The organism is Actinoplanes sp. NPDC048988 (genome assembly GCF_043197815.1).
Lineage (GTDB): Bacteria > Actinomycetota > Actinomycetes > Mycobacteriales > Micromonosporaceae > Actinoplanes.
Genome location: NZ_JBICTW010000005.1, coordinates 54,759 through 110,707, shown reverse-complemented (window position 1 = coordinate 110,707; position 55,949 = coordinate 54,759). Strand labels below are relative to the sequence as shown.

Here is a 55,949-nt window from a genome sequence, read left to right as displayed (position 1 = left end):
GGGGCCGACCACCTCGGCCCGGCCCTCGACCGCGGCCCACTGCCAGCCGCTGCGGAACGTCACGGTCAGCTGCGGCCGCGCCCTGAGGTTGGCCAGCTTCACCTTCCCGTACGTCACGAAAGCCAGCACCGGAGCATCCCGCTGGATGATCCCGGTGTTCACCAGTGAGCTCTGGATCGTCTGGTCCGCGCGCAGCGTGGACACCACGGCCAGGCCGCTCTCGGCCCGGCTCAGCTCCCACGCCTGCTCCACCGTCATCGCCATGGGCGAACGCTACCGCCTACCAGGCGCCGGCCAGCGCCGCGACACCGCCGACCGCCGTCGCGGCCGTGCAGGCGGTCAGCAGCGCGGCCGACAGCTGCCGGGCTCGCCGGTGGTCGGCGGCGCCCGGTTGGTCGAGGAACGCCGCCAGCACGCCCCACGAGATTGCCAGTGCGCCGAGAACGAAGCCGAACATCGGCACAGCGTGCCGGTCGTGACCGCACGCGGCGTCCAATTCGGGGTGACCGGCCGGTGAACAGCAGACGGTCATTTGCGGAGGCCGTGCAGGGCCTGGACATAGATCTCCGAGAAGGTGGGGAACGGCTGGATCGTGTCGCGCAGGATGTCGAGCGGCACCTTGGCCCGGATGGCCAGGGTGGCCTGCTGAAGCCACTCGCCGGCCTCCGGGCCGAGCGCGCACGCGCCGGTGAGCACGGATCCGTCGGAGAACAGTGTCAGGAAGCCGTGCGACTCGGCGTACCGGCGCGTGTAGGCCGCGGTCTTGGCGACGTCCTTGAGGGCCACAGTGGAGCTGACGGCGCCCGACGTCGCACCGACCGCGGCGGCTTGCGGGTCGGTGAAGACCACCCGGGGTACGGCGGTGTAGTCGACCTTGCGCGGGCGGCCGTAGATGTTGTCGGCCACGACCTCACCCTGATATTTCCCGACATGCGTCAGCATGAACTGGCCGGTGGCGTCGCCGACGACCCAGAGGTTGGGCGCGGCCCGCAGATACTCGTCCACCGGGATGCCCCTCTTGTCCGGCACGATCCCGACGGTTTCCAGCCCGATCCCCTCGACGCGAGGCGCCCGCCCGGTGGCCACCAGAAGCCGGTCACCCCGCAACTCCTGACCGTCATCCAACGTCAGGACATAGTCGGAATCGTCCCGGCGGGCGCCGATCGCACGAGGGCCCAGGGCGAGCGACACGCCGTCGGAACGCAGGGCGGCGGTGAGGGCGTGACCCAACTGCGCGGGCTCGTGCGGGAGAACCCGGTCACCGTGGGCGGTGAGCACGACGGAGCCGCCGAGACGCCGTACGGCCTGGGCCATCTCCACCCCCACCGGCCCGGCGCCGAGAATCACCAGCCGTCGTGGCACCTGTTTCATCCCGGTCACCTCGCGGTTGGTCCAGACGTCGAGCTCGCGCAGACCCGGAATCGGCGGGATGATCGGCGACGCCCCGTTGGCCAGCACCACGTGCTCGGCCGTGTAGCGGACCCCGGCCACCTCGACCGCCCCCGGCCCGGCCAGCCGCGCGCTGCCCCGGATGAGCGCGATCCCCGCCCCCGCCAGCCACCGCTCCTGGCCCGCGTCCGAATAGTCCGAGACCATGAAGTCGCGCCAGGCCAGGGCCCGTTTCACGTCGACCTCGGCGGTCGACTCGGCGTCCCGGGCCGCCTGCACGGCCTCACCCGGCCGCAGCAGGGTCTTCGACGGGATGCAGGCGTAGTACGAGCACTCGCCACCGACCAGCTCCCGCTCGACCAGCGCCACCCGCAGGCCGCCCTCGGCCAGTGCCCCGGCGCAGTGCTCACCCGGCGACCCGCCGCCGACCACGATCACGTCGTAATCGCTCATACCCGATGCCTCCCCAGATCGATGTGCTCCCCTTCACCCTGGCCGACGTCCCGGGCCACCGGTACCGGTGGAAGACCCTGGTGTCGCGTATCCCGGGGGTTTACCCGGGCGCCGAACCAGTGCCGGGCGGACGACGGTGGAGTTCGGTATTCCGCACACTCACGGGAGACGCGATGACCCTCGCCGACCACATCGTCGCCACGCTCAAGGCGTCCGGCGTCAGCCGGATCTACGGACTGCCGGGCGACTCGCTCAACGGCCTGACCGATGCCCTGCGCCGCGACGGCGGCATCACGTGGCAGCACGTCCGCCACGAGGAGGCCGCGGCCTTCGCGGCGGCCGGGGAGGCCGCCGTCACCGGGGAGCTCGCGGTCTGCGCGGCCAGCTGCGGGCCCGGCAACCTGCACCTGATCAACGGGCTGTTCGACGCCCAGCGCAGCGGCGTGCCGGTCCTCGCGATCGCCGCCCACATCCCGCGGGCGGAGATCGGCACCGGGTTCTTCCAGGAGACCCACCCGCAGGAGCTGTTCCGCGAGTGCAGCGTCTACAGCGAGATGGTCAGCGTTCCCGAGCAGCTGCCCGGTGTCCTGCGCATCGCCATGCGGGCGGCGGTCGAGCGGCGGGGCGTCGCCGTGATCGTGGTGCCGGGCGAGGTGTTCGGGGCGACGGTCCCGGCCGAGGTGACCCCCGTCCGGCCCGCGCGGTCGGTGCACCGGCCGGCCGAGGCCGACCTGGCCGCCGCGGCCGAACTGCTCAACGGCGCCGAGCGGGTCACCATCCTGGCCGGGGCCGGTTGTGAGGGCGCGCACGGCGAGCTGACCGCCGTCGCCGGGCGGCTCCAGGCGCCGATCGTGCACGCCTTGCGGGGCAAGGAGTTCGTGGAGTACGACAACCCGTACGACGTCGGCATGACCGGCCTGCTGGGCTTCCCGTCGGGGTACCGGGCGATGGAGCACTGCGACGTGCTGCTCATGCTGGGCACCGATTTCCCCTACCGGCCCTTCTACCCGGCGCACGCCAAGGTGGTGCAGGTCGACGTGCGGGGCGAGCGCGTCGGCCGCCGGGTGCCGGTCGACGTGCCAGGATGAACGGCCGGCGCCGGCTGATCGGCTCGTTCAACCACGGCACGATGGCCAACGCGCTGCCGCAGGCGATCGGCGTGCAGGCCGCGCAGCCGGGACGGCAGGTCGTCACCTTCTCCGGCGACGGCGGCCTCGCCATGCTCCTCGGCGAGCTGCTCACCCTGCGCCAGCAGCGGCTGCCGGTGAAGGTCGTGGTGCTGAACAACGAGGCGCTGGCCTTCGTCGAGCTCGAGATGAAAGCCGACGGCATCGTCAACTACGGCACCGGCCTCGACAACCCGAACTTCGCCGAGGTGGCGCGGTCGGTCGGTCTCTTCGGGGTACGGGTGGAGACCGCCGGCGAGCTCGACGGCGCGCTGGAGAAGGCGTTCGCGCACGACGGCCCGGCCGTCGTCGACGCCCGCGTCGTGCGGCACGAGCTGGCCATCCCGCCCAAGGTGAGCGTGGCCCAGGCGTCCGGTTTCGCGCTGTGGGCGACCCGCTCGATCCTCGGCGGGGCCGGCGACGACGTGCTCGAGGTCGCCGGCGCCAACCTGCGCGAGGTCGCGACCGAGTTCGCCTAGTTTCTCCCGGCCGTCCGGACCAGCATCTCGCTGACCGCGACCCGGCCGTCGCGGCTGACCATGTAGAGGACCGCGTCCGCGACCTCCTCGGCCAGCAGCGGCCCGGCCGGGGCGCCGGGGGCGACCAGGCCGACCCGTACCCGCTCCTCGAGCAGTTCCTGCCGCAACGACTCGGTGAAGCCGGTGAGGCCGAACCGGGTGAGGGTGTAGACGCTGGCGCCCGGCTGGGCGACCCGCCCGGCCGTGGAACTCACATTGACGATGTCGGCCACCTCGCGCGGCGAGGTGGCCGCCGCGTCGATCAGGTGCGGCACCGCCGCGTGGGTGACGTGCAGCACCGCCGACACGTTGAGCGCGACCATCCGGTTCCACTCCTCGAGCGTGGTGTGCAGCGCGGTGCCCAGCAGCATGACGCCGGCGTTGTTGACCAGCATGTCGATGCGCCCGAACCGGTCGAGCGCGTCCTGGACGGCCCGTTCCGCCTGGTCCGGGTCCGTGAGGTCGGCCTGGACCGCCACCGCGTGCCCGCCCAGCGCCGTGACGTCCTCGACCACGCCGGTGAGACGGTCGGGGCGGCGGGCCACGGCCGCCACCGCCGCGCCCTCCCGGGCCAGCCGGCGCGCGGTGGCGGCCCCGATGCCGCCGCTCGCCCCCGTGACCAGCGCCACCGTCCCGCTCAGGAGGGTGTCCACCATGGCCGTTCAACCCCTCACGTCGAGGACGGCGCGGAAACGCACGTCGCCGGAGATCATCCGTTCGTACGCCTTGGCGGCCTCGCCGAGCGGGAACACCTCGTTGTAGGAACGGATCGCGTGGCGCAGCGTGAACCGCAGGTTCTCCTCGTTCTCGATCGCCGTGCCGGTCAGGCTGCCGCGGATCCGGTGACTGCCGAAGATCAGCTGCTCCGGGCGTACCTGAAGCGGCTCCGGGTCGGCCCCGACGACGACCAGCTCGCCGCCCCGCCCGAGCCCCGGTATCAGGCCCGACATCGCCGCCCCGGCCGCGGCGGTCGCGACGATGACCGCCGCGCCGCCGAGCCGTCGCAGCGCCTCGCCGGGATCCTCGGCCCGGCTGTCGATGTACTCGTCGGCGCCGAGCTCGGCCGCGAGCTCCCGCTTGGCCGGGCCCCGGCCGATCGCGGCGACCCGGTGACCCAGCGCCCGGGCGTACTGGATGCCCAGATGACCCAGGCCGCCGATGCCCTGCACCGCGACCAGCGAACCCGGCCGGGCCCTCCCCGCCAGCAGCGCGCTGTACATGGTCAGGCCCGCACAGAGCAGTGGCGCGTCGTTCACGGTCTCGGTTCCCAAGGGGATCCGGACCAGGCCGGTGGCCCGGGCGTACGTCACCTCGGCGTAGCCGCCGTCGACCGTCGTGCCGGTCAGCGGCTGGTCGGCGCAGTTGAGGAAGTCGCCCCACCGGCAGGCCTCGCAGGTGGTGTCCGGGCCGCCGAGGAAGCCGGCGCCGACCCGGTCGCCCACCTTCCACGACGGGTCGACCCCCTCGCCGACCGCGCCGATCCGGCCGATGATCTCGTGGCCGGGCACGATCGGCGCCGACCGGTCGCCCTCGACCGCCAGCGCGTCGGTGTGGCAGACCCCGCACGCCTCCACGTCGATGAGCACCTGGCCCGGCGGCGGGTCGTGGCGCTCGCGCTCGACCAGTTCGAAGCGGCGGTGACCGGTGGCGACCACCGCGCGGTACGTGTCGCTCACCGGGGGAGCTCCTGACCGGACTGCTCCTTGACGATGTAGTCGGCGTACCAGGACGGCCAGTCCGGATCCTCGGCGCCGGTACGGGCCTCGTGCTCGCCGTGCGCGGCCGCGGCCCGGCGCAGCGCGGCGGCCAGATCGCTCGCGGAGGAGAACGCGGTGACCGACGGGTCGAGCCGGCCCGGCAGCCGAGTGGTGATCTCCTGGAGCAGCCAGCCGTTGCCGTCGGGGTCGCTGAACGACAGGAACGAGCCGTAACTGGCGTTGCCCTCGGCCGGCCCGGCCACCCGCTCGGCGGTGCCGCCGTGGTGGAAGACGCCGCCGGTGTCGTGGAAGACCTCACTCGGCTCGGCCCCGGCCCGTTTGAGCTCGTCGTGCGCGGCGGCGATGTCGTTCACGATCAGGTGCAGCCCCTGCGCGGTGCCGGGCTGCTGGTCCGTCACCGAGGTGCCGAAGATGACCGAGGCCGGCGAGCCCGGGGGAGTCACCTGCACCACCCGGAAGCTCTCGCTCGTGGCCAGATCGGCGTCGAGGCGCCACCCGAGGCCCGTGTAGAACGCCTTGGCCCGGTCGACGTCCGACACCCCGATCACGACGACTTCCAGCTTCATGTCCATGGCCCACTCCTCCTGCGTTGGTGGACCGAGCCTGCCGCCCCGCGGCGCCGGGACACACCGGTGAGACTCCCTGGGCACGCGGGGCCAGGGAGTGCCACGGGTCCCACGGACCGGTTGCCTGACGGAGGGTGGAACACAGCACGACGAGGGGAGCGACATGGAATTCCTGGTCACGATGACCACCAGGGTGCCGGCCGGCACCACCGAGGACGAGGTGGCCGACATGCGGGCCCGGGAAGCGGCGAACACCGCCCGGCTCGCGGCTCAGGGGCAGATCCGGCGGCTGTGGCGGCCGCCGCTGGGCCCGGGGGAGTGGCGCTCGATCGGGCTGTTCGCGGCCGATGACCCGGACGAGCTGGAGGCCGCGCTGGCCAGGATGCCGTTGCGGGTGTGGCGTACCGACGAGGTGACGCCGCTGACGGCGTTCCCCAACGACCCGGGGGCGGGGCGGGTGCCGCTCCAGCCGGGTGCCCGGGAGTTCCTGGTCAACTTCACCATCCAGGTTCCCGAGGGTACGCGCCGGGAGGCGGCCGAGGAGCGATTCGAGCAGGAGGCCGCGCAGACCCGGCGGCTGGCCGGCGAGGGACGGCTCGTACGGCTGTGGACCGCGCCCGGCGGCCGGGGGGTGGGCCTGTGGCAGGCCAGCGGCGAGGACCAGATGCGGCACCTGCTCGGGTCGCTGCCGCTCGCGGACTGGCTGACCACCGAGACGGTGCCGCTGACCCCGCACCCCAGCGATCCGGCCACCCTGGCGGCGGCGCGGTGATCGCGCTGCGCGGCCCGGCCGGCCGGGCGCTGATCGCCGCGACCGTGCTCGCCTCGGCGGTCGGCTTCATCGACGCGTACATGATCAATGTGGCGATTCCGGCCATCGGCGAGGACCTGGGCGCGAGCGTGAGCGAGCTCCAATGGGTGCTGACCGGCTATCTGGTGACGGTGGCGTCGCTGCTGCTGCTGTCCGGGGCGCTGGCCGACCACTTCGGCCGCCGGCGGGTGCTCGCGGCCGGGCTGCTCGTCATGCTGGCCGCCTCGCTCGCCTGCGCCGCCGCCCCGAACGTGGGGACGCTGATCGCGGCCCGGGTCGTGCAGGGCGCGGGCGGGGCGCTGGTCGTGCCGAGCAGCCTGGCCCTGCTCAACGGCACGCTGCGCGGCCCGGACCGGGCCCGGGGCATCGGGATCTGGGCCGGCGTCTCCACGCTCGGCACCACCCTGGGCCCGTACGGCGGTGGGTGGCTCGTCGACCACGCGTCCTGGCGCTACGTCTTCCTGCTCAACGTGCCACTCATCCTGGCCGCGCTCGTGCTGCTGCGCCTCGTGCCCGATGTGGACACCGGACGGCGGCCGCTGAGCGTGGACGTGGCCGGCGCGCTGCTGGCGGTGGCCGGCCTGGGCGGGGTCATCTACGCCCTCACCGCGGGCGCCGAGCGCGGCTGGGCGAGCGGGCCCGTCCTGGCCTCGGCGGTCCTCGGGGTGGCCTGCCTGGCCGCGCTGGTGCCGGTCGAACGGCGGTTGCCGCGGCCCATGCTGCGGCCCGAACTGTTCCGGTCACGGCCGTTCGACGCCATCAACGCGGCGACCGTGCTGTTCTACGGCGCTCTGGGTGCGGTGAGCTACCTGGTGATCCTGCAATGCCAGCTCCAGCTCGGCTACAGCGCGACCGAGGCCGGCGCCGCCCTCATCCCCGAGTCGGCCGTCTTCCTGCTGGTGTCGCCGTTCGTCGGTGGCCTGGTGGCCCGGGTCGGCACCCGCTGGCCGATGGCCGGCGGCATCCTGATCGTCGCGGCCGGCTTCGCCTGGCTCTCGGCCGCGAGCCCCGGACAGCCGTACACCCAGGCGATCCTGCCCGGCGCGCTGCTGTTCGGCCTCGGGCTCGGCCTGGCCGTCGCGCCGCTCACGGCCGGGGTGCTGGCCGCCGTGGACGACGGCGACCTGGGCGAGGCCTCGGCCGTCAACGACGCCGCGTCCCGGGTCGGCGGAGTCGTGCTGGTGGCGCTCGTGCCGCTGCTGCTCGGCGCCCGCGGCGCCACCGACCTCACGCGGCCGCTGGCCGACAACTACCAGTTCGCGATGCTCGTGCTGGCCGGGGTGACCGCCACCGCGGCCGTCCTCACCGCCGTCTTCGTGCCCAGCCGCCGGGCCACCCAGCAACCGCTCGCCCCCAATCCGCGCCTGCAAGCCTGCGCCGTCTAGGAGGACTCATGAGAACTCTCGACCAGAGCACCGTCGTCGTCATCGGCGGCACCTCCGGCATCGGGCTGGAGACGGCCCGCCAGGCCCGCGCGGCCGGCGCGAACGTCATCGTCACCGGCCGCGACGAGGGCCGCCTCAAGGAGGTCGGCGGCGAACTCGGGGTGACCGCCGTCCGGCTCGACCTGGCCGACCTGGACGGCTTCTTCGACACGCTGCCCACGCCCCTCGACCACGTGCTGCTCAGCGGCCCCGGCCCGGCCTACGCGCCGATCGCCGAGATGGACTTCGCGGTGGCCCGTGAGCAGATCGACGATCATCTCGTCGGCGCCCTGCGGGTCGCCCGCGAGACCGCGGCCCGGGCCCGGTCGGGTGGTTCCCTCACCCTCATCACCGGTACCGGCGCCCGCCGCCCCGGCAAGGGACTGATCCTGGCCGCCATCGGGACCGCGGCGCTGTCGGCCATCACGGCCAACGCGGCCCTGGAACTGGCCCCGCTGCGGGTCAACGCGGTCGCCGCCGGCTTCGTCGACACGCCGCTGTCGGCCCGCCTGCTCGGCGACCAGCTCGAGGCGCGCCGGGCCGAACTACGGGCGAGTCTGCCGATCGGCCGGGTCGTCGGCCCCGGCGACGTGGCCGCGCTGATCCTCCAGCTGATGAGCAACGACGCCCTGACCGGCGCCACCTACGACGTGGACGGCGGCCAGCAGCTCATTCCGTGACGTCGCCGGCCGGCAGGACGTCGCGCAGTTGACGGCGGGAGTCGATGCCCAGCTTCCCGAAGATCTTGCGCAGATGCCATTCGACGGTACGGGGGCTCAGGAACAGCCGTTCGCCGACCTCCGGGTTGGAGTAGCCGTCGCGGGCCAGCAGGGCGATCTGACGCTCCTGGGCGGTCAGTTCCTCGCCGGCCGCCGCCGGGGCGGCCCGGCGGCGGACCGCCTCGCCGGTGGCCAGCAACTCCCGGCGGGCGCGCTCGGCGAAGGCCTCCATGCCGATGGCCACGAACATCTCGTACGCGGTGTGCAGGTGCTCGCGGGCCTCGAGCCGCTGCCGGCGCCGCCGCAGCCATTCGCCGAACACGAGATGGGCCCGGGCCAGCTCGGTACGCAGCGGGGTGCGTTCCAGCCGCTCGACCGCCTCCCGGTAAAGCGCCTCGGCCTCCGGCCCGTCGGCCATCAGCGCCCGGCTGCGGGCCTCGACGCCGCCGGCGAAGTCGGTGGCGAACGGTGCGGTCGCCTCGACCAGCCGGTCGAGCGCCTCCCGGGCGATCTCCGCCTCCCCGGACCGCGACGCCGCCTCGACGAGCTCCGGCAGAAGCCACGTCGACAGACCGGGCTCGGCCAGGTACGTGGTGGACCGCGCGGCCCGCACCGCCTCCGGGTAACGGGCCAGCCCGTTGTAGAGCACAGCGGCCGCCCACTGCCCGGCCGTGACACCCATGCCCAGGCCGGCGGCGGCCGAGCTCTCGACGGTGGCCGCGACCAGCGCCGTGGTCTCCGGCTCCCGCCCGCGCAGGGACAGCAGCCGCAGCTGCGCGTACGGGGGCAGGGGAATGCCGCTGGCGGCGGCGACGGCGTCGGCCTCCGCGATGAAGGCGGCCGTCGCCTCGAAGTCACCCGTCCACGAGCTGGCGTAGCCGACCACGGTCAGCAGGTACGGCAGCTCCCGCAGCGCGTAGGCGTCGCGCACGATCCGGGTCCAGCGCTCGGACGTCTCCCGCATGGCCACGTCGTCCCAGACGGCGGCGTTGACCCCGGTCGCCACCCAGCCCCAGCGCAGCACGTCCGCCGGGGGAAGCTCGGTGAGCGCGGCGGCGGCCCGGCGCAGCACGTCGGCCGCGGCCGCCCGGCCGTCGGTCACGAGCAGCGTGTAGCCCTCCAGCAGCAGGTCGAGCGGGCCGGGGTCGGCCGGTGGGGTGAGGCGCCGGACGGCCCGCGACACCGCGAGCAGGGCCTCCGGATCGGCGACGCTGACGGCGATGCCGTACGCGGTCAGGTAGATCTCGCGGGCCAGCCGAGGATCGACCGCCTCCAACTGCCGGGCGGCTTGGACGGTGCGGGCGGTGGCATCCGCGCCGCGACCGGAGGCGAAGGCCACCTGGCCGTGCAACACGCCGGCCCGGCCCGACTGAAGGCCGTCGAGCGGCCGGCCGCGCAGCGCGCTCAACATCCGGCCGACGTCCTCGAGATCGCCGGCCTGGAAACTCGCCTCGGCCGCGGCCAGAATCCGGTCGGCGCGGCGGGCCGGATCGGCGGTCAGCGCCACCGCGCGCCGGAGAAAGGCGGCCGCCGCGGCGATCCCGCCGCGCGCCTGGGCCCGGCCGGCGGACTGCTCCAGTTCGGCCGCGACGGCCTCGTCGGGCCCGGGCGCGGCGGACGCGAGATGCCAGGCACGGCGGTCGGGATCGGCCGCCGGGTCGGTCACCTCGGCCAGGGCCAGATGAACGGCGCGGCGCTCGGCGGGGGACGCCGCCCGGTAGACCGCGGAACGCACCAGCGGATGCCGGAAGGTGACGCGGTGGTCGACGGCCAGCAGCCCGTCCGTGGCGTCGATGTCGAGGCCGGCGCCGAGCCGGGCGGCGGCGTCGCGCACCAGATCCGGGTCGCCCGCCGGCTCGGCCGCCGCGACCAGCAGCAGCGTGCGGGCCGGGCCGGAGAGCGCCCGGACCCGTTCCAGGAAGCTCTCCTCGATCTGGCCGGGCAGCGTCTCGGCGTCGAGCAGGTCGAAACCCCCGGCCAGCCGGGTGGTGCCGAGTCCGCGGGGGAGCTCGACCAGGGCGAGCGGGTTGCCGTGGGTCTCGGCCACTATCCGCTCGCGGACGCCGCGGTCGAGCGGCGCGTGCGTGACCGAGTCGAGCAGGTCGTGCGCGTCGGCGTCGCTGAGCCCGGTCACCTCCCGCTCGGGCAGCCCGCGCAGCTCGGGACCGGGCTGCCGGGCCGCGAACAGGATGGCGATGGACTCGGCGAGCAGCCGGCGCGCGACGAAGCCGAGAACCTGGGCCGAGGCCCGGTCCAGCCATTGGGCGTCGTCGACGGCGCAGATCAGCGGCTGTTCCTCCGAGACACCGGAGAGCAGGTCGAGGGTGGCCAAACCGACCAGGAACGGATCGGGCGGCGCGCCCGCACGCATGCGAAAGACGGTCTCGAGCGCCTCGCGCCGCGGCGCCGGAAGTCGCGGGAGCCGGTCGAGCAGGGGCAGAAGCAACTGGTGCAGGGCGGCGAAAGGCAGCTCCATCTCCGACTCGACCCCGATCGCGCGGAGGACCCGGAACCCGGTGGCGGCCCTCTCGGCGTACTCGAGGATGACGGTTTTGCCGATGCCCGCGGCGCCCCGCACCACAAGCACGCGGCTCTCACCCGCCCGAACGGCGGCGATCATCTCTTCGAGCACGGCGCGCTCAGCGGCCCGGTCGATCACACGGACACCTCGTTCGCGGCGCCGGGCAGAACGTCACGCAGCTGGCGCCGGGACTCGATGCCCAGCTTGCCGAAGACCTTCCGGAGGTGCCATTCGACGGTACGGGGACTCAGGAAAAGCCGCTCGCCGACCTCCGAGTTGGAGTAGCCGTCGCGGACGAGCAGGGCGATCTGGCGCTCCTGGGCGGTCAGGTCCTCGCCGGCGGCCGGTCGATCCGCACGCCGGCGTACCGTCTCGCCGGTGGCGAGCAGCTCGCGCCGGGCGCGCTCGGCGAAGGCCTCCATGCCGACGGCCACGAGCATGTCGTACGCGACGCGCAGCTCCGCCCGGGCCTCGACCCGCTTGTGGTGGCGGCGTAGCCACTCGCCGTACAGCAGGTGAGCGCGCGCCAGTTCGGTCCGCAGCTTCGTCCGTCCCAGCCGGTCGATCGCCTCGCGGTAGAGGCGGTCAGCCTCGTCGCCCTCGGCGAGCAGGGCTGATTGCGGGCCTGAAGGCCTCGCGGGAAATCGCCGTCGAACGGCGCCGTGGTCTCGACCAGCCGCTCCAGAGCGGCCCGGGCCACGCCGAGCTCGCCGGCCCGGCCGGCCGCCTCGATCAGCTCGGGCAGGATCCAGATGGAGTGCCAGGGATCGTGCTTCTCCCCGGCCTCGACGGCGTAGCGCATCGCCTCGGGGTACCGGGCCAGGCCGTTGTAGAGGATCGCGGCCGACCATCGGGCGGCGGTCATGCCCGCGCCGACACCGGCGGCGGCCGAGGCGCGCAGCGTGTCGGCGACGAGGCCGGCCGTCTCGGCCTCGCGTCCCTGAAGGGCCCGCAACCGCATGATGATGTACGGCGGGGGTGCGGCCCGGCGGGTCGCCTCCGAGATGGTGCGGCCCTCGTCGTACGTGGCCTCGGCTTCCTCGAAATCGCCGGCCCAGAGCAGGGCGTGGCCGAGAGCGATCAGGTTTTCCGGCAGGCTCTGCAGCGCGCCCGCCTCCCGCACGAGCCGAACCTGGCGGGCCGCCATCGTGCCCAGTCCCTCCATGTCCCAGACGCCGACGAAGGCGGCGGTCGAGGCCCGGCCCCAGCCGACCACGTCGGCCAGCGGCATGTCGAGGATGGCCCCCGCCGCCCGGTGCAGCATCGGCGCGGCGGCGGCGCGGCCGTCGGTCACCATGCGGGCCACGGCGTCCACGATGAGGTCGAGCGGGTCGTCCCCGCCGGGAGGCAGCACCTCGAGGGCGTTGCGCGAGACCGCCAGCAGCAGGTCCGGGTCGGCGGCGACGTTCGCCATGGCCCACGCGTGCAGAAACGTCTGGCGCGCCAGTCGCGGCTGCGGACCGGCGAACCGCTCGGCGGCGCTCAGCAGCAACGGTACGGCCGCGGCGGGCCCACCGCCGGAGGCATAGGTGAGCTGGGCCCGCAGCACACCGGCGCGGCCCTCGTCCACCGCGTCGAGTGGCCGGGCCCGGACGGCGGCGACCAACCGGCGCACGTCGGCGAACTCGCCGGCCCGCAGCGCGGCCTCGGCGGCGGCGAGCATCCGGCCCGTACGGCGTGGGGCGTCGGCGCTCAGGGCCACCGCGCGCTGCAGGAACGCGGCCGCCGCGGCCACCCCGCCGCGCGCCTGGGCCCGGCCGGCGGAACGCTCGAGCTCGGCCGCGACCTCCTCGTCCGGACCGGAAGCGGCGGCGGCGAGATGCCAGGCGCGCCGATCCGGCGCGGCCGACGGGTCGGTGGCCTCGGCCAGGGCGAGGTGCACGGCCCGCCGCTGCTCGGCGTCGGCGGCGCGGTACACCGCCGAGCGCACCAGGGGATGGCGGAAGGTGACCCGGTCGCCGATGGTGAGCAGCCCGTCGGCCCGGTCGGCCGCGAGGGGAACGCCGAGCCGGGCGGCGGCCCGGCCGACCAGGGCGGGATCGCCGGCGGGTTCCGCGGCCGCCAGCAACAGCAGCAGACGGATCGGCGCGGGCAGCTCGGCGGCGCGGGCGAGGAAGCTCTCCTCGATCTGGCCGGGCAGCGCCCCGGCGTCCAGCAGCCCGAGCCCACCGGCCATCCGGGTCGCGGACAGCCCGCGCGGCAGTTCGATGAGGGCGAGCGGGTTGCCCTGTGTCTCGGCCACGATCCGCTGGCGGATGCTCCGGTCGAGCGGGGCGTGTGTGACCGAGCCGAGCAGGAGGTGCGCGTCCGCCTCGGGCAGGCCGGTGACTTCCAGCTCGGGCAGGTCCCGCAAGTCAGGGCCGGGCGTGCGGGCGGAGAACAGCAGCAGGATCGACTCGGCCAGCAGGCGCCGGGCGACGAAGCCGAGTACCTGCGCCGACGCCTGGTCGAGCCATTGCCCGTCGTCGACCACGCCAGAGCAGAGGGCCGCGCTCGGACGCGTCCGACAGGAGGTTGAGGACGGCCACACCCACCAGGAGCGGGTCGGGCGCGGGGCCCTCTCGCATCCGGAAGACGACCTCGAGCGCGGCGCGGCGCGGCCCCGGCAGCTCGGCCAGGCCGTCCAGCAGCGGCAGCAGCAGCTGATGAAGGGCCGCGAACGCCAGCTCCATGTCGGACTCGACGCCGGTCGTACTCAGCACGCGAAGTCCGGTGGCGGTCGTCCGCGCGTAGTCCAGGAGAGCGGTTTTGCCTATCCCGGCGCCTCCGCGCAGGACGAGCACGCGGCTCTGGCCGAGGCCGACCGCCTGGACCATGTCGTCGATGGCGGCGCGTTCCACCTTCCGGTCGACGAGTGCGGTGCCGGTCGTCCCCGGCCGCCCGCCACGTCCGTAACGCTCTTGCCGCACGAGCTCTCCCCGGGCTGAGCAGGCCTGACGCGATGACGCATCAGTCTTGACCATCCGCCGAGCGGCGACCTATGACCTACATCACCCTTTCTGGGGTGCGGTGCCGAAGGTGACGTGCAGGACGACGGCGTCGTCTATGGCGGGGCCGTCGTGCGGGATGCGGCCGAGCAGGGTCTCGGTGAGGTCGGTGGTGGACGCGCGGGCGACCGTGGCGGCGAGGCGGTCCAGGCTGGTGCGCAGGGATTCGCCGCGGCGTTCCACCAGGCCGTCGGTGTAGAGGAGCAGGTGCGCGCCCGGGGGAACGATCCGCTCGGCCTGCGGGCGGGCCCGCGGCTCGACCGCCAAGGGCATCGAGCGGCCCTCCCACAGGAACTCGCCGCCGCCCGGCGTCATCAGCAACGGGGGCGGGTGGCCGGCGCAGGCGTAGCGGAGGCGGCGCGTGGCCGGGTGGTAGTCGGCGTACGCCACCGTGCACATGTGGGCGCCCTCGATGACCATGCTGGCCTTGTCGAGGCCGGTCAGGACCTCGGCCGGGCCGGAGGCGGTCTGGGCCAGCAGGCGCAGGGACGACTGGAGGCGGGCCATGGCCGCGGCGGCGGCCAGGTTGTGGCCGACCACGTCGCCGACGGCGAAGCCGATGCGGTCGCCGGGGACGTCGAAGACGTCGTACCAGTCGCCGCCGACGTGGTGGGTCAGGTCGGCCGGGCGGTAGCCGGCGCTCACCGTGATGCCGGGCGGCGCCGGGGCGACCGCCGGCAGCAGGGCCTGTTGCAGCTGGTGGGCGGCGCTGACCGCGCGGTCGCGTTCGGTGACGCCGACCGTGAGGAAGCAGGCGCCGAGGATGGCCACCGCCAGGAACAGTTGCAAGGTGGCCGTCTTGATCTCGATCGGGCCGTCGAGGGCCGCCCACGGGCCCCGGCCGGCGCCGGTCAGGGTGTTCGCGGTGACGGTCATGGCCAGGCCCGAAATCATCGTCACGGCCAGCGGCTGGGTGAAGCCGAGCCAGAACAGCAGCGGGATCGGCAGGTAGAACAGCGGCAGGTGCTGGGGCCAGAAACCGACGGCGGTGACGGCCACGGTGACCAGGACGGCCGGTACGCAACGGGTCAGCCACGAGCGGCGCCAGGCCAGGACCGTGCCGGCGACGGTCAGGGCACCGGTGGCGTCGCCGGCCCAGAAGGGCAGGAACGAGGAGAGCCAGCCGCGGTCCTGGGCCAGGGCGATGGTGGTGCCGCCGACCAGGGCGCCCACGGCCGGGCCGGCGGCCACGCCGAAGGCCAGGAAGGCCAGCAGGTGCGGGCGCTGGGCGAGGTCGATCCGGCCGGGCACGGCGCGGCGCAGCAGCAGCGCGCCGACCAGGGGTTCGAGGGTGTTGGCGGCGGCGAAGCCCAGGGCGTACCCCGGATCGAGGCCGTGCCCGGCGTCGATCAGCAGCTCGAGGACGGCGACCGTGCCGAGGATCCACGGCCATTCGCGGTGGGGGGTGAGCAGCAGGGCCGACAGCGTGACGCCGGCGGGCAGGAAGAGGACGACGATCGAGTCGGCGTCGAAGACGACGAAGGCCATCTGGGCGCCGATCGTGTACGCGACGGCCACGACCAGCAGCAGGCGCAACCTCGTCATGAGAACAGGGGGAGTACGCCTGTGATCTCCAGTGTGGTCCGGGCGATGCCGTGGACGTTCACCAGTTCGAGGCGCGCGCCCTGCGCGACGGCCGTCGCGCGGGCCCGGATCAGCGCCTCGATGCCGGTGGAGTCGCAGAACGCGACGCCGTCCATATCGACCAGGACGCGGGCCGGGTGGGTGGTGGCCAGCGCCTGTTCGATGTACGAGCGCACCTCGTCGCTGCTGGCCAGGTCGAGTTCCCCGGTGAGCGCGACCCGGACGGCGTCACCGTCCTGCCGTCCGATGATCTTCACTTGGGGTTCTCCTGCCAGGGTGCGGCCACGGCCGGCCGGAACTCGACGTGGACCCGTTTGCCGTCACCCTCGTCGGCCACGTACCACCGCTCGGTCAGCGCGTCGAGCAGCAGCAGGCCGCGCCCGCCGCGGTCGTCCGGCTCGCGGCGCCGGGGAACGACGGCCGAGGAGTCGGCCACCGACAGGGTCACCCGAGTGGCGTACGCGTCGAGGGCGATCGCGACCAGGGTGCCGCCACCGTGCTGCACCGCGTTCGTGACCACCTCGCTCACCACGACGGCGACCGCGTCGAGCCAGCCGCCGTCGGTGAAACCCCACTGGCGCAGGCACGTCACGACACGGTGACGCGCCTCGCCGGGTGCCTGCGGGCCGACCTCGACGTCGAACTCGAGGCTGCGCTGAGCCATGGGTCAGGACGCTACCTCAGATCGACGGAGTTCGGCGTCACCCAGACCGCCGTATCGGCCGGCAGCTCGACGATGCCGTCGCGCTCCTGGACACCGGTCCGGTCCGAGGCGAGCAGCACCCGCCGGGCGGGCACGAACGCGGCCGACCCGCTCATGTTGATCCAGCAGGTGACCGGGTCGGGGTCGCCGTCGCGGGCCACCAGGTCGACCCGGATGACGTCGCCGACGCGCGAGACCGCGCCCAGCCCGGAGCCGAGCGCCGGGTAGAGCGACCGCATCGAGATCGCCTGCCGGTAGAGCGAGAGCGTCGAGGATGCGTCGGCCGCCTGGCGGTTGACGGCGTGATCCCGCCAGCCGTCCGGGATCGGCAGCCACGGCGCGGCGCTGCCGGCCGCGGAGAAGCCGGCCAGCGCGTCGTGGTCGTCCCACGGCATCGGCACCCGGCAACCGTCGCGACCGGCCCGAGCGCCCCCGGAGCGGAAGAAGATCGGGTCCTTCTTGGCGGCGTCGGGGACCTCGGCCTCGGGCAGGCCCAGCTCCTCGCCGGCGTAGAGATAGGCCGACCCGGGCAGGGCGAGCATCAGCAGGGCGGCGGCGCGGGCCCGGCGCAGGGAACCGTACCGGGTGACCTGCCGTGCCTTGTCGTGGTTGCCGAGCACCCAGGGCGCGGGCGCGCCGACCGACGCGAAGACGGTGAGCGCCTCGGCGATCGTGTCGGCGAACGCCGTCGCGTCCCACTTGCTCTTGAGCAGCCGGAACTGGAACGCGTGCTGGAGCTCGTCCGGCCGCGCGTACAACCCGACCTGCTTCAGATCGGCGAGGGAGACCTCGCCGACCAGCATCCGCCCGTTCTCGTACGAGTCGCCGACCGCCCGCCAGCGGCGCCAGATCTCGTGGATCCGGGGCTGGTTGGTGGTCATGACCTGCTCGGGCCCGTGCCCGAACAGGGTGGGGGAGTAGACGCCGGGGTTGTCGCGGTATTGCGGGTCCTTGAACAGCCCGTAGGCGACGTCCACCCGGAACCCGTCGACTCCCAGGTCGTACCAGAACCGCAACGTCTCGTCGAAGTCGTCGGCGACCTCGGGGTTGTCCCAATTGAGGTCCGGCTGCTCGGGCGTGAACAGATGCAGATACCAACGGCCGTCGGGCGTACGGGACCAGGCCGACCCGCCGAACATGCTCTGCCAGTTGTTGGGCGGCTCCTCGCTCGCCGGCCGGAAGTGGTAGCGCGCCGCCTCCGGGCTGTCCGGGTCGGCGAGGGCCGTGCGGAACCAGGCGTGCTGGTCGCTGGTGTGGTTGGGCACGATGTCGAGCAGCACCTTGAGGCCCAGGCCGTGCGCGTCCTCGACCAGGCCGCGGACGTCCTCGACGTCGCCGTACACGGGGTCGACGGCCTTGTAGTCGATGACGTCGTAGCCGCCGTCGGCGCCGCCCGACGGGTAGTGCGGGGTCACCCACACCGCGTCGACGCCGAGTGACTTCAGGTAGCCGAGCCGCGAGCGCAGGCCGGCGAAGTCGCCGATCCCGTCGCCGTTCCCGTCGGCGAACGACCGCAGGTAGACCTGGTAGACGACGGCGTCGCGCCACCAGGCGTCCCGGGCGGGGCCGGCCTGCGTGTCGCGGGGGAAGAGGATCGGCTCTGCTGACATGCCCCGCTTGATCGGCCGGGACGGGGCCGCGCGGCAGGGTCGCACCGGACCGCAACCCAGTTGCAGCCGGCGCTCTGTGAAACAGAAAGGGAGTGCGGCGCGCGGCCGCACTCCCCTTTCTGTTCGCCGCTTACGCGGACGCGGCTTCCTTGATGAGCTCGACCAGCTGGGCCGCCTCGGGGATGGCCACGGTGTGCGAGCCGCCGGCCAGCTCGACGGTCCGCTTGGAGCCGGCCCGCTCGGCCATGAAACGGTGGGCGGCGACCGGGATGTTGAGGTCGTCGCTGCCGAACAGGAACCACGACGGGATCGTCTTCCACGCGGCCTGGGCCGACTTCTCGTTCAGCGCGGCGTCGGTGATCGGCCGCTGGGTGACGGCCCAGACGGCGGCGTCCTCGGCCGGCGAGTCGGCGGCGAACTGGTGGTGGTACAGGTCCTGCTTGATGTACAGGTCGGTGCCGCCGTCGGGCAGGGCGACCGGGTTCAGGGTCTCGCCCAGCGAGCTGCCCGGGAACTTGCCGGCCAGGTCACCGGCGCTCTCGCCCGCGTCCGGGGCGAACGCGCCGACGTACACCAGGGCCTTGACGTTGGGGTTGCCCTCGGCGGCGTTGGTGATGACCATGCCGCCGTACGAGTGGCCGACCAGCACGACGTCACCCTCGACGGAGGCGAGCGTGGCCTTGAGGTACCCGGCGTCGTTGCTGACGCCGCGCAGCGGGTTGGCCAGGGCGATCGCCGGGAAGCCGGCCGCGCGCAGGCCCTCGACGACCCCGTTCCAGCTCGCCGACTCGGCGAACGCGCCGTGCACCAGCACGATGGTGGGCTTGCTCATGATTCCCCCAGATGAATCGAATCTCTCGCGTTGTCCCCTCGATCCTGCGGGCTGGACGCCGTGCTGGCATCAGTCGGTCGACTGAGCTGTCGGCATCGCTCGTGCGATTGCTGTGAGGCAGGCGACACGCTTTTACTGTACGGCCGGTCATTAGCGAGCTACGTTAATGAACAGCTGTTCATTAGTGAGGAGTCAACGATGAATCTCGAGCCCCTGTCCCCGGCCGACAGCACGGTCGTCCTGGTCGACTACGCGATCGGCTTCGCCAACCTGCTGCGCTCGCACGACCTGCGGGAGCACATCAACAACACGGTCGGCCTGGCCACGACGGCGAAGCTCTACGGCGCCGGGCTGGTCGTCACCAACGGCGAGAGCTCCAAGCCCTCCGGCCCGCTCTACCCGGAACTGCTGGCCGCGCTCGGCGACCAGCCGGTGATCGAGCGCAAGACGGCGTTCAACTCGTTCCTCGACCCGGCGTTCGCGGCGGCGGTCGAGGCGACCGGCCGGCGGCGGCTGCTGATCGGCGGCATCGCCACCGACGGGTGCGTCCTGCAGACCGCGCTGGGCGCGGTCCGGGCGGGCTACGAGACGTACGTGGTCGCCGACGCCTCCGCCTCGCTGAGCAAGGAGGCGCACGACATCGCGATCCAGCGCATGGCGATGGCCGGGATCGTGCCGGTCACGTGGTGGTCGGTGGCGGCCGAGTTCCAGCTCGACCCGCGCTTCGCCGACTCCCCGAACCGGGTGAAGCTGATGAACGACTTCCAGCCGGCCATGACGATGAGCGGCCGGACGTTCTTCAACGGGGTCGCGCAGGCCCCCGCCGCCGGCTGACGGCGGGAGCCCGGGCCGTCGTCTCAGGCGAACGCGAGCTTGAGCATCGCGATCGCCTGGGCCACCGCGGCCCGCGTGGCGTGGGTCGGGCTGAGCGGGTTGAGCATCATGAAATCGTGGTGGATGCCGTCGTACCGCACGGTCGTCACCGCGACCCCGGCCTCGCGCAGCTTGCCCGCGTACAGTTCGCCCTCGTCGCGCAGCACGTCCGCCTCGTCCACGATGACGAACGCCGGCGGCAGCCCCGCCAGCTCGTCCAGGGCGGCGTTCAGGGGCGAGGCGTACTTGCCGGCGCGCTGGGCCGGGTCGGTGGTGTACGCGTCCCAGAACCACGCCATGCTCCTGGCTGTGAGGAACGGCCCGTCGGCGTACTCGGTGTAGGACGGGGTGTCCTGCGCCGCGCTCGTCACCGGGTAGTACATCGACTGGTGGACGAAGGTGACATCGCCGCGGTCCTTGGCCATCAGGGCCAGGGCCGCGGTCATGTTGCCGCCGACCGAGTCGCCGGCCACGGCCAGGCGCGAGGCGTCCAGGCCCTTCGAGGCGCCCTCGGCCACGATCCAGCGGGCGGTGGCGTAGCCCTGCTCGATGGCGACGGGGAAGCGCGCCTCGGGCGAGCGGTCGTACTCGACGAAGACGACGGCGGCGTTCGCGCCGACGGCCAGCTCACGGACGAGCCGGTCGTGGGTGCCCGCGTTGCCGAGAATCCAGCCACCGCCGTGCATGTAGAGCACGACCGGCAGGGTGCCGGTGGCGCCGGCCGGCTTGACGACGCGTACCCGGACGTCACCCACCTCGGCCGGGACGGTGATCCACTCGTCGTCGACCGGCAGCATGTCGATCGGCGCGGCCTGGATGTCGTCGAGCACCTTGCGGGCGCCGTCGGGCCCGAGCTCGAAGAGGAACGGCGGCTTGCTCGTGCTGTCGGCGATCTGCTGGGCTTCGGGTTCGAGAACGAGACGGGGTTCGGTAGTCATGCCTCCAGGCTCGCCGCGGGCCCGCTCCGGAGCATGAGTCGGTCGACCGGTGGCGGCGGGCTAGAACCTGAGAGTGGTGTGGCCGGCTGGGCCGGCCGGGCGGGTGGGTACGCGCCGGCCGTCGCCGGTGAAGAGGGTTCCGGCGCCGGTCAGTTTCAGGTCCACGGTGCTCAGAGACTTCGGGTTGGGGATGTCGACGGCGTAGGTGACCGGGATCGTCGTCTCGGTGACCGTCAAGGTGTCGCGGATCGGGTGGGCGCCGTTCACCTCGAAGTCGCGGCCCAGATCCAGCTCGACACGCCAGCCGTTCAGGTCGGCCGGGTTCGAGTCGCCGCGGACCTGCGTCTTCAGCACCAGCCAGGCGTGGCCGTCCTTGGCCCAGCCGCGCTTGGCGTCGTACGCGCCGAGGGTGGCGTCGATCTCGAAGGTGGTGAGGTAGGCGCTCAGCGGCGTCACCCGGCCGGCGCCCGGCCCGACCAGTGTGGCCTTGGCGGTTCGCAGCGGGTAGTAGGCGTCCGGGCTGTGCCCGCCGCGTTTCCCGGTGCGCAGGCTCAGCGTCTGCGTCCGGCCGAGGTCGGTCACCGTCAGCGCCGGGTCGGCGCCGGCGGAAATGTTGACGACCAGGACGTCGCCCATCTTCGTGAAGCCGCCCAGGCGTTCGACCGTCCGGGCGGCGCCGTCCAGCTGAAGCTTGACGACCGGATCGGGATGCTCACCGGAGTACGGCTCCCGGGTGTTCTGCCCGCCGCCGGCCACGGCGATGAGCAGTTCCCGTCCCGCGCCCGCGTTGACCCCGACGTCCGAGCTGTCCGTCAGATCGAGGTCCCACGCCTGCTTCCCGGTGAGCGCCGCCGCCACGTACACCTTGCGGAAGCGCACGCCGTACCGGGGACCGGTGATCTCGGCGCCGGTCAGGACCGGCTTCAGGCCGTCGCCCTCCAGCGCCACGTCGAGCTGCGGGCGGCTCTCGGGCGTGCTGTACGTGGCGTAGCCGGCGGCGAGGGCGGTGCTCTCCTCTTCGGGCGGTGAGCAGGCGGCCGTGCTCAGAAGCACGAGCAGGGCGGCGCAGATCCGTCGTCTCATGATCGGGCAGATTAATCGAAGGTCGTGTCTACGAGGGTCCCAGGTCGGAGATCTCGTAGCCGCGCGGGTAGCCGGGATAGGTGCGGTTGTGCGGTGACGCGCCGAGGACCGACTCCCGGCGAGGCGGAAGGAACCGCAGGGCGCCGGCCCGTGCGCGCAGGCCGGCGCCGGCGGCGGCGGTGACCCAGCGTGGGGCGGGGCCGAAGCCGAAGGCGCGCAGCATCGGCTCGTCGAGCAGGCCGCGGACGCCGAGGCGGGCGGCGGGGCGCAGGAACGGCGGGAACCAGGCGGCGAACAGGTTCACCGTGTACTCGCCGATCTCGCGGTTCGTGTCGGTGTAGCGGAAGTGCTCGTCCTCGTACGACCGCTTGAAGCTCCGGAAATCGCCGAAGGCGGGCGGGATGTCGCGGATACCCATCCGCCGGCCGACCTCGCGGTAATAGAAGAAGGCGGCCAGGCGCTCGTTGTCGTGCAGCGGGCGCCAGCCGTAGCGGTCGAGCCAGTCGATCGGGTCGTACACGAACGTGGACAGAACGTAGAGCATGTCGTCGTTGGTGATGGCATAGCGCCCGTGGGCCCGGTTGACGACTCGCAGCGCTTCCTTGCCGCGTGGGGAGTCGTACCCGTGCGCGGCCATCTCGGCCATCAGCAGCGCGGTGTCGTCGTAGCGGCGCTGGGGCCGGTCGCGGAACTCGCCGGTGGCGGCCAGCAGGCGCGAGATGCTGGGCACGCAGTACGTACGGAACAGGGCGAACTCCAGCGCCCGCGTGTAGTCCCACGGGAACTCCAAGCCGGCCGAGATCTGGTAGATCTCGAGGTGGTCACGCTCGGGGTCGAGGGCGGCGATCCGGTGCGCCCGCTCGTATCGACGGCTCACGCGCGTCAGCGTAACGCCGGTCCGCGAAGCCCGGCCACGCTGATCTCGACCGGGTACGGCGGCACGAGCGAGATTCAGCGTGACATCATCGGCAAACCTGCGGGCTGGAGGCCTTACAGGGGACGGGACAGGCGGTAGTACGCCGAGTTCCACCGGACGCGGTCGGTGAAGTCGTGCGTCGTGGTGTTCTCGTCGATCAGCAACAGCTCCGTCCGGAGCATCGTCGCGAAATCGCGCAGGGTCTCGGCCGAGGCCGACTGGGTCAGGACGGTGTGGTGCGGGCCGCCCGCGGTCAGCCAGCACTCGGCCGACGTGGACAGCGACGGCGCGGGCTTCCACACGGCCCGGGCCACCGGCAGCGCCGGCAGCGGCTCGTCGGGGGTGGTCACCTCGACCGCGTTCGCCACCAGGCGGAACCGGTCGCCCATGTCGACCAGGCCGATCACGGTGCCGGGGCCGGGCGCGGCGTCGAAGACCAGGCGTACGGGGTCCTCGCGGCCGCCGATGCCCAGCGGGTGGATCTCGACCCGCGGCCGGGCGGCGGCGATCGACGGGCACACCTCGAGCATGTGGGCGCCGAGGATCTTCGGCTCGCCCGGCCCGAAGTGGTAGGTGTAGTCCTCCATGAACGAGGCGGCCCCGCCCATGGCCTTCACCGCGGCCAGCAGGGCGGACGTCTTCCAGTCGCCCTCACCGCCGAAGCCGTACCCGTCGGCCATCAACCGCTGGACCGCGAGGCCCGGCAGCTGCCGCAGCCCGCCCAGGTCCTCGAAGTTCGTGGTGAACGCGCCGAAGCCACCCTCGGTGAGGAACTGCCGCAGCCCGGCCTCGATCCGGGCCGCGTACCGCAGCGACTCGTGCCGGTCGCCGCCCCGGGCCAGCTCCGGCGCCAGCTCGTAGAGGTCGGCGTACTCGGCCACCAGCGCGTCGACGGTCTCGGGCGCGGCCGCGTCCACCACAGCGACGAGGTCGTTCACCCCGTACGTGTTGACCGAGACGCCGAAGCGCAGTTCGGCCTCGACCTTGTCGCCCTCGGTGACCGCGACGTCCCGCATGTTGTCGCCGAAGCGGGCCAGCCGCAGCGTCCGCAGATGCTGATAGCCGGCGGCGGCCCGGATCCAGGCGTCGACCCGCTCGATGACCGAGGGGTCGCCGGCGTAACCGGCGACCGTCTTGCGCGGCACGCCGAGGCGGGCCTGGATGAAGCCGAACTCCCGGTCGCCGTGCGCGGCCTGGTTCAGGTTCATGAAGTCCATGTCGATGGTGGCCCACGGCAGCGACCGGTTGTGCTGCGTGTGCAGGTGCAGCAGCGGCTTGCGCAGCGTGTCCAGCCCGGTGATCCACATTTTGGCCGGGGAGAACGTGTGCATCCACGCGATGACGCCGATGACCGACGGATCGGCGTTGGCCTCGAGCATGGTCTGGCGGATCGCGGCCGAGTCGGTCAGCACCGGCTTGCCGACGATCTCGACGGTGAGCCCGCCGGCCACCAGCAGCTGCTGGATGTCGGCCGACTGGGCGGCGACCTGCTCGAGGGTTTCCGGGCCGTAGAGGTGCTGGCTGCCGGTCAGGAACCAGATCTGGGGTTTCATTCGACGGGCTCCTGTCCGTAGACGTTCTGGTAGCGCTCGTAGAGCGAGTCGACGTGGTGTTGCTCGATCGGCAGGGGCGTACCGAGCTGCCGGGAGAGGTGGACCGTGCGAGCCACGTCCTCGCACATCACGGCCGCCTTGACCGCGTTGCGGGCGGACGAGCCGATGGTGAAGACGCCGTGGTTGCGCATGAGGACGGCGGGGGAGCGGTGGCCACGCAGCGTCTCGACGATGCCGCGGCCGATCGAGTCGTCGCCGATCAGCGCGAACGGCCCGACCGGGATCTCACCGCCGAACTCGTCGGCGATCATCGTGAGGACACAGGGGATCGCCTCGCCGCGGGCGGCCCACGCCGTGGCGTACGTCGAATGGGTGTGCACCACGCCCCGCACGTGGGGCATGTGCTTGTAGACGTAGGCGTGCGCGGCGGTGTCGGAGGAGGGGCTGAGCTCGCCGTCGACCAGTTCACCCTCGAGGTCGGTGACGACCATCGCCTCCGGCGTGATTTTGTCGTACGAGACCCCGGACGGCTTGATGACGAGCAGATCGCGGCCCGGAACGCGGGCCGAGACGTTGCCCGCGGTCCACACCACGAGCTGGTTGCGGGGGAGTTCGGCGTGCAGCTCGGCGACCTGCGCGCGTAGTTCCGCGATGGTGTCGCGGACGTCGGTCGTGACGGTCATCGGTTGTCCCACGCCTTCCGCTGAATGGCCCGCAGGCGGCGCATCACCTTGCTGCCGCCGCGGCCGAAGTAGTCGTGCAGCGCCGAATACTCGGCGTACAGCTCGTCGTAGACCGCCGCGGCGGCCGGATCGGGTTGGTACACAGCGCTTTCCACCCGGCCCATCGACTCGGCGGCCGTGCGCACGTCCGGGAAGCAGCCGGCGGCGGTGGCGGCGTGGATGGCCGAGCCCAGCGCGGGCCCCTGGTCGGAGCCGATGACCGAGAGCGGCATGTTCAGCACATCCGCGTAGATCTGCATGAGCAGGCGGTTCTTGATCAGGCCGCCGGCCGCGATGAACTCGCGTACGGGAACGCCGGCGTCGTTGAAGGTCTCGACGATCTTCCGCGTGCCGAAGGCGGTCGCCTCGATGAGCGCCCGGTAGACGTCCTCCGGCCTGGTGGCCAGGGTCTCGCCGATCAGCAGGCCGGACAGCTCGTGGTCGACCAGGACGGACCGGTTGCCGTTGTGCCAGTCGAGCGCGATCAGGCCGTGCTGGCCCGGCCGCTGAGCCGCCGCCCGTTCGGTGAGCAGCGCGTGGGTCCACTCGTCGCCGAGCCGGTCGACGTAGTGCCCGAAGATGTCGCCGACGCCGCTCTGCCCGGCCTCGTAGCCCCACAGCCCGGCCACGATGCCGCCGTCGACGACCCCGCACATGCCGGGCACCTCGCGGATCTCGTCGCCGTTCATGACGTGGCAGGTCGAGGTGCCCATGATGGCCACCATCCGTCCCGGGTCGAGGGCGCGGGCGGCGGCACTGGTCACGTGCGCGTCCACGTTGCCGACGGCCACGGCGATCCCGGCCGGCAGGCCGGTCCAGGCGGCGGCCTCGGCGGACAGGGCGCCCGCCTTCCGGCCGAGCTCGCCGATGGGCTGGTCGAGCTTGCCGGCCACGAAGTCGGCGAAGCCGGGGTTCAGGGCGGCGAGGAAGTCGGCCGAGGGATAGGCGCCGTCCTGGCGGATGCCCTTGTAGCCGGCCGTGCAGGCGTTGCGCACGTAGCTGCCGGTGAGCTGCCAGACGATCCAGTCGGCGGCCTCGACCCAGCGGGTCATCGCCGCGTACGCCTCGGGGTCCTCCTCGAGGATCTGCAGGGCCTTGGCGAACTCCCACTCCGAGGAGATGAGGCCGCCGTAGCGGGGGAGCCACGCCTCGCCGCGTTCCGCGGCGAGGGCGTTGATGCGGTCGGCTTGCGGCTGGGCGGCGTGATGCTTCCAGAGCTTGACGTACGCGTGTGGGCGGCTCACCCACTCCGGAAGCTCGTTGAGCGGGGTGCCGTCGTCGAGCGTGGGGACCATCGTGCACGCGGTGAAGTCGGTGCCGATGCCGACCACGTCGGCCGGATCGATCCCGGCCGCCTCGACGGCGGCGGGGACGGCGTGCTTGAGGACGTCGACGTAGTCCGAGGGCACCTGCAGCGCCCAGTCGGGACCGAGCGGCGTGCCGTCGGGCAGCGCCTCGGTGAGCACGGCGTGCTTGTAGTCGTGCACCGCGGAGCCGAGCTCGGCGCCGTCCGGCACGCGGACGACGACCGCCCGGCCGGACAGGGTGCCGAAGTCGACCCCGACGGTGTAACGCGGGTGATCGGGCATGAGGGGGAGCACCTCCACGAGGCGCGTGCTGTTAGCGATAACATCACGCGACGACGCGGCGCGAAAAGGGGAGCGCCTTGGGTCGTGTGAACGCTAACAGACGAGGACGACAAACGGTATACCCCCAGTCGTTCGACTCATCCCGGCCGCCGGGACCGGAAGCACGCTGATCGCATGTCTTCACTGCTCGAGTACCTGCGCGACACCGACACGGTCATCATCGAGGCCGACGGCCACCGGACGCCGATCTGGGCGGTCGAGGCGGGCGGCACCGGGTACATCCGCTCCTCGCACGGCACGACGTCCGCCTGGTACAAGCGGGTCGCGGCGGCCGGCACGCTGACGTTCGTGACCCCGGACGGCCCGATCCCGGTGACGGTCAGCCTGGCCGCCGACGAGCACACCAGGGAGCTGGTCGACCGCGCCTACCAGGCCAAGTACGGCGACCAGCCCCGATTCCTGCCGATGCTCCTCGCACCGCCCGCCCGCTCCACGACGATGCGCGTCGCCGACCGTCGTTACTCGCAGACGACCCCGTCGCCGTCCCGGTCCTGATACCAGTCGTACTCCGGGTCCTGGCCCTCGTAATACGGTCCGTAGCCGGCGGCCTTCGCCTTGGTGCAGCTGGAATAGCGGGGGTCGGTGCCGCCGCCGCTGTCGCTGTCGTCGCCGGGCTCCTCGGCGGGCGGCTCCTCGTCGCCGCCGCCCTGCTCGCAGGCGACGCCGTCCTTGTCACGGTCGAGGGCCTTGCGGTATCCGGGTTGGCCCTTGCGCAGCGGGCCGGGGGCGTCCTCGCAGGTGGCGTAGTACACGGCCTTCGTGGTGCTGGGCTTGGCGGCCGGCTTCGTGGTCGGCTTTGCCGCGGGCTTCGTGGCCGGCGCTACGGTGACCGGCTTCGTGGTCGGCGCTGCTGTGGCCGGCTCTGTGGTGGCCGGCTCTGTGGTGGCCGGCTCTGTGGTGGCCGGCTCTGTGCTCGGTACATCGGCCAGCTGTTGGGCCGCGGCCGTCCGCTCCTTGCCGGCGGGATCGCCGGAGTTCGAGTCGGGCGCGAAGACGGCGATGCCGCAGACGCAGAGCGACAGCGCGCCGATCACGCCGAGCGTCACCTTGTGCCAGGCCTTCCACCGCGACGGCGGCTTCGGCGGCTTCGGCGGCGGGAAGGCCGTCGTGGGCGGGTACGGCTCAGCTGGGCGGCCGGGCGTGCTTTCCCAGGGCTGACCGTAGGCGTCGACGGGCTGGCCGTACGCGTCCATCGGCTGCCCGTACGGCTGTCCGGGCTGGACGTATCCCGGTGGTGGCGGCTGCCGGTCCGGCGGGACGGCGTCGTTGCCTTGCCACGGATCCTGAGCTGGAGGCGGGTTCACCCGCGTGAGCATGGTGAACGCCCGCACACCGCATAACCCGCCGACCGGATGTGACGGGCGTCCATGCGTGCGGAGACGCCCTGCCTGAACGGGCGAGCCGTGCCTGCTCACCCGCCGGCCGACCGGCGAACGCGGGCCGGGCCTTCATCACCCGGCGGGGTGACCACCGCTCAGTGCGCGCAGGTGGCGATGCTGCAGAAGCGGCGGCGGCCGGTGTCGTCGAGGAACAGCCAGCCGCAGTTGGCGCCCGGGCACGAGCACACGGTGAACCGCCGGGGATCGGCGAGGAGTTCGGCGGCGGCGTTCGCGGCCGCGTGCACCGGTGTCTCCAGCCCGGCCGAGGGCGACAGCGCCCAGCGGGCCAGCCCCGAGCCGTCCCGGGTCAGGACCGACGCGCGGGCGGCGGCCTGGGCGAAACCGGCGACCGCGGCGAAAGCCCGATCGTCCCCCGGGTCGGTCAGTACGGCGTACAGAAGCGAACGAAGTCTCTTGGCCTCACGGAGAACGCCGTCGGCGGCTCGAGGGCTCCGCCGAGCGAGCCGCAACAGCGCGGACACGGTGCCCGGGCCGACCAGGCCCACCTGCTCCGACCAGGCCGCCAGCGCCGGATAGCCGCCCAGCCATTCGCCGCCCGCGCTCGGCGGTCCGCTCCAGCCCGCATAGGTGTTGCAGAACTCGAGGGCCGGATGACCGCCGACGTTCCAGGGAAGCCACTCGCCGCGCACCCGAACCGCGTAGGCCGGCGCGGGCGGCCGGTCGAGCCGCGGATCCCGCCGGGCGATCCGGCGGCGAAGCTCCCGAAGGTCAGCCCCGGGCGTCACGTCCAGACCCTTGACGGTCAGGTCATAACGATGAATGGCCTCGGCCGTACGGCCCTGCCGGTACAGGGCCGTCATCAGCAGCGCGACCAGCGCCTCGTCGGCCGGCTCCTGCGCGGCGACGGGCTCGAGAGTGGACAGTGCGCGTTCGTGCTCGCCGATGGCCAGCAGATCCTCGGCCTGCTTGCGGGTCCCGGCGAGCCACTGGCGGCGCAGAGCGGCCCCAAGGCGCTCCCGCAGCCGGTCGTCGGCGACGTCGGCGAGCAGCGGCCCACGCCACAGCCCGAGGGCGTCGTCCCAGAGGCGCACCCGCTCGACGGCGTCGGTGCCCTCGGCGGCGCGGCGGCTCCGCTCCACGAACTCGTCCACATCGAGCCGATGCCCCAGCAGGTCGACCCGATAGCCGTCGTGCCGGGTCTCGATGGTCAGCCCATGGTCACCGAGCGCGCGGCGAAGCCGCCCGACGTACGTCTGGATGGCGCCCCGCGCCGATGGCGGCGGCTCCCCGCTCCACAGAAGATCGGCGATACGCTCGGTGGCCACGACGCGCCCGCCCGCGAGCAGCAGAATCCCCAGCAGGCACCGCTCCTGCCGACGATTACCCACCGCGATCCGCAGCCCGCCGCCCCAGACCTCGAACGGCCCCAACAGCCGAAACTCCATCACATCGAACCTTATAACCAGCCCCCTCCCTCCGCCCGACCTCATCCGAACGGAATCGCCGGCCCGCGCCCGCCTTGCTGTCCCGTCGTCACCACCGTCACCTCTCGGCCTGCCTTTGCTGCCCGCCCACCGCGCCCGCCTACGGCGCCCGCTCACCGCGCGCCGTTCCCGCCGCCCGCTGTGCCGGCCGTGCCCGCCGCCCGCTCCGCCGTGCCCGCCGCCCGCTCCGCCGTGCCCGCCGCCCGCTCCGCCGTGCCCGCCGCCCGCTCCGCCGTGCCCGCCGCGCGCCTGTCGCCCGGCCGTCGTCGCTTTGCCTTCTCGCTGGGCCGTCGTCGCGTCGCTGCCGCCGCGCTCTCCAGTCCGACCGCTGTCGCTGAAGCTCGCGCCCGCCTCCGAATGCCGGATCCGTCGCGCTGCACCCGCCCGTCCGTCCGCCGCGCCCATCGCTGTGCCACGCGGTGGCACCTGCCGCCGTCAGGGGTGCTGCGAAGCCTGCCGTCCGGGCGCCGGCCTACCGGGCCGCAACTCAGGAACCTAGCCTCCTAGGATGCTCAACGGCCTGTGTGAGCGGGCTCGGCGACGGGCGTCGGCTACGCAGTGCTCCACGCCCGGCTCGCATGGTGATCGGATGGTGAGTGCTGTCCTCCAGGCTGCACCGATGCGTCGAACACTCATGACGGCCGCGACGGCCGTAGTCCTGCTGACCGGTGTCGCCTCGCCTGCCGTTGCCGGCGACTCCCCGTCTCCCGCCGTGCCCGCGGTCTCCGACAGCACCGGCTGGGTTCCCGCCCCAACGCCGCCGTTTTCGCAGGAAGCGGGGCTTACCTGCGACTTCGCGTTTCGGGCCGAGCCGGTGGTCGACGAGGTGGTGACCAAGGTTCTGCGGCGTTATCCGGACGGGGCCATCCGCTGGGACGCCTACAAGGGTGCGCTTGTCGTTCGGGTGACCAACAGCGGGAACGGCCGGTCGTACGACGCCGACGTCAGTGGCAGCGCCGTGGTCGAGCATGCCCCCGACGGGGGTGCGATCTGGAATGTCGTCGGGCCGGTTCTGCTCGGGGTGCGCGCGGGCGGTGGGAACATTCCGCGCGGGCTGTGGGTGATCGACGGGGTGTACCGGCTTCAGATCTCGGCCAGTGGCTATCGGACCGTGACCATGGTGCATGGGCGGCGGGACAACGTTTGTGATCACTTGGGCTGAGAACCGTCTCAATCGGACGCACGGTCTGGCTTTGTGGGCATCCGCGTACTTCAATGGGCGGTGTCCGGGAGCCGAGCGTGGGGGCGAGCATGACCGAGTCGTACGGATGGGTGCCGGAGGGTGTGGACATCACCGTGCCGGATGCGTCGCGGGTGTACGACTACACGCTCGGCGGGGTGCACAACTTCGCCGTCGACCGGGAGTTCTGGCAGCGGGTGGAGACGATGTTCCCCGAGGCCCGCCTGGTGGCGCGGGCCAACCGGGCGTTCCTCGGGCGGGCCGTGCGGTGGCTGAGCGCGCGCGGTGTGCGGCAGTTCCTCGACATCGGGTCGGGCATCCCCACGCTCGGCAACGTGCACGAGGTCGCGCAGGAGGCCGACCCCGAGGCCCGGGTCATGTACGTCGACATCGACCCGATCGCCGTGCAGCAGAGCCGGAGTCTGCTCGCCGGGAACCCGTACGCCAAGGTCATCGAAGCCGATCTGCGCAAGCCGGACGGCATCCTGTACCACCCGGACGTTCTCGACCTGTTCGACTTCTCCGAGCCGGTCGCCGTGCTCACCGTGGCCGTGCTGCACTTCGTGCCCGGCGAGGCCGACCCGGCCGGCATTCTGCGGCGGCTCGGGGAGCCGCTCGTCTCCGGAAGCTATCTGGTCGTCTCGCACCTCGGGCCGGAGGTGACACCGGAGGGCCGCGAGGCGCAGGAGAGGGCCCGCAAGCTGTACGAGAACACGCCCACCCCGGTTGTGATCCGTACCGGGGACGAGATCGCCGCCCTGATCGGCGACGAGTTCGAGATCGTCGAGCCGGGTGTGGTCAGCGCGACCGAGTGGCACGCCGATCCGGACGAGGCCGGTGATCCACCGCAGCACACCGCTCTCGTCGTGCTCGCCCGCAAGAAGTGACCGGGCGGGATCCCCTGGCGGGGATCACTGACGATTGGTTGCGCGGGGTCGTCGCGGCCGGCTTCGTTCCCGGTGTACGGTCCCGGGCCCGCGCCGCCCTGCGGGACCTGCTGGAGGAGTTCGTCGCGGCCGTGCGGGCGGAACCGTTCGACCCGTCCCGCGGCGCCCGTATCGGCGCCGAACTGGTCGACCTGCGCATGTCCGCGCCGCCGGTGCTGGGAACGACGGTGACGTTGTTCGCCGGCCGCCTGCCGGCCGCGATGGGCGGGCCGGCCGGCGATGAGACCCGGCAGCGAACGGCCGCGAGGGGCGGCCCGGCCGGCGATGAGAGTCGGCAGCGAACGGCCGCGATGGGCGGGCCGGCCGGGGATGAGACGCGGCAGCGGATCATGGCGCTGTTGGGGACGCTGAGCACCGGGTTCGTGGCGGCCCAGCGTGATGCCGCGCTGCGGGCGGCGGAGGAGATGAACCGGGCCGAGAAGATTCACTGGCGGGGCGTGCAGGCCGATCTGCAGCGGCGTCTGCAGCAGGCCCTGCTGCACCGGCCCGACACCGGACTGCCCAACGAGCAGTACCTGCGCAAACATCTGGCCGAGACGATCGCCGGCCGGGGCGGTGAACGGCTGGGTTTGTGCCTGGTGAGCCTTGACCGGTACGACGAGGTGACCGACACCCTGGGGCACGAGAACGGCGTTCTGCTGCTGGCCGAGGTGGCCCGGCGGCTGCGCCCACTCGGCTTTCTCGCCCATCTGGCCGACGACCAGTTCGCGATTCTGCTCGTCGGCACGGGCGGGGTGGACGACGTCCTGAAGGTCGCCGACCGGGTGTCGCGGCTGCTCGCGCACGAGGTGGCGGTGACCGCGGGCGTGGTGGAACGCGCGGCCGCCGGCACCGACCCCGACGGCTGGCTCCACGACGCCCGCCTGGCGCTGCGCTGGGCCACCCAGGACAACGCCCGTCCTGGTGTCTTCGAAGCGGGGCGGGCCGAGGACGACCGGCGGCGGCACCGGGTGGCCGCCACGATTCCGGCGGCGCTCGCGGCGGGGGAGTTCACCCTGCGGTATCAGCCGCTGGTGCGGCTCGCCGACCGGGCCGTGATCGGGGTCGAGGCCCTGGCCCGCTGGCACCGGCTCGAACCCCGGCAGTTCATCCCGATGGCCGAGCGGACGGGCGTCATCCACGAGCTCGGCCGCCACCTGCTCGAGCGGGCCTGCCGGGCCGGCGCCGCCCGGGAGGGCCTGCGGATCAGCGTGAACGTGTCGCCGGTTCAGCTGGCCGCGCCGGGTCTGGTCGCCACCGTCGCCGATGTCCTGCACCGCACCGGTCTGCCCGCCGGCCGCCTGCAACTGGAGATCACCGAGACGGCCGCCGTCATCGAGCACCGGGCGGTCCTGGACCGGCTCGCCGGCCTCGGGCTGCGGCTCGCCCTGGATGACTTCGGCACCGGCTACGCCAGCCTGGCCGAGCTTGTCACCCTCCCGTTCGCCGAGGTGAAGCTGGCCGCCGAATTCCTCGCCGTCCCCCGTTCCGGGACCGCGGAGGTTTTGCGCGGCGTCGTCGGGCTGTGTCACGCGCTCGGCGTGACTGTCACCGCCGAGGGCATCGAGACGGCCGAGCAGGAGCGGGTTCTGCGCGAGGCCGGCTGTGACCACGGGCAGGGCTTTCTCTTCGGGCGGCCGGAGGACGGCCTCCCTTCCTGACCGCCCCGGAGGTGGCCTGTCCGCCATCCGACATCGGGGCCGTTCGCCGGATTCGGCGGCGCGCTGGGAATATGTTGAATTCGCAATCCCGGGAAGAACGAAGCCGCGGCGAAAACCTGTCCTTTCGAGATCGGGAAAACGCCATGAAAACTCATTCCATTCTGCGCCGTCTCGCCGTGGTGGTCTCGGCCGCCGTCCTCGTGATCGCGCCGGCCACAGCGGCTCAGGCCGCCACCATCACGTTCCGCAGCGAGCTCAACCACAAATGTCTGGAACTGTACAACTTCAACAATGCCAACGGCGCCGACGTGGTCACCTGGCAATGCTGGGGCGGCGCGAACCAGGGGTGGTACTGGGACGGGCAATACATTCGTAACGCGATGAACAACAAATGCCTGGAGATCTACGGATTCAACGGTGACAACGGCGCGAAGGTGGTGCTCTGGGACTGCTGGGGCGGCGCCAACCAGAAGTGGTACCGCGACGGCAAACAGATCCGCAGCGTGATGAACCACAAGTGCCTGGAGATCTACGCGTTCAACGCCAACAACGGTGCCAAGGTCGTGACCTGGGACTGCTGGGGCGGCGCGAATCAGCAGTGGTATTAGAACCACAGCGGCCAGGGAGGCGGACCGGCACCGTCTCCCTGGCGTTCGCCCCCGGTCGATACGGTGGGCCGCGTGGTGCGACGTGCGGTGGTCCTGCTGGTCCTGCTGGCGGCTCTGACCGGTTGTCAGACCGACGGGGAGAAGGAGGCGGCCGTACGGTCGGAGATCTTCGCCGCGATGAAGTCGGTGCCCGGCGTTCAGCGTTCCGCCGTCGAGACCAAGACCGGTGACGACGGGGTCGAGGTGAACGCGGAGGTGACCGTGAAGCCGGCCGACGGTCAGGTCGCCGAGACCGTCAAGCGGGTCCGGGCGGTGCTGGCCGAACCTTCGGACGTTCACGGGGTGTCGCTCAAGCTCTCCGTGCTTCGCGGTGCGAACGAGCATGACGGGCGCTGGTACGACGGGACGGCCGCGGCCGGCCAGTTCGACCGGCAGGCCGACCTGTGGGGCCGGACGATCGAGAGCGGCGACTACCGCCGGGTGGGCGTGATGTCGCAGTCCACGACCCGGTTCTTGATCTTTGCGCAGGGCTGGGTGGGTGATGCGGCGAGCCGGCCCACCGCCTCCGTCGCGTACCGCAAGATGGTGGAACTCAGCGTGAGCGCCGGTCTCAGCCCGGCCGATCTGAACGTGTCCGCCGCGCCCACCGAGCAGGTCAGGGTGGAGAGTGACGGCACCGAGGCGCTGCCCGAGCCGCTGCTGGTCGCGGCCGAGAAACTCGGGTCGGCGCCGGCGCTGTGGGTGCTGCGCCGCCGTACCGGGCCGCATCTTCAGGTCCGCCTCTACGGACCGGTGACTCCGCGGGATCGGGAGCGGGTCATCGGCACTCTCCGTGAGGCCGGGCTGCTCGGAGCGGATCTTGAGGTGTACGAGGGGACGGGCACCGCGAAGCGGCTCTGGCCCGCCGCCTGAGGCCCGCCGCGCGCCGGGCCCACAGGTCGGCGACGAGCGTCGCCGACCGTCAGGAACTGCCGGTCGGCGGGGGTCGCCGTTGATCCCGTCGCCTGGTCAACTGCTGTGCAGGGCGGTCCGGATGGTTGCGCCGATCGGCGAGGGCTCGGCGTCGGTCACGCGCAGCACGTAGGGGCCGAGCCAGAGGTCGTCGCTCGGGTCGAGCGGCGGCTGCGCCATGAAACGAGGGTGCTTGCCATGGTGCGGCTGGGCGGCGTGCACGAGGAACGGGTGGCACAGGAAGACGTCACCGGTGCGGCCGGTGGCCACAGTGACAGCCCGATGCTCCGAGGCCGCCGCCACTTCGGAAGCTACCGTCATCATCGGGGTGCCGCGTTCGCCGTACGGGGCGAGGACCGGCGGCACGTCCATGTGAGACCCCACGCGGATCCGGGTCGGTGCGTCGTTTCCGCCGACGTCGGTGAAAAGGAAGAGCATGAGCAGCGCCCGGCCGGTGGTGTGCACGTTGACCCAGTTGCCGGATTCACCGGGTGGCTGGTAGCTGCCCTCGATGTGCCATCCGGCGTCGTCCGGCTCCTCATCGTGCGGAAACCGCAGGGGGAAGGAGCCGAGCGACTCGCGTGGTTTCCAGCGCCGCGGTGACATCCGGCGGCACCGCCTGCTCCATTTTGATGAACCCATCGGTCATGAAGCGCTTGATCGACTCGCTGTCCATCCGGACAACATCGCCAAGGGGCGGTCGGGCGTCAACCGGATTTTCAGAGAAGTGAGCTTCCCGGCGGACACGAATTCTTCCCGGAATCATCGGTAAAAGGGACGATGGAAATGAAGGGTCACCATTCACAGGTTCCGCGCAGTGGGGACACGCGCCATTCCTGTGGCGCGATGTGAAAACCGGTTGCCGGAGCGGGAGACGGGCGAGGAGGCTGTCCGCCATGCTGCCACCCGAGACCATCGACGCCGGCGAGATCGTGCTCCGGCGCTGGGCGCCCGAGTTCGCCGAGGAAGCCACCGCCGCCGTCCGCGAGTCGCTGCCCGAACTGGCGCCTTTCATGCCGTGGGCGTCGGGCGCCTACGACGACGACGCCTCCCGCGACTTCATCAAGAGGTCGGCCGAGAAATGGGAGACGGCGACCGAGTTCAACTACGCCATCTTCACCCCGGCCGGCGAACTCGCGGGCTCGATCGGCTTGATGACCCGGCGCGGACCGGGCCAGCTGGAGATCGGCTACTGGATGCGGACGCGCTTCGCCGGTCGTGGCCTGATGACCACCGCGGTGCGCGCCCTCAGCGAGGTCGGTCTCACCCTCCCGGGCGTCGATCGGCTGGTCATCCTGCACGACGCCGCCAACGGCGCTTCGGGGGCGGTCGCCGCCAAGGCCGGCTTCACCGAGGTCGAGCGGGTGGCCCGCGAGCCGGAGGCTCCCGGCGAGACCGGCGTCGACGTGGTCTGGGAGCGACAAGCCGCTTAACGCTCAGCGATCAGGCGAACCGGCCGAACAGGGCAACGAGCCCTACAACGGGAGGCCGGGATGTTCAGGCGCGGTGCGGCGTTGATCGCCGCCTTTCTGCTGGCGGGTGTCTCCGCATGCGCCGGCGACGAGATCGACGCCGGGGCGGCGCCCGATCCGGGGACCATCGGGATCGCCCTGCCGACCAAGGACAGCGCCCGCTGGATCGCCGACGGCGACAACATGGTCAAGCAGTTCGAGGCGCTCGGTTACAAAGCCGATCTGCAGTACGCCGACAACAACGTCGGCACGCAGCAGGACCAGCTCGACGCGATGATCGCCGCGGGGGACCGCGCGCTGGTCATCGGCTCGATCGACGGCACACAGCTCAAATCGCAGCTGGCGGCCGCGCACGACAAGGACATCCCGGTGATCTCGTACGACCGGCTGATCCGGGAGTCGGCGAACGTCGACTACTACGCCAGTTTCGACAATTTCAAAGTCGGGGTGCTGCAGGGCCGTACGATCGTCAATCATCTCGGTCTGGCCAAGGCGAAACGCACGTACCGGATCGAGCTGTTCGCCGGTTCGGCCGACGACAACAACGCCCGGTTCTTCTTCAACGGCGCGATGAGCGTGCTGAACCCGTACCTCAAGAACGGGAATCTGACCGTGCCCAGCGGCCAGAAACAGTTCGCGCAGGTGACCACGCCGCAGTGGGACGGCAAGCTCGCGGCGGCCCGGATGGAAAAGCTGATCAAGGCGAACGACGTCACCCTCGACGCCGTTCTCTCGCCCTACGACGGGATTTCCCGCGGCATCATCGAGACGTTGCAGAAATACAAGAAGAAGGTGCCCGTCGTCACCGGGCAGGACGCCGAACTCGACTCGGTCAAGCTCGTCAAGCAGGGCGTGCAGACCCAGACGGTCTACAAGGACACCCGCGAGCTGGCGAAGGTGACCGTGCAGATGACCGACAAGGTGCTGACCGGCGAGACCCCCGACATCAACGACACCAAGACGTACGCCAATGGGGTTAAGGTCGTCCCGGCGTTTCTGCTCCAACCGGTCAGCGTCGAGAAGGCCAACCTGAAAACGGTCCTGATCGACGGCGGCTACTACAAGGAATCGGACTTGGCGTGAGCCGTTTTCAGACGAGGCTCGCCGCGGCGTTCCTCGACCGCCCCGTAGCTGTCAAGTTGACCGGCCTGGTCGTCGTGAGCCTCCTGGGCCTGATCACCTGCCTGTGCGTCAGCACCTGGTCGTCGTGGCAGGCCAACCGCACCGCCGAACGCCTCCAGCGGCTCAACCTGGCCGGCACGTACGTGTTGCAGCTCGACCGGATGGCCAGCGAGCTCAAGGCCAGCGGCCTGCAGGCGATCGTGCGCGAGAAACCGGCCGACCAGGCCGGCGAGCTCGACGATCAGATCGACCGGACCAAGGGCCTGCTGACCGATCTGGCCGCGATCGAGCTGCCCGCCGGCCAGGCGGCGACAGTGTCGAAGCTGACCACGGTGTACGACGAGTACATCGACGTCATCACCCGCTACGTGGCCGGCGCCGGCAGCGACCCGCAGACGGCCCGGCTCGGCTGGGCCCAGATCGGCGTCGACAACTACCTCGTGTCGGCCGTGCTGGAGAACGCGCGCAACGAGTTCGCCCGGGTCGTGTCCGCGGCCGAGAAGTCGTCGGCCGCCCAGCGCGCCGACGGCAACCACGTGATGTGGGTGGCGGTCGGCCTGGCCTCGCTGGTGGTGATCGCGCTGGCCTGGATCGTGGTCATCTCGGTCACCAAGCCGCTGGTCCGGGTGCGCCGGGCGTTGCAGGGCCTGGCCCGCGGCGACCTGACCGTCACGGCCGACGTGACCACCCGCGACGAGGTCGGCCTGATGGCCCACGACCTCGACACCGCCCTGGCCGACCTGCGCGGGGTGGTGAGCGCGGTGACCGGCGCGGCCGGCGAGGTGTCCGGCGCGTCGGCCCGGATGTCGTCGACCTCGGAGTCGATGACCGGCGCCATCACCGAGACCGCCCGGCAGAGCGAACTGGTGGCCGAGACGGCCTCGGTCGTCTCGCTCAACGTGCAGACGGTGGCGGCCGGCGCCGAACAGATGGGCGTGGCCATCACCGAGATCGCGGAGAGCGCGGCCGAGGCGGCCCGGGTCGCCTCGCAGGCGGTGTCGATCGCGGAACGCACGACCGAACAGGTCGGCAAGCTCGGCGACTCGTCGGCCGAGATCGCCACGGTCATCCGGGTGATCACCTCGATCGCCGAGCAGACGAACCTGCTGGCGCTGAACGCGACGATCGAGGCGGCCCGCGCGGGCGAGAGCGGCAAGGGCTTCGCCGTGGTGGCCGGGGAGGTCAAGGAACTGGCTCAGGAGACGGCCCGCGCCACCGAGGACATCTCCGCCCGGGTGCAGCAGATCCAGACCGACACGGCCGGCGCGGTCGAGGCGATCAGCGAGATCACCTCGGTCATCACCCAGATCAACGACTTCCAGACGACCATCGCCAGCGCCGTCGAGGAACAGACGGCCACCACCTCGGAGATGAACCGCGGCGTGGCCGCGGCCGCCGAGGGCATCGGCGGCATCGCCGCCAACATCGACGGCCTGGCCGGCGCCTCCCGCGTGACGAACGACGGCGTCGCGCAATCACGCGACGCCGTCACCGAACTGAGCGAAACGGCCCACCGGCTGCAGACGCTGGTGGGCCACTTCCGCGTGTGACTACAAGGACAGGCGGATGGTCCGCACCTCGAACGGGGTGAGGGTCAGCGTCAGCGCGTCCCCGGAACCCTGGAGGGGGCGCTCCAGCAGCGTGACCTCCTGGGCCGCGGTGAAGTCGGCGTGGACGTGCAGCGTGCCGGTGGTCCGGCGGCCGCGGGACTCGTAGAGGCGGACGATCAGGTCGCCGCTGCGGTCGTCGGCCAGCTTCACGCCCGAGATGACGATGCCGTCGCCCTCGGCCGAGACCAGCGGCTCGAAGCCGTGGGCGCCGGTCACCGCGCGTGCGGGCAGGTTCATCGCGATGCCGGCCTCGGTCGCCTCGGCGACGCCGGCCCCGATGACCAGGCCGTACGCGCAGGTCTGCGGGCCCTGGTCGGTCTCCGGGTCGGGGAAGCGCGGCGCCCGCAGCAGCGACAGCCGCACCGTCGTGGTGACCCCGTGCTCCTCGGTGGAGTCGCGCGTCTGGTCGTATCCGTACGTCGAGTCGGTGATCAGCGCGGCCCCGAAGCCGGGCTCCTCGACGAGCACGTAGCGGTGCATGGAGGCCTCGAACTTGGCCGCCTCCCAGCTCGTGTTCGTGTGGGTGACCCGCTTCTGATAGCCGAACTGGGTCTCGGCGGCGACGTGCTCGGCCTGGATGGCGAACGGGAACGCGACCTTCAGGAACTTCTCGGTCTCGTGCCAGTCGGCCTCCTGGTCGATGCGCAGCGTCCGGCTGCCCGGGGCCAGGGTGAGCGTCTGCTTCACCGTCGACTTCGAGAACTCCCGCACGATGGTGACGTGCGCGCCGTTGGCGTCCTGGCTGAACTCCAGCGACGACAGCGACCGCAGATCGGTCACCTTGTTGCGGTAGAAGCGGTCCACGTCCCAGGCGTCCCACTGGTTCGGAAAATCCTGGTGCAGCTGCAGAAGGTTGGCCTCCTGCCCGGCCGCGATCGTCTCGCGCCCGGTCGCCAGGTCCACCGCCGAGGTGATCAGGCCCTCGTCCGAGACGGTCACCGACACGATGCCGTTCGACAGCACGTTGCCGTCGATCGAAACCTCGCCCGAAGCGGGTGACGCGGGAGCCGCCGAGAGAGCCGGAACACCGTCGCGAGCGAACGGCGCCGGGTTCAGGACGATCGCCGACGAACCCTCGCCGACGAGCGCGGCCTGAGCCTCGGCGATGATCGCCTCGGTGGCGACCCGGATTCGCTCGTACGTGGCCACGGCCTCCCGGTGCACCCAGGCGATCGACGTCCCGGGCAGGATGTCGTGGAACTGGTGCAGCAGTACCTCCTGCCACAGCGCGTCGATCTTCTCGTACGGGTAGGGCGCGCCCGCGCGTACGGCCGCGGTCGCCGCCCACAGCTCCGCCTCGATGAGCAGGTGCTCGCTGCGCCGGTTGCCCTGCTTGGTCTTGTGCTGGCTGGTCAGCGTGGCCCGGTGCAGCTCCAGGTAGAGCTCGCCCACCCACACGGCGGGGTTCGGCAGCTCGGCCCGCGCCTTGTCGAAGAACTCGTTCGGGTGCTCCCACTCGACGGTGGCGCTGCCCTCCAGCGAGCGCAGCCGGCGCGCCTTGCCGGCCATCTCGCGGGTCGTGCCGCCGCCGCCGTCGCCCCAGCCGACGGGGGCCAGCGACCGCGACGCGAGCCGGCTCTCGCGGAACTGGTTGGTGGCCTTGGACAGCTCCAGGCCGGACAGCTGAGAGTTGTAGGTGTCCATCGGCGGGAAGTGGGTGAAGACCCGCGAGCCGTCGATGCCCTCCCACAGGAAGGTGTGGTGGGGGAACTTGTTCACCTGGTTCCAGGAGATCTTCTGCGTGAAGAACCACTGGAAGCCGGCCCGGCGGATCAGCTGCGGCAGCGCGGGGGAGTAGCCGAAGCTGTCCGGCAGCCACACGCCCTGCGACTCGACGCCGAACTCCTCGCGGAAGAACCGCTGCCCGTACGTGAACTGGCGGACCAGCGCCTCACCGGTCGGCATGACGGTGTCGCTCTCGACCCACATGCCGCCGAGCGGAATGAACCGTCCTTCCCCGACGGCCTTGACGACCCGCTCGAACACCTCGGGGCGGTGCTGCTTGAGCCAGGCGTACTGCTGGGCGCTGGACATGCCGTACTTGAAATCGGGGTCGAGACCGATCAGCTCGGTCATGCCGGCCGCGGTCCGGGCCACCTTGCGGATGGTTTCGCGGACCGGCCACAGCCAGGCCGAGTCGATGTGCGCGTGCCCGATCGCCGACAGGTGGTGCGCGCTCCGCTCGGCCGGGGAGGAGAGGACCTCTTCCAGCTCGGCGCGGGCGGCCGCCGCGGTACCGGAGATGTCCTGCAGGTCGAGCACGTCCAGGGCGTTGTCGAGGGCCTGGAGGATGCGCATCCGGCGCGGCGCGGTCGCCGGCAGGTATGCCTGAAGCTCGAGCAGGACCTCGACGTCGAGGGCGAGCTCGTACGTCTGCTCGTCGAACAGGGCCAGGTCCATGCGCCGGGTCGTGTAGAGCGGCCGCGGCGAGGAGGTCTGGATGTCGCCTTCCTGGGTGGGCAGGAAGGGGTGGTAGTCGAGCAGGACCGGGTTGGCCGCCGCCTCCAGGTAGAGCTCGACGGTCTCGCCGTCGCCGACCGGGATCCACTGGTTACGCGGGTTGATCGACTTCACCGGGCTGCCGTCGGGGCGGTAGACCAGCGCCTCGCACTGGAAGCCGGGCATGTTGATGTCGAAGCCGAGGTCGACCACGGCCTCGACGTGGCGTCCGCGCCACTCGGCCGGGACGGTGCCGCGCAGCCGGAACCAGGTGGTGTTCCAGGCCGGGCCCCAGGGCGTGCCGACGGTGTAGGGCTGGTACGACAGGGCCAGGCCCTCGGCGGGCGGGATGGGCTCGCCGGGCAGGGCGTGGACCTCGACCTCGAACGGCACGCTGCCGGTGTGGATGGCGGGCCGGATGCGCTCGGCCAGGACGCGGGTCGCGCGTCCCACGGTGAGCGGGATGTCGTCGTGCATGTCAGGGCCTTTCGAGTGGACGGCGGAGTTCGGTGATGCCGCGGGCGGAGAGCAGTTCGGCGTCGCCGGCCTTGGACGCGAGGACGATCTGCGGGCCGGCGCCGTCGCCCGCCAGGTCCAGCCACGAGCGGTAGAACTCGCGGGTGGGCCCGGAGGCGGCACGGTATCCGGGAACGGTGTCGTCGAGCACAAGCGCCATCGATTGTTCCACCGTGTGGGATTCCTTGCGAATCTGTTCGATCGTCGCGGCGAAACGCTCACCGGTCGGCTTGACGCGGCCGTCGCTGGTGATCAGGCCCAGGTCGTACTCGAGCTCGGGGAAGTCGAGCAGGTCGCGCGAGACGTCGTGCGAGCACCACCAGGTGATGCCGGACAGCTCCGGGATCCGCGCGACGTGCCGCAGGGTGGCCTCGAGGAAGTCCGGGGCGTCGGCCTCGGCCACCACGTTGGTCGGCGCGCCGACCTCCTGCAGCCACACCGGCCGGGCGGCGTCGGTGTGCCAGGCGGCGGCGAGCCGGCAGAGATATTCGGCGTGCCGTACGGAACCCTCACCCATCCCGCCGTGGGTCTGCGCGGCGCCGTTGAACACCCACGAGTGCACCACCGTCTCGTCGCCGTGGGCCACGGCGTGCGCCGGCCCGAACGGCTGGGTGTCGTCGTACCAGGCGGCGTCGTACATGGCGTGGGTGACCACCGTGCCCGGCCCGGCCTCGTCCCGGATGGCCCCGGTCAGCCGCGACAGCCAGATCCCGGCGCCCTCCTCGGTGACCGGGTGCGGGAACGGGTGCGGCGCGGCCGCGAACTGATTGGTCTCGTTGCCGACGGTCACCCCGAGCAGGTTGGGCCGGTCGGCCACGGCGGCGGTAAGCCGGCGCAGGTAGTGCGCGGTCGAGGTGACCACGTCGGGATCGGTGAACATGTTGCGGCGGTGCCAGCTCGACAGCCACGCCGGCACGAAGTCGAAGCTGGACAGGTGGCCCTGCAGGCCGTCGACGTTGACGTCCAGGCCGCACTCGGCGGCCAGGTCCACGACCGTGACCACGTCGGCCAGCGCGCGCGGGCGGATCAGGCCGCGGTTGGGCTGCACGTGCGGCCACAGCGGCATGAGCCGGATGTGGTCGACGCCGAGCGCCGCGATCGCCTCGAGGTCCTTCTTTGTCGAGCGTGGGTCGAAGTCCAGCCAGGAGTGGAACCAGCCGGCCGAGGGGGTGTAGTTGACGCCGTATCTCATGGTGCGCTTTCTCTCGGTTTTACAAGGACGGGGTCAGCCCTTCACCCCGCCCTCCTCGACGCCCTTGAAGAAGTAGCGCTGCAACGCGCTGAACAGGATCGCGATCGGGATGAAGGCGATCATCGTGCCGGCCGCGATCAGGCGCTGGTCCTGGGTGAACGTGCCGGACAGGTATTGCAGGCCCACCGTCAGCGTGTACTTCTCGGGTGAGGTCAGCACGATCAGCGGCCACAGGAAGTCGTCCCAGGCCTGGATGAACGCGAAGATGGCCACGACCGCGAGGGTTCCCCGTACGGCCGGAAGCGAGACCCTCAACAGCCGCTGCGGGACCGTGGCGCCGTCCATGACGGCGGCCTCGTCGATCTCCTGCGGCAGCGAGCGGAACGCGTTGAACATCAGCAGCACGTTCAGCGCGGCCACCATGCCCGGCAGGGCGACGCCGATCAGCGTGTCGGCCAGGCCCAGGTCACGGACCGTCACGTACTGCGAGATGATCGTGACCTCGCCGGGCAGGATGAGCGTGGCCAGGAACAGGCCCAGCACGATCTTGCGGCCGCGGAAGCGCAGCCGGGCGATCGCGTAGCCGGCGGCGGTGGCGAACAGGATGTTGCCGCCCACGGTCAGCACGGCCACCAGCAACGAGTTGCCGATGTAGCGCCAGACCGGGATGGCCTCGGCCACCTGGCTGTAGTTGTTCAGCGTCGGCTCGTGCGGGATGAAGCTCGGCGTCCGCGTGTAGATGTCCTCGCCGGCGCCCTTGAGCGAGGTGGACAGCTGCCACAGGAACGGGCCGACCGTGATGAGCAGGACGAACAGGAGCAGGACGTAGCGCAGGACCTTCTCGCCGGTCGAGGGCTCGCCGATCTTCTTCACGAGTCACTCCGGTTGTTGAGGCGCGCGAGGACCACCATCGGGACCACGGTGACGACGAACAGCAGCACGCTCAGCGCGGAGGCGTACCCGAGGTTGCCGTAGAACCCGCCCGCGTACTGCTGGATCAGCATGACCAGGGACTGGTCCTTGCCACCCGGACCGCCCTTGCCGCCGGTCAGGATGTAGAGCTCGGAGAAGACGCGCAGCGCGGCGACGCTGGTCAGAACGGCGACGAGAAACATGGTTCCCCGTACGCCCGGGACCGTGACCGTGAGGAACCGGCGCACCGGGCCGGCGCCGTCGATGGCCGCCGCCTCGTGCAGGTCCTTGCGGACGTTACCCAGCGCGGCCAGGTACACGATCATGTAGTAGCCGAGGCCCTTCCAGACGGTCAGGCTGATCGCGCTGATCAGCACCAGCCAGCGGTCGGTCAGAAACGGCACCGGTCCCTGAATGATGTGCAGCCACCGGGCCAGGTTGTTGATCAGGCCGCGGTCGTCCAGCAACCAGGTCCACATCAGGCCGACCACCACCGCGCTGGCGATGACCGGCACGTAGAAGGCGGTGCGGAAGAAGGCGATGAACGGCAGCTTGCGCTCGACGAGCACGGCCAGCAGCAGCGGCAGGATCGTCAGCAGCGGCAGGCAGATGGCCATGTAGATCGCGCTGTTGAGCAGGGCGGTCCAGACCTGGCTGTCGTGCAGCAGCTCGGTGTAGTTGCCGACGCCGACGAAGTCGGTGTCACCGCCCAGCGGCTTGGCGTCGGTGAACGAGAGCCGCAGGGTGTTGATGGAGGGCCAGACGCTGAACACCAGCAGAAAGGCCAGCGCCGGAAGGGTGAGAACCCACGGCGTGAACCAGCGATGTGTCTTCACAAGATCTCCTCGGGGGTGGCGGCCGGCGCTATCGGGGGGACCCACCGGCCGCCACCGGTCCTCACTGCTTGGCCAGCAGCTGGTTCATCCGGGCCACGGCGTCGTCGAGAGCCTTCTTGCTGGTTTCGTCGCCCTTGACCGCGAGCGCGATCTGCTGGTCGAGCAAGGTCTGCATGTCCGAGTTGACCTCGTACGGGATGAGGTTCTTGGCGTCCTTGAGCTCGCTGAAGGCGAGCGAGCGGGCCTTGCCGCCCGGGGTGCCGTCGTCCTTGCCGAAGTAGCTGTCCTGCTCGGACGCGATGGTCGACGGGAAGACGTTGACGATGTGGCCGAACTTGTTCTGGTTGTCGGCGTTGGTGATCCACTCGGCGAACGCCTTGGCCGTCGCGGGGTGCTTGCTCTTGGCCGACACGCTCACGCCCTGCACGTACAGCGGAGGGGTGTCCAGGGCCTTGCTGACCGCGATCTGGCCCTTGAGGCTCGGGTTGTCCTTCTCGAAGTCGGCCAGGCCGGTGGCGCCGCCGGTCGTCCAGGCCACCTTGCCCTGGGTGAACAGCTTCGAGTTGCCCTGGTAGTCGCTGTTGAGCACGCTCGGCGGCATGTAGCCCTTGGCGTACGCGTCGCGGTACTGGTCGACCAGCGCGGCCGCCTGGTCGGTGTTGAAGACGAAGCTCTTGCCGTCGTCGCTGACGATCGGGATGCCCGCGCGCACGAAGTCCGACACGTCGGGCTTACGGCTCATCAGGTAGTCGTCCGGGCACCTGGCCTTCATGGTCGCGGCCTGGGTGAACAGCTCCTGCGTGGTGGCCGGGGGCTTGTCGGCGTCGAGGCCGCACGCCTTGAACTGCTTGGCGTTCCAGTAGTCGAGGTCGGTGTTGAGATACCAGGGGTAGCCGTAGACCCCGTCGACACCCTTGAACTTGTACGCGTCGACCGCGCCCTGCACGTACGTCTTGGACAGGTCGTTGTCCTTGCTGACATCGACCAGCAGGTCCTGGCGCGCGAGCGGCAGCGCGAAGTCCGGCGGCAGGTTGACCACGTCGGGCAGCGTGTTCGAGGAGGCCTGCGCGAGGACCTTCTCCGAGTAACCGTCGCCCGGCTGGTCGAGCAGCTTGACGCTGGTGCCCGGGTACTTCGCCTGGAAGCCGGCGATGACCCCGTTGAGGTAGTCGGTGAACTTGGGCGTCAGGGCCCAGGTCTGCAGCGTGATGCTGCCGGTGATCTCGTCGCTCTTGGCGCTGTCGCCGTCGCCGCCACCGCAGGCGGCGGTCAGTCCGAGGGACAGAGCCGCCACGGTGGCGACGGCTGCTTTCGTGATTCGCATGGTGGTGAAGCTCCTGAGCCTTAGGTCGGCGTCGACCAGGAAACGTCGGCGAAACATCATCGTGAGTAACTAAAGCGCTATAGTCAACGCTTCATGTTCTTTTTGTTTTCTACACCCGCTGCTGGCTAAACCGCTATAGCTGCGGTAGCGTGCGCGACGTGGGTAACAGGCCGACCATCGCCGACATCGCCAAGCGCGTGGGCGTCTCGCCGGGCGCCGTCTCGTTCGCGCTCAACGGACGGCCGGGTGTCAGCGAGCAGACCCGCGCGCGCATCCTCGAGGTGGCCCGCGAGATGAACTGGCGGCCCCACCGGGCCGCCCGCGCGCTCGGCGGCGCCCAGGCCGGCGTCGTCGGCCTGGTCCTCGCCCGCGACCCGCGCACGCTGGGGTCCGAACAGTTCTACACCCAGATCCTGTACGGCATGCAGGACGTGCTCTCGGCCCACTCGTCGGCCGTGCAGATGCAACTCGTCCGCGACACGGCGGCCGAGATCGACCTGTACCGGCACTGGGCCTCCGAACATCGCGTCGACGGCCTGGTCCTGGTCGACCTCCAACTCGACGACCCGCGCATCGCGGTCGTGCGTGAGCTGGGCCTGCCCGCCGTCACCCTGGGCCTGCCCGGCGAACCCGACCAGCTGCCGAGCGTGTGGGCCGACGACGCCGAGGCGATGACCACGATCGTCGACTACCTGGCCGCCCTCGACCACCGGCGGATAGCCCACGTGGCCGGCCCGCCGGTCTACCAGCACACGGCCCGGCGCGCGGCGGCGCTGCGCGCGCAGGTGTCCGAGCGGGGCCTGCACGCGGGAGAGTCGGTGCCGACCGACTTCAGCGACGCCCAGGGCGCGGCGGCCACCCGGGCCCTGCTGTCCCGGGCCGACCGCCCCACGGCGATCGTCTACGACAGCGACCTGATGGCGGCGGCCGGCCTCGGCGTGGCCCTGGAGATGGGCATCGAGGTGCCCCGCCAGCTGTCGATCGTGTCCTTCGACGACTCGGTGCTGACCCGCATCGTCCACCCGGCCCTGACCTGCCTGTCCCGCGACACGCACGCCCTGGGCGCCCAGGTCGCCACGACCCTGCTGGAGGCCATCGCCGACGCGTCGTCGCGGGTGAGCGTCCGCACCGAGACCCCACGCCTGGTCGTGCGGGGCAGCACCGCCCGCCCGGCCGGCTGAGCTTTCCTCTCGCCGAGGCGCGCCCCGCCCCCCTTTCGGGCGCGCCTCGGCCCATATTCGTCCTTTTAGGTAGGCCCCGGCCGCGTAGGATGCGGCGCGTGACGGCTTACCTCGTCGGAGTGGCGCTGTTCCTGCTCGCCCTGACCCTCTCGGTCGCCCTGCACGAGGTGGGCCACATGGTCACGGCGCGCGCGTTCGGCATGAGGGTGCGCCGCTTCTTCGTCGGCCGGGGCCCCACCCTCTTCTCCGTCAAAAGAGGCGAGATCGAGTACGGCGTGAAGGCCCTACCCATCGGCGGCTTCTGCGACATCGCGGGCCTGACCGCCCTCGACGAGCTGACCCCCGAGGAACGCCCGCGCGCGATGTGGCGCTTCCCGGCCTGGAAACGTACGGTCGTGATGGCCTCGGGTTCGGTCGTGCACCTGCTGATCGCCCTGGTCGTCCTCTACACCATGGCCATCACCAGCGGCCTGCCCAACCTCCACCCGTCCGACGACCCGATCGTCGCCTCGACCACGTGCGTCCCCACCACCGCGACCTGCCCCGCCACCGCCACCGCCACTGCCACCGCCACCGTGACCTGCCCCGCCACCGTGACCTGTCCCGCCGCCGAGGCCGGCCTGCGCCCCGGCGACCGGATCGAGGCCGTCGCCGGCAAACCGACCCCCCAGTGGAACGACGTCCTCATCGCCGTCCGGGCCGCCGCCGGCCCGACCCCGCTCACCGTCCGGCGGGGCGCCGAGACGCTGACCCTCACGGTCGACGTGGCCCGGGTCGCAAGCCCCGACGGCGAGATCGGCATGATGGGCGCCACCGCCCAGCAGCCGCCGGCCTACCTGCGCTACGACCCACTGGCCGCGACCGGCGCCACCATGTCCTTCACCGGCGACATGGTCGCGAACACGGCCACCCAGCTGGCCGCCTTCCCGCAACGCCTCCCCTCGGTGCTCGAAGCCATCACCGGCGGCGAACGGCACCCCGACACCCCGATCAGCATGGTCGGCGCCAGCCGCCTGGGCGGCGAGGCGGTGGAGCGCGGCTTGTGGGAGGTCTTCCTCTTACTACTGGCCAGCCTCAACCTCTTCATGGCCGTCTTCAACCTGCTGCCGCTGCTCCCACTGGACGGCGGCCACCTGGCCATCGTCTGGTACGAACGAGCCCGCGACACCATCCGCCGCCGCCGGGGCCGAGCAGCCGCCGGCCCGGTCGACTACACGAGGCTGTTCCCGATAACCCTGGCCGCCCTCCTGATAGGCGGCGCCGTCATGCTGCTGACAGTCACGGCCGACCTGGTAAACCCGATCCACCTCTCCTGACCCCCGCCGGTTCGAGCCACGCGCGGCCCGCTCACCCACTCCACCACCGAACCACCCGCGCCCCGCTGCCGATGCCGGCGCGATAGCCGCCCGAGCTGCTCACCCATCGCGTCCACCGCCGTTCTGAACTGCCCACCCATCGCGTCCACCGCCGTTCTGAACTGCTCAGCCATCGCGGGCACCGCCGTCGCGTTCCCCGGCTCCACCAGGGCGGCCGAAGAAGGCCGCCACCGCAACGAGATACCGGCCGGCCCTCCGTGTAGCGCCCACTCTCACGCGAATGCTGAACGTCGTCCGCCATATCACCTTCGGCGGTCCGGACAGCCGGCTCGAACCAAGTCATTCATGGCCGAGCTCACCATCGTGACCGGCTTTGCCGTCGCCGCCGTCGTCCGGCCGGGTGCGCCGGGCCTGGTCGACCGCGGCCAGCCCGTCGGCCGCCTCCGCGGCCACCGCGAAGCCGTCCTCGTTCCTGAAGAGCACCCGCAAGCCCATCCGCACCAGATCCTGGTCGTCGGCGATCAGCACGGAGATCACGGCGCCTCCCGACGCGAACGCGGCCGCGGCGCGACCAGCGCCGGCGGGGTTGGCGGTGGGGTGGGTCGGCGGGGCGAGGGTGCGAGGCAGGACGGCGTGGACGGTGAAGGTGGAGGGCCAGGTGGCGGTGGCGGGCGGGGTGGAGGTGGCGGGCGGGGTGGCGTGGACGGCGAGCCCTCCACGGCCAGCGTCACCGACACCCCGGCCGCGCGCAGGCGGTCGCACAGCGCCTCGGCGCCGGCCAATCCGGGGGAAGGGGTCACGCCGGCCAGGGTGGCGCGCAGTTCTTCCAGCGCCACGCACGCCGCCGCGCTGATCGCGGTCAGGGCCTCGTGGGCCAGGGCGGGGCGGGTGTCGCGCAGGCGGAGGGCGATGCATCTGGATGGCGGCCAGGCCGTGGCCGACCACGTCGTGGACCTCCTGGGACAGGCGCAGGCGTTCGGCGTCGGCTGTCCGCCGCTCCGTTGCGGCGCGCTCGCGGGACTGAGCCTCCACCACCAGGCGGCGGGCCGCGCCCAGGGTGAACGGCACGATCACGCAGGCCGTCCCGGGTACCAGGCCGACCAGGCCGGGTGGGCCGGTGAACGTGTGGACCAGCACGATGGCCAGCGCCGCGACGGCCCAGGGCAGGGCCTGGCGGAGGACGAGCCGGTGGCCCACGGCGTGGACGGCGAGGCCGAAGGACAGCAGGATCGAACTCGACCCGGGCAGCCTGGTCTTCCCGCCGATCGTGTCGCTGACCGCGCTGAGCCTCGCCACCGTCCTGTCGGTCTACAAACCGTGGGGCCGGATCGCGCCGAGGAGCCGCTGAAGCCGTTCCCGGGAGTGGAAGTCGTCCAGCACCTCGCCGATCCAGGCCGCCGCGTCCGGCCGCGCGTCGCCCCGCAGCCATCGCTCGCCGGCCAGCGCCGCGATGTGGCCGAGCTGCGCGATCAGCATCGAGAAGTCGCCGGTCCGGGTCAGCCGGGCCGGGCCGCCGGCGGCCGCGTAGGCCGACGTCAGGGCGCGGGCGCGGCCCGGGTCGGTGCGGGCGAACTCGTACAGCACGCAGGCGAGCTCCTGGGCGGGATCGGCCGGCCCGCTGTTCTCCCAGTCGATGACGCACAGTCCGCCGTCCGGCGTGGGCAGCACATTGTCGGCCCACAGGTCGCGATGGCACGTCTGCGCGGCCGCGGGCGGAGTGAGCCACCCCTCCAGCGCCACCAACTCGTCGCGCAGCGCGGCCAGCCGGCCGCCGAACGGAGCGTCCCGTAGCTCCTCGATCAGCTCGTCCCACCGGGCCGCGCCGACCGGCGCCGTGTGCCATTCCCCGGCGGGCCCTTCGGCGGGCACGAAGACCCGGTGGATGGCGGCCACCGTCGCCCCGACCAGCTCCGGGTCCGCCAGGGGATCGGGCGCGCCGAGCTCGACCCACTCGTACACCCGGATCTGGTCCTCGCCGGAGACGGCGCCGTCGACCGTGCGCCGGACGGCCGGCGCCCGGACTCCGGCCGCGCACGCCTTCTCCTGGAAGGCCGCCCCGGCCACGGAAGCCGCCTCGAACGGCACCTTGACCGCCCACCGCCCGTCCGAGGTGTCGAGCCGCCACACCTCGCCCTGCCGGCCCCGCGCGACCGGCCCGCCGGACAGCCCGCGGAAGCGGCCCAGCCCGAACAGGTCCGCGATCGCCGCACCGTCCACACAGGTACGGTATCGCCGTGAATCCGTTCCTGGGAAAGCTTTATCAGTCGGGCCTCGATCACGACGCGGCCGAGCCGGACCGGCGGCGGCGCCTGCGCAACCTCGAGCCGGCCACGGCCGAGCTGCTGGCCACCGTGGTGCGCATCGCCAAGGCGCGGGACATCGTCGAGATCGGCACCTCGAACGGCTGGTCGGCGCTCTGGCTGGCCGCGGCCGCCCGGGACACCGGCGGGCACGTCACCACCGTCGACGTCGAACAGTGGCCGGGCGTCGAGGAGAACCTGTCGGGCCAGGGCGTCGAGCGGGTCGTGGCCGACGGCGGCGCCTACCTCGCGCACCGCGACAGCGGCGAGATCGACCTGCTCTTCCTCGATGCCGAGCGGTCCGAGTACGCGTCCTGGTGGCCCCATCCGGCCCGGGTGCTCCGGCCGGGCGGGGTGCTGGCCGTCGACAACGTGCTCTCGCACCCGGACGAGGTGGCCGATTTCCTGGCCCTGGCCCAGGACCGCTTCATCGGCGGGACCGCGGCCGTCGGCAAGGGCCTGTACCTCGGCTGGCTGAAACCTTAAGGCTGGCGCATCGGCGCCATGTCGCTTTATGGCCAGTCTGTTTTTCACAACGACGTAACCAAATATCCACATGCTTCACCGCAACCCCTCGATCCACAGGAGTTGCGTCTTGTTCCACTCAGTCCTGGCGGTCGTCACGACCGCCGCCCTGGCGACGGCGCCGGCCGGTCAACCCGCGCCGGCGCCCGTCGCCGCGCCTGACGGCCAGGCCCGGACCGTCACCCTCATCACCGGCGACCGGATCACCGTGACCGGCACGGCCGTCGGCGTCGCCCGGGCCTCCGGCGGCGTCCGGATCAGCACCTTCAAGGGCGACACGTACGCCTACCCCGACGCCGCCATGCCGTACGTGACCTCGGGCCTGCTCGACGAGGACCTGTTCAACGTCACCAAGCTCATCGCCGACGGCTACGACGACGCCCGCACCGGCGCGACGCCCGTGATCGTGCAGTACGCCGGCGGGGTCGCTCCGGCCGGCAAGCAAGCGGCCGGTGTCACCGCGGTCCGGACCCTGGCCAGCATCGGCGGCGCCGCGCTGACCGTCGACCACGACACCACCGGTGACTTCTTCGGCTCCCTGGTGGCCCGCAAGGGCACCTCGATGAAGGGCGGCATCTCCCGCGTCTGGCTCGACGGGAAGGCCCACGCCGACCTGGCCGAGAGCACCGCGAAGATCGGCGCCCCCCAGGTGTGGGCCGGCGGCGACACCGGGCAGGGCGTCGCCGTGGCCGTCCTCGACACCGGGGTCGACACCGGGCACCCCGACCTGGCCGGGCGGATCGCCGAGACGGCCAGCTTCGTGCCCGGCGAGGAGGTCACCGACCGGCACGGGCACGGCACACACGTGGCCTCCACGATCGCCGGCACCGGCGCCGCCTCGGACGGCACGGAGCGCGGCGTCGCCCCCGGCGCCGAGTTGCACGTGGGCAAGGTGCTCAACGACGCCGGCGAGGGCCAGGACTCCTGGATCATCGGCGGCATGGAGTGGGCCACCCGCACGGCCAAGGCCAAGGTGGTCAGCATGAGCCTGGGCGGCGGCCCGAGCGACGGCACCGACCCGCTCAGCGAGGCGGTCGACCGGCTCAGCGCCGAGACCGGCGCCCTGTTCGTCATCGCGGCCGGCAACAGCGGCCCGGACGCGCAGACGGTCAGCGCCCCCGGCGCGGCCGACTCCGCGCTCACCGTGGGCGCTTCCGACAGCCGGGACCGGCTGGCCGTCTTCTCCAGCCGCGGCCCGCGGGTCGAGGACAACGCCCCGAAGCCGGACCTGACCGCGCCCGGCGTGGACATCCTGGCCGCCCGCTCGCAGTACGCCCCGGAGGGCGAGGGCTCGTACCAGACGATGAGCGGCACCTCGATGGCCACCCCGCACGTGGCCGGCGCGGCCGCGCTGCTGGCCGCCGCGCACCCGGACTGGACCGGGACGCGGTTGAAGGACGCGCTGATGAGCACGTCCAAGGCGACCCCGTGGTCCCCTGTGGAGTTCGGTGGCACCGGCCGCCTCGACGCCGCCGCGGCGGTCAAGGGCACGCTCTTCGCCACCGGCACGACGTTCCACGACCTGAAGTTCCCGTACTCGCCCGGGCAGCGGGACACCCGGACCATCACCTACACCAACGCCGGTGACAAGGCCGTCACCCTCGATTTGGCGTCGACCAGCGAGGCTTTCACCCTGCCGCGCGACCAGGTCACGGTTCCCGCCCACGGCACGGCGACGGCCGAAGTGGTCGCCCCGCTCGACCCGATGCCCGACGACACGTACGCCATCGGCTCGGTGACGGCGACAAGCGCCGAGCAGACCTTGCGGACGACGGTGGGCCTCAACCGCGAGGGCGAGCGCGCGAACCTGACCGTGAACACCAAAGGCCCCGACGGCAAGCCGCTGCCCGGCGTGCTCATCGTCAAGGACGTCAAGCACGACACCGCGCCCCGCGCCTACCAGATGGAGGCGTCCGGCACGCTGACGCTGCGCCTGCCGGTCAGCACGTGGGCGATGTGGCAGTACGCCGACGTGCCGGGCATCCGCGGGCCGCACTCGCTGGGCATGGCCGTGCTGGCCGCGCCGGAGGTGGTGCTCACCGCCGACCGGAAGGTGACGCTCGACGGCACGAAGCTGGTCCCGGCCAAGGTGACCACCCCGGAGCGCACGAGCATGGCCCAGCTGCGGGCCGACGTGTTCCGCTCCTACCCCGGCAAGCACCCGTTCGGCGACGACTACGTGGTCGGCCCCAAGTACGACAGCATCTGGGCCACGCCGACCGGTAAGAAGGTCACCCAGGGCGCCTTCACCTTCGGCACCCGCTGGAGCGCCGTCCAGCCTCCGCTCGCGCTGACCGTGGGCGGCCAGGTCTTCGACGACCTGCTGTGGCAGTCGGGTTCGGCCAAGCTGCCCGACGGCGTCCGGCGCGGCCAGGCCGTCCTGGTCAAGCCGGGCGGTTCCTTCGCGGCGGCGAAGGGCAAGGTCGCTGTCGTACGTTTCGTCGACGTCGACACGGCTGTCGCCCAGGCCGCGGCCGCGGCGAAGGCCGGCGCCACCCTGCTGGTCATCGTCAACTCCGGTCAGGGCCGGCTGGACGCCTGGTGGGAGGTGGACGACCCGGTCACCCCGCTGCCCGTGGCCGCCATCGCCCGCGACGAGGGCGAGCGGCTGATCGCCCGCCTCGGCCGGGCCGACGTGAGCGTGGAGTCGCACCCCGCGCCGCACTACGTCTACGACCTGAGCAAGTGGTTCTCCGGCGCCGTGCCGGCCAGCCTCACCTGGGCGCCGAAGGCGCGCGACCTGGCCCGGGTCGAGCAGGATTTCCGTCACCGCACCGCCGGTACCGGCCTGATGGCCCGCGGTGACCTGAACGCCGATCTGGACGCCTACCTGTACGGCCCGGCGCTGACCGTTCCCGCCCAGGGCCGGCGCACCGACTGGGTCTCGGCCGGCTCCTGGATGGAGCAGGCCGGTGTCCACCCCGTCTACCAGGTCTCCGACGGGCACACCTATCCGGTCGGCCGGACCAGCCGGACGAGCTGGTTCGCCCCGGTCGCGCGGCCCCGCCTGTTCGAGCGGGGCGGCCCGGCCCGGATCGGTGAGGCCGTCGCGTTCTTCGGTCTCGCCCCGTTCGGTGACGGCGATCCGCACCACCAGGGCAGCATGGAGGAGGGCCTGACCCAGAGCACCGCGCTGTACCAGGGCGGTACCGAGCTGGCCCGGGTCGACGGGTCGTTCTTCGACGTCGTGGTCGGTGCCGGGGCGACCCCGCTGCGGCTGGTCACCGAGACGGCCCACGCCGGCACGGTCACGCCGTACAGCACGAAGACCTCGACCTCGTGGTCGTTCGTGGCGCCCGCCGTCGATCTGAGCCAGGACATCGTCGGCGAGCCGCTCGACCTCGTTCAGCTCGACTACGCGGTGGCGACCGACCTGTCCGGCCGGGCGTCCCGGAAGGCCACGCTCGGCGTGACCGCCAGCCGTCTCGACGGCACCGCGCTGCGCACGGCGGTCAAGGTCGAGGTGTCGTACGACGACGGCCGCACCTGGCGCACCCCGCGCGGCAAGCTCGACGCCCCGAGGTCGGCCGAGTACGTCAGTGTGCGGGCCACCGCCGAGGACAGGGCCACCCGCTCCGCGGTCACCCAGACCGTGATCCGGGCCTTCGGCCTGAAGTAGCCGGGCCGCACCCATTACGCCAGCGCGGCCAGCAGGGCCTTGCGGGCGTAGTGGGTGCGCGATTTCACCGTTCCGACCGGCACGCCGAGCCGGTCGGCGATCCGTTCGACCGGCTCGCCGCGCAGATAGACGTCGGCGAGCAGATTCCGGTGGGCCGCAGTGAGATTCGCGAACGCCGAGAGCATCGTGCCCGAGGCCAGCGCGGTGTCACCGGTCTCGTCCGACCCGGTCGCGGCCCACGTCAGGTCGGCCACGCCGACCTCGACCGGGCGGTGGCGCCGCGAGCGCACCGAGTCGATGACCAGCCGGCGCGCCACCGTGAACAGCCAGCGGCGCTCCTCCTCCGAGCTGGGCGGCAGTCCGTCGACGTGCCGCCAGGCCCGCACCATCGTCTCCTGGGTGAGGTCCTCGGAGGTCTGCCGCGCGCCGCGCGTCAGGTTGAGGATGAAGTGGTAGACGTCGCGGGAGTGCGCGGCGTGCAGGGCCGTCATGCGGGCGTCGGCGTCCACGGCTCACCCGGCCGCGTGGAATCGGCGCAGCTTCTCGAGGACGGCGGCCGGGTTCTCCTCCGGCAGGAAGTGGCCACCGGCCAGGCCCTCGCCGGTGACGTCGCCGGCCCAGCCGCGCCAGACCTCGAGGGGGTCGTACCAGGTGCCGACCGGGCCGCCGGCGCTCCACAGAACCTGGACGGGGCAGGCGA

General features: G+C 72.0%; 52 protein-coding genes (2 of these 52 cut by a window edge). 19 read left to right on the top strand and 33 right to left on the bottom strand.

Going from position 1 to position 55,949, the window contains the following annotated elements:
* The 3 genes from ACGFJ7_RS18380 to ACGFJ7_RS18370 form a co-directional block, all read right to left on the bottom strand.
* Positions 1-264, bottom strand: the 5' portion of a protein-coding gene (locus tag ACGFJ7_RS18380; protein ID WP_360250331.1) for a TIGR03618 family F420-dependent PPOX class oxidoreductase. The gene continues 153 nt to the left of window position 1, outside the view; only the first 264 of its 417 coding nucleotides appear in the window; it begins with the start codon at positions 262-264; its stop codon lies beyond the left edge, outside the window.
* Positions 265-280: 16 nt separating this feature from the next.
* Positions 281-457 (bottom strand): hypothetical protein, encoded by a 177-nt coding sequence (locus ACGFJ7_RS18375; protein ID WP_360250328.1) that lies wholly within the window; start codon positions 455-457, stop codon positions 281-283.
* A 71-nt stretch (positions 458-528) separates the two neighbouring features.
* Positions 529-1,842, bottom strand: a complete 1,314-nt coding sequence (locus tag ACGFJ7_RS18370; RefSeq protein WP_392642800.1) for a dihydrolipoyl dehydrogenase family protein — start codon at positions 1,840-1,842, stop codon at positions 529-531.
* Between the two features lie 173 nt (positions 1,843-2,015).
* Between ACGFJ7_RS18370 and ACGFJ7_RS18365 the strand changes: the two genes are divergently transcribed.
* Together ACGFJ7_RS18365 and ACGFJ7_RS18360 are read left to right on the top strand one after the other, a co-directional pair.
* On the top strand, positions 2,016-2,930 hold the full coding sequence (locus tag ACGFJ7_RS18365) for a thiamine pyrophosphate-binding protein (protein ID WP_392642799.1): 915 nt from the start codon (positions 2,016-2,018) through the stop codon (positions 2,928-2,930).
* Entirely contained in the window at positions 2,927-3,487 is a 561-nt protein-coding gene (locus tag ACGFJ7_RS18360; RefSeq protein WP_392642798.1) for a thiamine pyrophosphate-dependent enzyme, read from the top strand. Before ACGFJ7_RS18365 ends, ACGFJ7_RS18360 begins: the two co-directional genes overlap by 4 nt.
* Here the strand turns inward: ACGFJ7_RS18360 and ACGFJ7_RS18355 are convergent.
* From ACGFJ7_RS18355 to ACGFJ7_RS18345, 3 genes are read right to left on the bottom strand one after another with little or no spacing between them, the layout of a single operon-like run.
* On the bottom strand, positions 3,484-4,182 hold the full coding sequence (locus ACGFJ7_RS18355) for an SDR family NAD(P)-dependent oxidoreductase (RefSeq protein ID WP_360250319.1): 699 nt from the start codon (positions 4,180-4,182) through the stop codon (positions 3,484-3,486). The two genes, ACGFJ7_RS18360 and ACGFJ7_RS18355, sit on opposite strands and share 4 nt — an antisense overlap.
* A 6-nt stretch (positions 4,183-4,188) precedes the next feature.
* Positions 4,189-5,202 carry a zinc-binding dehydrogenase gene (locus tag ACGFJ7_RS18350; protein ID WP_360250316.1) on the bottom strand — a complete coding sequence of 338 codons (1,014 nt, stop codon included), beginning with the start codon at positions 5,200-5,202 and terminating at the stop codon, positions 4,189-4,191.
* Entirely contained in the window at positions 5,199-5,816 is a 618-nt protein-coding gene (locus ACGFJ7_RS18345) for a VOC family protein (protein ID WP_360250313.1), read from the bottom strand. The genes ACGFJ7_RS18350 and ACGFJ7_RS18345 overlap by 4 nt, the downstream gene beginning before the upstream one ends.
* Positions 5,817-5,973: 157 nt before the next feature.
* Here ACGFJ7_RS18345 and ACGFJ7_RS18340 point away from each other — a divergent pair, with 157 nt between their 5' ends.
* The 3 genes from ACGFJ7_RS18340 to ACGFJ7_RS18330 are packed head-to-tail and all read left to right on the top strand — an operon-like array spanning position 5,974 to position 8,725.
* Entirely contained in the window at positions 5,974-6,582 is a 609-nt protein-coding gene (locus tag ACGFJ7_RS18340; RefSeq protein ID WP_360250310.1) for a muconolactone Delta-isomerase family protein, read from the top strand.
* Complete coding sequence (locus ACGFJ7_RS18335; RefSeq protein WP_392642797.1) at positions 6,579-8,006, top strand: DHA2 family efflux MFS transporter permease subunit; 1,428 nt, start codon at positions 6,579-6,581, stop codon at positions 8,004-8,006. The genes ACGFJ7_RS18340 and ACGFJ7_RS18335 overlap by 4 nt, the downstream gene beginning before the upstream one ends.
* A gap of 8 nt (positions 8,007-8,014) precedes the next feature.
* Positions 8,015-8,725: an SDR family oxidoreductase gene (locus ACGFJ7_RS18330; RefSeq protein WP_360250304.1), complete on the top strand. Its 711-nt coding sequence runs from the start codon at positions 8,015-8,017 to the stop codon at positions 8,723-8,725.
* Here ACGFJ7_RS18330 and ACGFJ7_RS18325 read toward each other — a convergent pair.
* The 9 genes from ACGFJ7_RS18325 to ACGFJ7_RS18285 form a co-directional block, all read right to left on the bottom strand.
* Positions 8,715-11,423: an AAA family ATPase gene (locus ACGFJ7_RS18325; RefSeq protein WP_392642796.1), complete on the bottom strand. Its 2,709-nt coding sequence runs from the start codon at positions 11,421-11,423 to the stop codon at positions 8,715-8,717. The two genes, ACGFJ7_RS18330 and ACGFJ7_RS18325, sit on opposite strands and share 11 nt — an antisense overlap.
* Complete coding sequence (locus ACGFJ7_RS18320; protein WP_360250299.1) at positions 11,420-11,707, bottom strand: helix-turn-helix transcriptional regulator; 288 nt, start codon at positions 11,705-11,707, stop codon at positions 11,420-11,422. Before ACGFJ7_RS18320 ends, ACGFJ7_RS18325 begins: the two co-directional genes overlap by 4 nt.
* The gene (locus ACGFJ7_RS18315) at positions 11,611-13,758 is read right to left on the bottom strand and encodes a hypothetical protein (RefSeq protein WP_392642795.1); all 2,148 of its coding nucleotides are present in this window, start codon (positions 13,756-13,758) and stop codon (positions 11,611-11,613) included. The genes ACGFJ7_RS18320 and ACGFJ7_RS18315 overlap by 97 nt, the downstream gene beginning before the upstream one ends.
* Positions 13,640-14,194 carry a hypothetical protein gene (locus ACGFJ7_RS18310; RefSeq protein WP_392642794.1) on the bottom strand — a complete coding sequence of 185 codons (555 nt, stop codon included), beginning with the start codon at positions 14,192-14,194 and terminating at the stop codon, positions 13,640-13,642. Before ACGFJ7_RS18310 ends, ACGFJ7_RS18315 begins: the two co-directional genes overlap by 119 nt.
* Before the next feature lie 81 nt (positions 14,195-14,275).
* Positions 14,276-15,817, bottom strand: coding sequence for a PP2C family protein-serine/threonine phosphatase (locus ACGFJ7_RS18305; protein WP_392642793.1), 1,542 nt, complete (start codon positions 15,815-15,817; stop codon positions 14,276-14,278).
* Positions 15,814-16,113, bottom strand: coding sequence for an STAS domain-containing protein (locus tag ACGFJ7_RS18300; RefSeq protein WP_392642792.1), 300 nt, complete (start codon positions 16,111-16,113; stop codon positions 15,814-15,816). The genes ACGFJ7_RS18305 and ACGFJ7_RS18300 overlap by 4 nt, the downstream gene beginning before the upstream one ends.
* Entirely contained in the window at positions 16,110-16,520 is a 411-nt protein-coding gene (locus ACGFJ7_RS18295; protein WP_360250287.1) for an ATP-binding protein, read from the bottom strand. Before ACGFJ7_RS18295 ends, ACGFJ7_RS18300 begins: the two co-directional genes overlap by 4 nt.
* 11 nt (positions 16,521-16,531) lie before the next feature.
* Positions 16,532-18,169, bottom strand: coding sequence for an alpha-amylase family glycosyl hydrolase (locus ACGFJ7_RS18290; RefSeq protein WP_392642791.1), 1,638 nt, complete (start codon positions 18,167-18,169; stop codon positions 16,532-16,534).
* A 130-nt stretch (positions 18,170-18,299) separates the two neighbouring features.
* Positions 18,300-19,001 carry an alpha/beta fold hydrolase gene (locus ACGFJ7_RS18285; protein ID WP_392642790.1) on the bottom strand — a complete coding sequence of 234 codons (702 nt, stop codon included), beginning with the start codon at positions 18,999-19,001 and terminating at the stop codon, positions 18,300-18,302.
* A gap of 198 nt (positions 19,002-19,199) precedes the next feature.
* On the opposite strand from ACGFJ7_RS18285, the gene ACGFJ7_RS18280 reads away from it, so the two are divergent.
* Positions 19,200-19,835, top strand: a complete 636-nt coding sequence (locus tag ACGFJ7_RS18280; RefSeq protein ID WP_360250278.1) for an isochorismatase family protein — start codon at positions 19,200-19,202, stop codon at positions 19,833-19,835.
* A 23-nt stretch (positions 19,836-19,858) separates the two neighbouring features.
* On the opposite strand, the gene ACGFJ7_RS18275 is transcribed toward ACGFJ7_RS18280, so the two are convergent.
* From ACGFJ7_RS18275 to araB, 6 genes are all read right to left on the bottom strand, one after another.
* On the bottom strand, positions 19,859-20,812 hold the full coding sequence (locus tag ACGFJ7_RS18275; protein ID WP_360250275.1) for an alpha/beta hydrolase: 954 nt from the start codon (positions 20,810-20,812) through the stop codon (positions 19,859-19,861).
* A 60-nt stretch (positions 20,813-20,872) separates the two neighbouring features.
* Positions 20,873-21,895 carry a hypothetical protein gene (locus ACGFJ7_RS18270; protein WP_392642789.1) on the bottom strand — a complete coding sequence of 341 codons (1,023 nt, stop codon included), beginning with the start codon at positions 21,893-21,895 and terminating at the stop codon, positions 20,873-20,875.
* A gap of 28 nt (positions 21,896-21,923) precedes the next feature.
* Positions 21,924-22,772 (bottom strand): oxygenase MpaB family protein, encoded by an 849-nt coding sequence (locus ACGFJ7_RS18265; RefSeq protein ID WP_392642788.1) that lies wholly within the window; start codon positions 22,770-22,772, stop codon positions 21,924-21,926.
* A gap of 113 nt (positions 22,773-22,885) precedes the next feature.
* Positions 22,886-24,364, bottom strand: a complete 1,479-nt coding sequence (gene araA, locus ACGFJ7_RS18260) for an L-arabinose isomerase (RefSeq protein WP_392642787.1) — start codon at positions 24,362-24,364, stop codon at positions 22,886-22,888.
* Entirely contained in the window at positions 24,361-25,047 is a 687-nt protein-coding gene (locus ACGFJ7_RS18255; protein ID WP_360250263.1) for an L-ribulose-5-phosphate 4-epimerase, read from the bottom strand. The genes araA and ACGFJ7_RS18255 overlap by 4 nt, the downstream gene beginning before the upstream one ends.
* On the bottom strand, positions 25,044-26,675 hold the full coding sequence (araB, locus tag ACGFJ7_RS18250; protein ID WP_392642786.1) for a ribulokinase: 1,632 nt from the start codon (positions 26,673-26,675) through the stop codon (positions 25,044-25,046). Before araB ends, ACGFJ7_RS18255 begins: the two co-directional genes overlap by 4 nt.
* Positions 26,676-26,849: 174 nt before the next feature.
* Here araB and ACGFJ7_RS18245 point away from each other — a divergent pair, with 174 nt between their 5' ends.
* Positions 26,850-27,230, top strand: a complete 381-nt coding sequence (locus tag ACGFJ7_RS18245) for a DUF2255 family protein (RefSeq protein ID WP_360250257.1) — start codon at positions 26,850-26,852, stop codon at positions 27,228-27,230.
* Here the strand turns inward: ACGFJ7_RS18245 and ACGFJ7_RS18240 are convergent.
* A complete protein-coding gene (locus tag ACGFJ7_RS18240; RefSeq protein WP_392642785.1) occupies positions 27,194-28,039 on the bottom strand; it encodes an excalibur calcium-binding domain-containing protein in 846 nt (281 codons plus the stop codon). The genes ACGFJ7_RS18245 and ACGFJ7_RS18240 overlap by 37 nt on opposite strands.
* Positions 28,040-28,209: 170 nt before the next feature.
* Positions 28,210-29,520 carry a BTAD domain-containing putative transcriptional regulator gene (locus ACGFJ7_RS18235; RefSeq protein ID WP_392642784.1) on the bottom strand — a complete coding sequence of 437 codons (1,311 nt, stop codon included), beginning with the start codon at positions 29,518-29,520 and terminating at the stop codon, positions 28,210-28,212.
* A gap of 628 nt (positions 29,521-30,148) precedes the next feature.
* Here ACGFJ7_RS18235 and ACGFJ7_RS18230 point away from each other — a divergent pair.
* From ACGFJ7_RS18230 to ACGFJ7_RS18210, 5 genes are all read left to right on the top strand, one after another.
* Entirely contained in the window at positions 30,149-30,721 is a 573-nt protein-coding gene (locus ACGFJ7_RS18230) for a hypothetical protein (RefSeq protein WP_392642783.1), read from the top strand.
* A gap of 89 nt (positions 30,722-30,810) precedes the next feature.
* Positions 30,811-31,626, top strand: a complete 816-nt coding sequence (locus ACGFJ7_RS18225; RefSeq protein WP_360250245.1) for an SAM-dependent methyltransferase — start codon at positions 30,811-30,813, stop codon at positions 31,624-31,626.
* Positions 31,627-31,664: 38 nt separating this feature from the next.
* Positions 31,665-33,326 carry a putative bifunctional diguanylate cyclase/phosphodiesterase gene (locus tag ACGFJ7_RS18220; RefSeq protein ID WP_392642782.1) on the top strand — a complete coding sequence of 554 codons (1,662 nt, stop codon included), beginning with the start codon at positions 31,665-31,667 and terminating at the stop codon, positions 33,324-33,326.
* A 143-nt stretch (positions 33,327-33,469) separates the two neighbouring features.
* A complete protein-coding gene (locus ACGFJ7_RS18215) occupies positions 33,470-33,934 on the top strand; it encodes an RICIN domain-containing protein (RefSeq protein ID WP_360250239.1) in 465 nt (154 codons plus the stop codon).
* A 72-nt stretch (positions 33,935-34,006) separates the two neighbouring features.
* Positions 34,007-34,846 carry a hypothetical protein gene (locus ACGFJ7_RS18210; RefSeq protein WP_392642781.1) on the top strand — a complete coding sequence of 280 codons (840 nt, stop codon included), beginning with the start codon at positions 34,007-34,009 and terminating at the stop codon, positions 34,844-34,846.
* A 96-nt stretch (positions 34,847-34,942) separates the two neighbouring features.
* Here the strand turns inward: ACGFJ7_RS18210 and ACGFJ7_RS18205 are convergent, their stop codons facing one another.
* Positions 34,943-35,491: a hypothetical protein gene (locus ACGFJ7_RS18205; RefSeq protein WP_392642780.1), complete on the bottom strand. Its 549-nt coding sequence runs from the start codon at positions 35,489-35,491 to the stop codon at positions 34,943-34,945.
* Positions 35,492-35,781: 290 nt separating this feature from the next.
* On the opposite strand from ACGFJ7_RS18205, the gene ACGFJ7_RS18200 reads away from it, so the two are divergent.
* The 3 genes from ACGFJ7_RS18200 to ACGFJ7_RS18190 are packed head-to-tail and all read left to right on the top strand — an operon-like array spanning position 35,782 to position 39,029.
* A complete protein-coding gene (locus ACGFJ7_RS18200; RefSeq protein ID WP_360250230.1) occupies positions 35,782-36,318 on the top strand; it encodes a GNAT family N-acetyltransferase in 537 nt (178 codons plus the stop codon).
* 60 nt (positions 36,319-36,378) lie between these two features.
* A complete protein-coding gene (gene chvE / locus ACGFJ7_RS18195; protein WP_392642779.1) occupies positions 36,379-37,440 on the top strand; it encodes a multiple monosaccharide ABC transporter substrate-binding protein in 1,062 nt (353 codons plus the stop codon).
* Positions 37,437-39,029, top strand: coding sequence for a methyl-accepting chemotaxis protein (locus tag ACGFJ7_RS18190; protein WP_392642778.1), 1,593 nt, complete (start codon positions 37,437-37,439; stop codon positions 39,027-39,029). The genes chvE and ACGFJ7_RS18190 overlap by 4 nt, the downstream gene beginning before the upstream one ends.
* Here the strand turns inward: ACGFJ7_RS18190 and ACGFJ7_RS18185 are convergent, their stop codons facing one another.
* The 5 genes from ACGFJ7_RS18185 to ACGFJ7_RS18165 form a co-directional block, all read right to left on the bottom strand.
* Positions 39,030-42,005, bottom strand: a complete 2,976-nt coding sequence (locus ACGFJ7_RS18185) for an alpha-mannosidase (RefSeq protein WP_392642777.1) — start codon at positions 42,003-42,005, stop codon at positions 39,030-39,032. It lies immediately after the preceding gene.
* 1 nt (position 42,006) lies between these two features.
* A complete protein-coding gene (locus ACGFJ7_RS18180) occupies positions 42,007-43,236 on the bottom strand; it encodes a glycosyl hydrolase (RefSeq protein WP_392642776.1) in 1,230 nt (409 codons plus the stop codon).
* Between the two features lie 33 nt (positions 43,237-43,269).
* Positions 43,270-44,109 carry a carbohydrate ABC transporter permease gene (locus tag ACGFJ7_RS18175; RefSeq protein WP_360250215.1) on the bottom strand — a complete coding sequence of 280 codons (840 nt, stop codon included), beginning with the start codon at positions 44,107-44,109 and terminating at the stop codon, positions 43,270-43,272.
* On the bottom strand, positions 44,106-44,984 hold the full coding sequence (locus tag ACGFJ7_RS18170; RefSeq protein WP_392642775.1) for a carbohydrate ABC transporter permease: 879 nt from the start codon (positions 44,982-44,984) through the stop codon (positions 44,106-44,108). The genes ACGFJ7_RS18175 and ACGFJ7_RS18170 overlap by 4 nt, the downstream gene beginning before the upstream one ends.
* A 61-nt stretch (positions 44,985-45,045) precedes the next feature.
* Positions 45,046-46,308 (bottom strand): extracellular solute-binding protein, encoded by a 1,263-nt coding sequence (locus tag ACGFJ7_RS18165; RefSeq protein WP_360250209.1) that lies wholly within the window; start codon positions 46,306-46,308, stop codon positions 45,046-45,048.
* A gap of 158 nt (positions 46,309-46,466) precedes the next feature.
* Here ACGFJ7_RS18165 and ACGFJ7_RS18160 point away from each other — a divergent pair, with 158 nt between their 5' ends.
* Complete coding sequence (locus ACGFJ7_RS18160; RefSeq protein ID WP_360250206.1) at positions 46,467-47,489, top strand: LacI family DNA-binding transcriptional regulator; 1,023 nt, start codon at positions 46,467-46,469, stop codon at positions 47,487-47,489.
* Between the two features lie 98 nt (positions 47,490-47,587).
* Entirely contained in the window at positions 47,588-48,805 is a 1,218-nt protein-coding gene (locus ACGFJ7_RS18155) for a M50 family metallopeptidase (protein WP_392642774.1), read from the top strand.
* Positions 48,806-49,144: 339 nt separating this feature from the next.
* Here ACGFJ7_RS18155 and ACGFJ7_RS18150 read toward each other — a convergent pair whose 3' ends face one another.
* Both ACGFJ7_RS18150 and ACGFJ7_RS18145 read right to left on the bottom strand, forming a co-directional pair.
* Positions 49,145-50,101, bottom strand: coding sequence for a histidine kinase (locus tag ACGFJ7_RS18150; protein WP_392642773.1), 957 nt, complete (start codon positions 50,099-50,101; stop codon positions 49,145-49,147).
* Positions 50,102-50,113: 12 nt separating this feature from the next.
* The gene (locus tag ACGFJ7_RS18145) at positions 50,114-51,022 is read right to left on the bottom strand and encodes a phosphotransferase enzyme family protein (RefSeq protein ID WP_392642772.1); all 909 of its coding nucleotides are present in this window, start codon (positions 51,020-51,022) and stop codon (positions 50,114-50,116) included.
* Between the two features lie 17 nt (positions 51,023-51,039).
* Between ACGFJ7_RS18145 and ACGFJ7_RS18140 the strand changes: the two genes are divergently transcribed.
* Complete coding sequence (locus ACGFJ7_RS18140) at positions 51,040-51,591, top strand: class I SAM-dependent methyltransferase (protein ID WP_360250197.1); 552 nt, start codon at positions 51,040-51,042, stop codon at positions 51,589-51,591.
* Between the two features lie 109 nt (positions 51,592-51,700).
* Positions 51,701-55,249 carry a S8 family serine peptidase gene (locus tag ACGFJ7_RS18135; protein WP_392642771.1) on the top strand — a complete coding sequence of 1,183 codons (3,549 nt, stop codon included), beginning with the start codon at positions 51,701-51,703 and terminating at the stop codon, positions 55,247-55,249.
* Positions 55,250-55,263: 14 nt separating this feature from the next.
* Here the strand turns inward: ACGFJ7_RS18135 and ACGFJ7_RS18130 are convergent, their stop codons facing one another.
* Both ACGFJ7_RS18130 and ACGFJ7_RS18125 read right to left on the bottom strand, forming a co-directional pair.
* Positions 55,264-55,758 (bottom strand): sigma-70 family RNA polymerase sigma factor, encoded by a 495-nt coding sequence (locus tag ACGFJ7_RS18130; RefSeq protein WP_360250192.1) that lies wholly within the window; start codon positions 55,756-55,758, stop codon positions 55,264-55,266.
* Positions 55,759-55,761: 3 nt separating this feature from the next.
* On the bottom strand, positions 55,762-55,949 hold the final stretch of the coding sequence (locus tag ACGFJ7_RS18125) for an alpha/beta fold hydrolase (protein WP_392642770.1). The gene runs 694 nt beyond the window's last position; 188 of the gene's 882 nt are visible here — the last part of the coding sequence; its start codon lies off the right edge, out of view — the gene reads right to left on this strand; the stop codon is at positions 55,762-55,764.

Excerpts from the sequence above, each read along its gene's own strand:
- ACGFJ7_RS18375 (WP_360250328.1), bottom strand. The coding sequence starts at position 457 with ATGTTCGGCTTCGTTCTCGGCGCACTGGCAATCTCGTGGGGCGTGCTG.
- ACGFJ7_RS18370 (WP_392642800.1), bottom strand. The coding sequence starts at position 1,842 with ATGAGCGATTACGACGTGATCGTGGTCGGCGGCGGGTCGCCGGGTGAG.
- ACGFJ7_RS18365 (WP_392642799.1), top strand. The coding sequence starts at position 2,016 with ATGACCCTCGCCGACCACATCGTCGCCACGCTCAAGGCGTCCGGCGTC.
- ACGFJ7_RS18360 (WP_392642798.1), top strand. The coding sequence starts at position 2,927 with ATGAACGGCCGGCGCCGGCTGATCGGCTCGTTCAACCACGGCACGATG.
- ACGFJ7_RS18355 (WP_360250319.1), bottom strand. The coding sequence starts at position 4,182 with ATGGTGGACACCCTCCTGAGCGGGACGGTGGCGCTGGTCACGGGGGCG.
- ACGFJ7_RS18345 (WP_360250313.1), bottom strand. The coding sequence starts at position 5,816 with ATGGACATGAAGCTGGAAGTCGTCGTGATCGGGGTGTCGGACGTCGAC.
- ACGFJ7_RS18340 (WP_360250310.1), top strand. The coding sequence starts at position 5,974 with ATGGAATTCCTGGTCACGATGACCACCAGGGTGCCGGCCGGCACCACC.
- ACGFJ7_RS18330 (WP_360250304.1), top strand. The coding sequence starts at position 8,015 with ATGAGAACTCTCGACCAGAGCACCGTCGTCGTCATCGGCGGCACCTCC.
- ACGFJ7_RS18320 (WP_360250299.1), bottom strand. The coding sequence starts at position 11,707 with ATGGAGGCCTTCGCCGAGCGCGCCCGGCGCGAGCTGCTCGCCACCGGC.
- ACGFJ7_RS18305 (WP_392642793.1), bottom strand. The coding sequence starts at position 15,817 with ATGACGAGGTTGCGCCTGCTGCTGGTCGTGGCCGTCGCGTACACGATC.
- ACGFJ7_RS18295 (WP_360250287.1), bottom strand. The coding sequence starts at position 16,520 with ATGGCTCAGCGCAGCCTCGAGTTCGACGTCGAGGTCGGCCCGCAGGCA.
- ACGFJ7_RS18290 (WP_392642791.1), bottom strand. The coding sequence starts at position 18,169 with ATGTCAGCAGAGCCGATCCTCTTCCCCCGCGACACGCAGGCCGGCCCC.
- ACGFJ7_RS18285 (WP_392642790.1), bottom strand. The coding sequence starts at position 19,001 with ATGAGCAAGCCCACCATCGTGCTGGTGCACGGCGCGTTCGCCGAGTCG.
- ACGFJ7_RS18280 (WP_360250278.1), top strand. The coding sequence starts at position 19,200 with ATGAATCTCGAGCCCCTGTCCCCGGCCGACAGCACGGTCGTCCTGGTC.
- ACGFJ7_RS18275 (WP_360250275.1), bottom strand. The coding sequence starts at position 20,812 with ATGACTACCGAACCCCGTCTCGTTCTCGAACCCGAAGCCCAGCAGATC.
- ACGFJ7_RS18270 (WP_392642789.1), bottom strand. The coding sequence starts at position 21,895 with ATGAGACGACGGATCTGCGCCGCCCTGCTCGTGCTTCTGAGCACGGCC.
- araA (WP_392642787.1), bottom strand. The coding sequence starts at position 24,364 with ATGAAACCCCAGATCTGGTTCCTGACCGGCAGCCAGCACCTCTACGGC.
- ACGFJ7_RS18255 (WP_360250263.1), bottom strand. The coding sequence starts at position 25,047 with ATGACCGTCACGACCGACGTCCGCGACACCATCGCGGAACTACGCGCG.
- araB (WP_392642786.1), bottom strand. The coding sequence starts at position 26,675 with ATGCCCGATCACCCGCGTTACACCGTCGGGGTCGACTTCGGCACCCTG.
- ACGFJ7_RS18245 (WP_360250257.1), top strand. The coding sequence starts at position 26,850 with ATGTCTTCACTGCTCGAGTACCTGCGCGACACCGACACGGTCATCATC.
- ACGFJ7_RS18235 (WP_392642784.1), bottom strand. The coding sequence starts at position 29,520 with ATGGAGTTTCGGCTGTTGGGGCCGTTCGAGGTCTGGGGCGGCGGGCTG.
- ACGFJ7_RS18230 (WP_392642783.1), top strand. The coding sequence starts at position 30,149 with ATGGTGAGTGCTGTCCTCCAGGCTGCACCGATGCGTCGAACACTCATG.
- ACGFJ7_RS18225 (WP_360250245.1), top strand. The coding sequence starts at position 30,811 with ATGACCGAGTCGTACGGATGGGTGCCGGAGGGTGTGGACATCACCGTG.
- ACGFJ7_RS18215 (WP_360250239.1), top strand. The coding sequence starts at position 33,470 with ATGAAAACTCATTCCATTCTGCGCCGTCTCGCCGTGGTGGTCTCGGCC.
- ACGFJ7_RS18205 (WP_392642780.1), bottom strand. The coding sequence starts at position 35,491 with ATGTCACCGCGGCGCTGGAAACCACGCGAGTCGCTCGGCTCCTTCCCC.
- ACGFJ7_RS18200 (WP_360250230.1), top strand. The coding sequence starts at position 35,782 with ATGCTGCCACCCGAGACCATCGACGCCGGCGAGATCGTGCTCCGGCGC.
- chvE (WP_392642779.1), top strand. The coding sequence starts at position 36,379 with ATGTTCAGGCGCGGTGCGGCGTTGATCGCCGCCTTTCTGCTGGCGGGT.
- ACGFJ7_RS18185 (WP_392642777.1), bottom strand. The coding sequence starts at position 42,005 with ATGCACGACGACATCCCGCTCACCGTGGGACGCGCGACCCGCGTCCTG.
- ACGFJ7_RS18180 (WP_392642776.1), bottom strand. The coding sequence starts at position 43,236 with ATGAGATACGGCGTCAACTACACCCCCTCGGCCGGCTGGTTCCACTCC.
- ACGFJ7_RS18165 (WP_360250209.1), bottom strand. The coding sequence starts at position 46,308 with ATGCGAATCACGAAAGCAGCCGTCGCCACCGTGGCGGCTCTGTCCCTC.